This window comes from Photobacterium sp. GJ3 (assembly GCF_018199995.1).
Classification (GTDB): Bacteria; Pseudomonadota; Gammaproteobacteria; order Enterobacterales; family Vibrionaceae; genus Photobacterium.
Window position 1 is genome coordinate 1612782 of sequence record NZ_CP073579.1, and the last position, 57292, is coordinate 1670073.

The 57292-nt window shown below is 50.5% G+C and carries 54 protein-coding genes, 1 tRNA gene and 1 pseudogene (2 of these 56 only partly in view); 39 read left to right on the top strand and 17 right to left on the bottom strand.

The features are described 5' to 3' along the window. The 3 genes in view from KDD30_RS23970 to KDD30_RS23980 are tightly spaced (at most 21 nt apart) and all read left to right on the top strand, a layout consistent with a single transcriptional unit that may run on beyond the window. Positions 1–1077, top strand: partial view of an aldehyde dehydrogenase family protein gene (locus KDD30_RS23970; RefSeq protein WP_211651113.1) — the 3' portion only. The gene continues 315 nt to the left of window position 1, outside the view; 1077 of the gene's 1392 nt are visible here — the last part of the coding sequence; its start codon lies off the left edge, out of view; it ends in the stop codon at positions 1075–1077. Positions 1078–1098: 21 nt separating this feature from the next. Next, positions 1099–2274: an iron-containing alcohol dehydrogenase gene (locus KDD30_RS23975; protein ID WP_211651114.1), complete on the top strand. Its 1176-nt coding sequence runs from the start codon at positions 1099–1101 to the stop codon at positions 2272–2274. A gap of 15 nt (positions 2275–2289) precedes the next feature. Continuing rightward, positions 2290–3003, top strand: coding sequence for a GMP synthase (locus KDD30_RS23980; RefSeq protein ID WP_211651115.1), 714 nt, complete (start codon positions 2290–2292; stop codon positions 3001–3003). 107 nt (positions 3004–3110) lie between these two features. On the opposite strand, the gene KDD30_RS23985 is transcribed toward KDD30_RS23980, so the two are convergent. The 3 genes and pseudogenes from KDD30_RS23985 to KDD30_RS23995 form a co-directional block, all read right to left on the bottom strand. After that, the gene (locus tag KDD30_RS23985) at positions 3111–3905 is read right to left on the bottom strand and encodes a siderophore-interacting protein (RefSeq protein ID WP_211651116.1); all 795 of its coding nucleotides are present in this window, start codon (positions 3903–3905) and stop codon (positions 3111–3113) included. A gap of 25 nt (positions 3906–3930) precedes the next feature. Continuing rightward, positions 3931–4527 (bottom strand): recombinase family protein, encoded by a 597-nt coding sequence (locus KDD30_RS23990; RefSeq protein ID WP_211651117.1) that lies wholly within the window; start codon positions 4525–4527, stop codon positions 3931–3933. 2084 nt (positions 4528–6611) lie between these two features. Beyond that, positions 6612–7531 (bottom strand): annotated as a pseudogene (locus tag KDD30_RS23995) (LysR substrate-binding domain-containing protein). A gap of 406 nt (positions 7532–7937) precedes the next feature. Between KDD30_RS23995 and KDD30_RS24000 the strand changes: the two are divergent. The 7 genes from KDD30_RS24000 to KDD30_RS24030 all read left to right on the top strand — a co-directional run bounded on the left by KDD30_RS24000 (position 7938) and on the right by KDD30_RS24030 (position 17514). Then, on the top strand, positions 7938–8408 hold the full coding sequence (locus KDD30_RS24000) for a GNAT family N-acetyltransferase (RefSeq protein WP_211651118.1): 471 nt from the start codon (positions 7938–7940) through the stop codon (positions 8406–8408). Further along, positions 8405–8863 (top strand): GNAT family N-acetyltransferase, encoded by a 459-nt coding sequence (locus KDD30_RS24005; protein WP_211651119.1) that lies wholly within the window; start codon positions 8405–8407, stop codon positions 8861–8863. Before KDD30_RS24000 ends, KDD30_RS24005 begins: the two co-directional genes overlap by 4 nt. A 224-nt stretch (positions 8864–9087) precedes the next feature. Next, positions 9088–10800, top strand: a complete 1713-nt coding sequence (locus KDD30_RS24010; protein WP_211651120.1) for a transporter substrate-binding domain-containing protein — start codon at positions 9088–9090, stop codon at positions 10798–10800. Beyond that, positions 10797–12212: a sigma-54 dependent transcriptional regulator gene (locus tag KDD30_RS24015; RefSeq protein ID WP_211651121.1), complete on the top strand. Its 1416-nt coding sequence runs from the start codon at positions 10797–10799 to the stop codon at positions 12210–12212. The genes KDD30_RS24010 and KDD30_RS24015 overlap by 4 nt, the downstream gene beginning before the upstream one ends. Positions 12213–12519: 307 nt before the next feature. Further along, the gene (locus tag KDD30_RS24020) at positions 12520–13809 is read left to right on the top strand and encodes a dicarboxylate/amino acid:cation symporter (protein WP_211651122.1); all 1290 of its coding nucleotides are present in this window, start codon (positions 12520–12522) and stop codon (positions 13807–13809) included. Positions 13810–14198: 389 nt separating this feature from the next. Further along, complete coding sequence (aspA, locus tag KDD30_RS24025; RefSeq protein ID WP_211651123.1) at positions 14199–15629, top strand: aspartate ammonia-lyase; 1431 nt, start codon at positions 14199–14201, stop codon at positions 15627–15629. Positions 15630–15957: 328 nt separating this feature from the next. Then, complete coding sequence (locus KDD30_RS24030) at positions 15958–17514, top strand: arylsulfatase (protein ID WP_211651124.1); 1557 nt, start codon at positions 15958–15960, stop codon at positions 17512–17514. Positions 17515–17598: 84 nt separating this feature from the next. Here the strand turns inward: KDD30_RS24030 and KDD30_RS24035 are convergent, their stop codons facing one another. Next, entirely contained in the window at positions 17599–18516 is a 918-nt protein-coding gene (locus KDD30_RS24035; protein ID WP_211651125.1) for a LysR substrate-binding domain-containing protein, read from the bottom strand. 432 nt (positions 18517–18948) lie between these two features. On the opposite strand from KDD30_RS24035, the gene KDD30_RS24040 reads away from it, so the two are divergent. From KDD30_RS24040 to KDD30_RS24075, 8 genes are all read left to right on the top strand, one after another. Next, positions 18949–19323, top strand: a complete 375-nt coding sequence (locus tag KDD30_RS24040) for a GFA family protein (protein ID WP_211651126.1) — start codon at positions 18949–18951, stop codon at positions 19321–19323. A gap of 163 nt (positions 19324–19486) precedes the next feature. Further along, entirely contained in the window at positions 19487–19861 is a 375-nt protein-coding gene (locus tag KDD30_RS24045; RefSeq protein ID WP_211651127.1) for a nuclear transport factor 2 family protein, read from the top strand. A gap of 14 nt (positions 19862–19875) precedes the next feature. Next, a complete protein-coding gene (locus KDD30_RS24050; RefSeq protein ID WP_211651128.1) occupies positions 19876–20463 on the top strand; it encodes a hypothetical protein in 588 nt (195 codons plus the stop codon). 26 nt (positions 20464–20489) lie between these two features. Further along, positions 20490–20771, top strand: a complete 282-nt coding sequence (locus KDD30_RS24055) for an alpha/beta hydrolase (RefSeq protein ID WP_211651129.1) — start codon at positions 20490–20492, stop codon at positions 20769–20771. Between the two features lie 2 nt (positions 20772–20773). Continuing rightward, on the top strand, positions 20774–21235 hold the full coding sequence (locus KDD30_RS24060) for a GNAT family N-acetyltransferase (protein ID WP_211651130.1): 462 nt from the start codon (positions 20774–20776) through the stop codon (positions 21233–21235). Between the two features lie 3 nt (positions 21236–21238). Then, positions 21239–21748 carry a DUF2867 domain-containing protein gene (locus KDD30_RS24065; RefSeq protein ID WP_211651131.1) on the top strand — a complete coding sequence of 170 codons (510 nt, stop codon included), beginning with the start codon at positions 21239–21241 and terminating at the stop codon, positions 21746–21748. Between the two features lie 10 nt (positions 21749–21758). Then, on the top strand, positions 21759–22211 hold the full coding sequence (locus KDD30_RS24070; protein WP_211651132.1) for a GNAT family N-acetyltransferase: 453 nt from the start codon (positions 21759–21761) through the stop codon (positions 22209–22211). After that, a complete protein-coding gene (locus KDD30_RS24075; protein WP_211651133.1) occupies positions 22208–22747 on the top strand; it encodes a GNAT family N-acetyltransferase in 540 nt (179 codons plus the stop codon). Before KDD30_RS24070 ends, KDD30_RS24075 begins: the two co-directional genes overlap by 4 nt. 43 nt (positions 22748–22790) lie before the next feature. Here KDD30_RS24075 and KDD30_RS24080 read toward each other — a convergent pair whose 3' ends face one another. Then, a complete protein-coding gene (locus tag KDD30_RS24080; protein WP_211651134.1) occupies positions 22791–23264 on the bottom strand; it encodes a peroxiredoxin in 474 nt (157 codons plus the stop codon). 131 nt (positions 23265–23395) lie between these two features. On the opposite strand from KDD30_RS24080, the gene KDD30_RS24085 reads away from it, so the two are divergent. The 4 genes from KDD30_RS24085 (at position 23396) to KDD30_RS24100 (ending at position 26582) form a co-directional block, all read left to right on the top strand. Next, complete coding sequence (locus KDD30_RS24085; RefSeq protein ID WP_211651135.1) at positions 23396–24052, top strand: HAD family phosphatase; 657 nt, start codon at positions 23396–23398, stop codon at positions 24050–24052. Between the two features lie 32 nt (positions 24053–24084). Next, positions 24085–24654, top strand: coding sequence for a ribosomal protein S5-alanine N-acetyltransferase (gene rimJ, locus KDD30_RS24090; RefSeq protein WP_211651136.1), 570 nt, complete (start codon positions 24085–24087; stop codon positions 24652–24654). Between the two features lie 284 nt (positions 24655–24938). Next, positions 24939–26231: a DUF1566 domain-containing protein gene (locus KDD30_RS24095; protein WP_211651137.1), complete on the top strand. Its 1293-nt coding sequence runs from the start codon at positions 24939–24941 to the stop codon at positions 26229–26231. Between the two features lie 129 nt (positions 26232–26360). Then, positions 26361–26582: a VF530 family DNA-binding protein gene (locus KDD30_RS24100; protein WP_211651138.1), complete on the top strand. Its 222-nt coding sequence runs from the start codon at positions 26361–26363 to the stop codon at positions 26580–26582. Between the two features lie 194 nt (positions 26583–26776). Here KDD30_RS24100 and KDD30_RS24105 read toward each other — a convergent pair whose 3' ends face one another. Genes KDD30_RS24105 through KDD30_RS24130 form a run of 6 tightly spaced genes read right to left on the bottom strand, consistent with a single transcriptional unit; the run spans position 26777 to position 32701 of the window. Beyond that, positions 26777–28504 carry an ABC transporter substrate-binding protein gene (locus KDD30_RS24105; protein ID WP_211651139.1) on the bottom strand — a complete coding sequence of 576 codons (1728 nt, stop codon included), beginning with the start codon at positions 28502–28504 and terminating at the stop codon, positions 26777–26779. A gap of 22 nt (positions 28505–28526) precedes the next feature. Continuing rightward, positions 28527–28799: a DUF2160 domain-containing protein gene (locus tag KDD30_RS24110; RefSeq protein ID WP_211651140.1), complete on the bottom strand. Its 273-nt coding sequence runs from the start codon at positions 28797–28799 to the stop codon at positions 28527–28529. Between the two features lie 24 nt (positions 28800–28823). After that, entirely contained in the window at positions 28824–29624 is an 801-nt protein-coding gene (locus KDD30_RS24115; protein WP_211651141.1) for a carbohydrate ABC transporter permease, read from the bottom strand. 2 nt (positions 29625–29626) lie between these two features. Further along, positions 29627–30496, bottom strand: a complete 870-nt coding sequence (locus KDD30_RS24120; RefSeq protein ID WP_211651142.1) for a carbohydrate ABC transporter permease — start codon at positions 30494–30496, stop codon at positions 29627–29629. Then, complete coding sequence (locus tag KDD30_RS24125; RefSeq protein ID WP_211651143.1) at positions 30480–31610, bottom strand: ABC transporter ATP-binding protein; 1131 nt, start codon at positions 31608–31610, stop codon at positions 30480–30482. Before KDD30_RS24125 ends, KDD30_RS24120 begins: the two co-directional genes overlap by 17 nt. Continuing rightward, a complete protein-coding gene (locus tag KDD30_RS24130) occupies positions 31610–32701 on the bottom strand; it encodes an ABC transporter ATP-binding protein (protein WP_211651144.1) in 1092 nt (363 codons plus the stop codon). The genes KDD30_RS24125 and KDD30_RS24130 overlap by 1 nt, the downstream gene beginning before the upstream one ends. A 275-nt stretch (positions 32702–32976) precedes the next feature. On the opposite strand from KDD30_RS24130, the gene KDD30_RS24135 reads away from it, so the two are divergent. Genes KDD30_RS24135 through KDD30_RS24145 form a run of 3 tightly spaced genes read left to right on the top strand, consistent with a single transcriptional unit; the run spans position 32977 to position 35903 of the window. Beyond that, entirely contained in the window at positions 32977–34857 is a 1881-nt protein-coding gene (locus tag KDD30_RS24135; RefSeq protein ID WP_211651145.1) for a sigma-54-dependent Fis family transcriptional regulator, read from the top strand. A gap of 58 nt (positions 34858–34915) precedes the next feature. Continuing rightward, positions 34916–35281, top strand: coding sequence for a MerR family transcriptional regulator (locus tag KDD30_RS24140; protein ID WP_211651146.1), 366 nt, complete (start codon positions 34916–34918; stop codon positions 35279–35281). 46 nt (positions 35282–35327) lie between these two features. Then, a complete protein-coding gene (locus KDD30_RS24145; RefSeq protein ID WP_211651147.1) occupies positions 35328–35903 on the top strand; it encodes an NAD(P)H-dependent oxidoreductase in 576 nt (191 codons plus the stop codon). Between the two features lie 26 nt (positions 35904–35929). Here KDD30_RS24145 and KDD30_RS24150 read toward each other — a convergent pair whose 3' ends face one another. Further along, complete coding sequence (locus KDD30_RS24150) at positions 35930–36835, bottom strand: LysR family transcriptional regulator (protein WP_249199393.1); 906 nt, start codon at positions 36833–36835, stop codon at positions 35930–35932. A gap of 108 nt (positions 36836–36943) precedes the next feature. Here KDD30_RS24150 and KDD30_RS24155 point away from each other — a divergent pair, with 108 nt between their 5' ends. From KDD30_RS24155 to KDD30_RS24170, 4 genes are all read left to right on the top strand, one after another. Continuing rightward, positions 36944–37585 (top strand): NAD(P)-dependent oxidoreductase, encoded by a 642-nt coding sequence (locus tag KDD30_RS24155; protein WP_211651148.1) that lies wholly within the window; start codon positions 36944–36946, stop codon positions 37583–37585. A gap of 150 nt (positions 37586–37735) precedes the next feature. After that, positions 37736–38458, top strand: coding sequence for an SIMPL domain-containing protein (locus tag KDD30_RS24160; protein WP_211651149.1), 723 nt, complete (start codon positions 37736–37738; stop codon positions 38456–38458). A 23-nt stretch (positions 38459–38481) separates the two neighbouring features. Next, the gene (locus tag KDD30_RS24165; protein WP_211651150.1) at positions 38482–39219 is read left to right on the top strand and encodes an SDR family NAD(P)-dependent oxidoreductase; all 738 of its coding nucleotides are present in this window, start codon (positions 38482–38484) and stop codon (positions 39217–39219) included. Continuing rightward, positions 39216–39593, top strand: a complete 378-nt coding sequence (locus KDD30_RS24170) for an endonuclease domain-containing protein (protein WP_371826112.1) — start codon at positions 39216–39218, stop codon at positions 39591–39593. The genes KDD30_RS24165 and KDD30_RS24170 overlap by 4 nt, the downstream gene beginning before the upstream one ends. Before the next feature lie 1732 nt (positions 39594–41325). On the opposite strand, the gene KDD30_RS24175 is transcribed toward KDD30_RS24170, so the two are convergent. Beyond that, positions 41326–41895 (bottom strand): TetR/AcrR family transcriptional regulator, encoded by a 570-nt coding sequence (locus KDD30_RS24175; protein ID WP_211651151.1) that lies wholly within the window; start codon positions 41893–41895, stop codon positions 41326–41328. Between the two features lie 112 nt (positions 41896–42007). On the opposite strand from KDD30_RS24175, the gene KDD30_RS24180 reads away from it, so the two are divergent. Both KDD30_RS24180 and KDD30_RS24185 read left to right on the top strand, forming a co-directional pair. After that, complete coding sequence (locus KDD30_RS24180) at positions 42008–42457, top strand: HPP family protein (protein WP_211651152.1); 450 nt, start codon at positions 42008–42010, stop codon at positions 42455–42457. Positions 42458–42601: 144 nt separating this feature from the next. Beyond that, positions 42602–43849, top strand: a complete 1248-nt coding sequence (locus tag KDD30_RS24185) for an MFS transporter (RefSeq protein WP_211651153.1) — start codon at positions 42602–42604, stop codon at positions 43847–43849. 12 nt (positions 43850–43861) lie between these two features. On the opposite strand, the gene KDD30_RS24190 is transcribed toward KDD30_RS24185, so the two are convergent. Continuing rightward, on the bottom strand, positions 43862–44896 hold the full coding sequence (locus KDD30_RS24190; protein ID WP_211651154.1) for a GlxA family transcriptional regulator: 1035 nt from the start codon (positions 44894–44896) through the stop codon (positions 43862–43864). A gap of 226 nt (positions 44897–45122) precedes the next feature. Here KDD30_RS24190 and KDD30_RS24195 point away from each other — a divergent pair, with 226 nt between their 5' ends. Beyond that, on the top strand, positions 45123–46010 hold the full coding sequence (locus KDD30_RS24195) for a DMT family transporter (RefSeq protein ID WP_211651155.1): 888 nt from the start codon (positions 45123–45125) through the stop codon (positions 46008–46010). A gap of 85 nt (positions 46011–46095) precedes the next feature. Here the strand turns inward: KDD30_RS24195 and rtcR are convergent, their stop codons facing one another. Further along, positions 46096–47688 carry an RNA repair transcriptional activator RtcR gene (rtcR, locus tag KDD30_RS24200; RefSeq protein WP_211651156.1) on the bottom strand — a complete coding sequence of 531 codons (1593 nt, stop codon included), beginning with the start codon at positions 47686–47688 and terminating at the stop codon, positions 46096–46098. Between the two features lie 253 nt (positions 47689–47941). On the opposite strand from rtcR, the gene KDD30_RS24205 reads away from it, so the two are divergent. The 5 genes from KDD30_RS24205 (at position 47942) to KDD30_RS24225 (ending at position 53935) form a co-directional block, all read left to right on the top strand. Further along, positions 47942–48013 (top strand) — tRNA-Pro (locus KDD30_RS24205). Between the two features lie 252 nt (positions 48014–48265). After that, positions 48266–49429, top strand: coding sequence for a slipin family protein (locus KDD30_RS24210; RefSeq protein WP_249199395.1), 1164 nt, complete (start codon positions 48266–48268; stop codon positions 49427–49429). A gap of 92 nt (positions 49430–49521) precedes the next feature. After that, the gene (locus KDD30_RS24215; RefSeq protein WP_211651157.1) at positions 49522–50763 is read left to right on the top strand and encodes an RtcB family protein; all 1242 of its coding nucleotides are present in this window, start codon (positions 49522–49524) and stop codon (positions 50761–50763) included. Positions 50764–51646: 883 nt separating this feature from the next. Next, a complete protein-coding gene (locus tag KDD30_RS24220; RefSeq protein WP_211651158.1) occupies positions 51647–52906 on the top strand; it encodes an MFS transporter in 1260 nt (419 codons plus the stop codon). 3 nt (positions 52907–52909) lie between these two features. After that, positions 52910–53935, top strand: a complete 1026-nt coding sequence (locus KDD30_RS24225; RefSeq protein ID WP_211651159.1) for an HEXXH motif-containing putative peptide modification protein — start codon at positions 52910–52912, stop codon at positions 53933–53935. Positions 53936–54389: 454 nt separating this feature from the next. Here the strand turns inward: KDD30_RS24225 and KDD30_RS24230 are convergent, their stop codons facing one another. Both KDD30_RS24230 and KDD30_RS24235 read right to left on the bottom strand, forming a co-directional pair. Beyond that, positions 54390–54869 (bottom strand): carboxymuconolactone decarboxylase family protein, encoded by a 480-nt coding sequence (locus KDD30_RS24230; protein WP_211651160.1) that lies wholly within the window; start codon positions 54867–54869, stop codon positions 54390–54392. Between the two features lie 13 nt (positions 54870–54882). Further along, complete coding sequence (locus tag KDD30_RS24235) at positions 54883–55494, bottom strand: FMN-dependent NADH-azoreductase (RefSeq protein WP_211651161.1); 612 nt, start codon at positions 55492–55494, stop codon at positions 54883–54885. A 561-nt stretch (positions 55495–56055) separates the two neighbouring features. On the opposite strand from KDD30_RS24235, the gene KDD30_RS24240 reads away from it, so the two are divergent. Together KDD30_RS24240 and KDD30_RS24245 are read left to right on the top strand one after the other, a co-directional pair. Beyond that, positions 56056–56406, top strand: coding sequence for a hypothetical protein (locus KDD30_RS24240; RefSeq protein WP_211651162.1), 351 nt, complete (start codon positions 56056–56058; stop codon positions 56404–56406). Between the two features lie 122 nt (positions 56407–56528). Then, on the top strand, positions 56529–57292 hold the 5' portion of the coding sequence (locus KDD30_RS24245) for a PepSY domain-containing protein (RefSeq protein ID WP_211651163.1). Its footprint extends 643 nt past the window's final position; 764 of the gene's 1407 nt are visible here — the first part of the coding sequence; the start codon lies at positions 56529–56531; its stop codon lies beyond the right edge, outside the window.

Consider the following 57292-nt stretch of genomic DNA (forward strand, 5'->3'; position numbering starts at 1 on the left):
CCGATCACACTGCCGGAAAAACCGGGCTTTACCCGTTACATCACCCGTGAACCTGTGGGTGTGGTTGCCGTGATCGCGCCGTGGAATTATCCGTACCTGACCGCGGTGAACAGTATTGTGCCAGCCCTGCTGGCCGGGAACAGTGTGATTCTGAAACACTCCGCGCAAACGCCTTTGTGTGCGGAACGATTTCAAGCAGCCTTTGAGGCTGCCGGATTGCCTGAAGGCGTTTTTCAGGTGCTGCATCTGAGTCACGACAGCACCACGGCCCTGATTCAGTCGGCGCAGGTGGATTACGTCGCCTTTACCGGCTCGGTCCCTGCCGGGGCGCATGTGGAGCAGGCCGCTGCCGGGCGCTTTATCGGGGTGGGACTGGAACTGGGTGGCAAAGACCCGGCCTACATTCGCGCCGATGCCAATCTGGATGTTGCGGCGGAAACGGCCATTGACGGTGCGTTTTTCAACAGCGGTCAGTCCTGCTGTGGCATCGAGCGGATTTATGTTCATGAATCCGTTCATGATGCTTTCGTCGAGAAAGCGGTCGCCATCGTCAACCAGTACCGGCTGGGACGTTCTGATGATCCGGAAACGACGCTGGGGCCACTGGTTCGGACCAGCGCTGCTGAGTTTGTCCGCGAGCAGATTCAGGAAGCGGTCGCACAGGGCGCGGTCGCGCAGATTGATGAAACCCGTTTTCCGCTCAGCAAACCGGGCACGCCTTATCTTGCGCCGCAAATCCTGACCCAGGTGGATCACACGATGCGGGTGATGCATGAAGAATCATTCGGGCCTGTGGTCGGCATCATGAAGGTCAGCAGTGATGAAGAAGCGATTGCGCTGATGAACGACAGCGATTTCGGGCTGACAGCCAGCCTGTTCACGCAGGATATTGAGCGCGGCATTGCACTGGGTGAACAGCTTGAAACCGGCACCTTTTTTATCAATCGCTGCGACTATCTCGATCCGGGACTGGCGTGGACCGGCGTGAAGCAATCCGGCCGTGGTTGTACCTTGTCGGTACTGGGCTTTGATGCCCTGACCCGTCCGAAATCTTTCCATATCAAAACACTGGCTTAAACCGGCACAAAGGAGCGCAAGATGGCTTTACAAGGAAACTGGAATTATCCGACGCCGATGACTGTTGGTGCAGGCTGTTTGGATCAAATCGCGTCAGCCTGCCGCGGCGCCGGGATCAGCCGGGCGTTGCTGGTGACAGATCCCGGTCTGGCTGAATTACCGATGGTGACAAAAACCGTGGCACTGTGCCGGGAAGCCGGTATTGGCTGCGAAGTCTTCAGCAAAATCCAGGGCAACCCGACCGGAGAGAATGTTGAGGACGGACTGGCGGTATACCGTCAGGGCGGGTTCGATGGCGTGATTGCCTTTGGGGGCGGTTCCAGTCTGGACGCGGCCAAAGCCATCGCCCTGATGGCGGGTCAGGCCCTGCCTCTGTGGGCTTTTGAAGATGTCGAAGACAACTGGCAGCAGGCCAATGCCGAGGCCATCGCTCCTGTGATTGCGATTCCGACCACGGCAGGCACCGGGTCTGAGGTGGGCCGCGCATCGGTCATTACCGATAGCGCAAATCATGTGAAGAAAATTATCTTCCATCCCAAGATGCTGCCGGTCCGGGTTTTGCTTGATCCGCTGGTGACAACGGGCCTGCCACCGCATATCACCGCGGCAACCGGCATGGATGCACTGTCGCATAATCTGGAGGCTTACTGTGCGACCAGTTATCACCCCATGGCGGAAGGCATTGCGCTGGAAGGAATTCGTCTGATCAAAACTTATCTGCCGCAGGCGGTTGCCCTGGGGGACGATCTGGAAGCGCGCACCCAAATGCTGGTGGCATCCAGCATGGGGGCGACGGCGTTTCAGCGCGGGTTGGGCGGCATGCACGCCATCGCGCATACGCTGGGCGCCTTGTACAACAAACATCATGGGCTGCTCAATGCCATTCTGATGCCCTATGTTCTGGCGGCAAACCGCAGTGTGATTGAAGACAAGATCACGCATCTGGCCCGGTATCTTGATTTGCCGGAACCGGGTTTTGACAGCTTCCTGAACTGGATCCTGGATTTCCGCGCCGCTTTGAATATCCCGCATACACTGGCCGAGATTGATATCACGGTTGAAGAAGCCGGACAGGTGGGGGAAATGGCCGTGCAGGATCCGTCCGCCGGGGGCAATCCGATTGAATTTTCTGCGGAAGTATACAGCCAGATCTTTGTCGATGCAGTGACTGGCCGACTGACCACAGCGAGAGTCTGAGGAGACACAATGGGGATGAAAATAGGCATTCTGCAGTGTGATGATGTCCGCGACGACCTGCAACCCGCACACGGCAATTATCCGGCCATGTTCGAGCAACTGCTGCACCATGCCGACGACCAGCTTGAGCTGGTGTTTTACCGCGCGCTGGATGGCGAACTGCCCGCAGATGTGGATGAATGCGATGTCTACATGACCACCGGCAGTCGTCATGGTGTGAATGATGACTTACCCTGGATCCCGCCATTGCTGGCGTTTATCCGCGAGCTGGATGCACGACACAAGAAACTGGTGGGGATCTGCTTTGGTCATCAGCTGATTGCCAAAGCGTTGGGGGGCAAGGTCATTCAGGCACCGCAGGGCTGGGGCGTTGGTGTGGCGACCCATGATTTAATGGCCCTGCCGGATGGTGTTCATCTCATGGCGGCCATTCCAGACGCGTTATCACTGGTGGTGAGTCATCAGGATCAGGTGGTGAAATTGCCGGATCGCGCCGTGGTGCTTGCCGGAAGCGACTTCTGTCCTTATGCCATGATTCAGGTCGGGCCGCATTTCCTCGGGATTCAGGGGCATCCTGAATTTAGTAAGCCCTACTCAAAGGATTTGATGCTGGCACGTAAAGCGTCGTTACCGGCTGAGGTGCTGGATAACGGCTTAACCTCCCTGCAAAAGCCGGTTGATGCTGAGCGCGTCACCCGTTGGATGCTGGATTTCCTTCGAAACACATAAAGCAGGGAAAACCCTGCCGGATGAACAGGCTGGCAGGGTTTTTATTCACATGATCTTTCTCACATAGTCCTTTCCATTGCGCTGTGTACAGGGATTCGCAGTGTGATTTATCCGGCATAGCTTTCCTGATCATCCCGCTTAAGCACTTTGTGTCCGTCTTCCGTGACGCCTTCCTTCCAGTAGCTGCTGATATAACAGGTTTTGCGATCAAAATCCGGCTGCTGATTCAGATGCTGACGAATTGCCCGCATCTGACTGAATTCACACGCGCACCAGATGGCCGGCGTGCCGGACAGCCAGGTCAGCGCGCTCACGCGTTCAGACAGAGATGCGGTGCTTTCTGAGGTTCGGACGATCAGCGTTATGCCTGCGGGCAGCTTGAGATCAGGCAAATCTGCATTGCTGTGCAGATCCAGCACCACATAACCCCTGGCGTCTGCCGCGAAGCGGGCGAGTTTCAATTGAATGGAAGGCAAAGCGGTCATATCGCCAATCAGCAACACCCAGTCACACCCGTCAGACAGCCCCTGAATGGTATTTGGACCACCCAGTGAAATGGTGTCCCCCACGCTGGCATGCATCGCCCAGTGGCTGGCGTAGCCACCGGTTTCCGGATTGACTTCCCCTGCGTGGTGATGTTTCACAAAATCAATCGCCAATGTGCCGTTTCCGGCATCAAACTCGCTGATGGTGTAAGTGCGAAGGACGGGGCGCTGATCGTCTGCCAGCCCACTGAGGTCGGTGCTGCCGTCCGGCGTGAAGAGCAGTTTTACATATTGTCCGGCGCTGTCAGCCGGGAGCTGGCGGACCGCTTCGCCGGTCAGCACGATACGGCGCATCGCCGGGGAGAGGTTAAAAGTTTGTTGCACGGTGAATGTTTTGGGTTGTAATCGTTTTTGCATGAGTCGGCTCTTTTGAATAGAAGTATTACAGATCGTTTTGCTGCATCTTTGCTTTGACACGTTTGACGGTCGACAGACTGGCACCGGTTTCCTTGGCCACGCTTTGCAGGGTTTTACCGGACCGGAGTAACTGCGCGATTTCACGATGCAGCGCATGGTTCGCGCGGCGGCCCCGGAATTTCTCCTGCCAGGCGGCCGAGTCTTTGCGCAGTGTGTGACGGCTGGCTTCGGCGGCCCATAATCGCTGCTGTGTCTGCGAGCTGGCATAGCCTTTCAGCATCAGTAGCAAGGCATCCGTGATCGGGCATTCCGCTTTGAATGTCAGTGGCTGGGTCAGTGTGCGGACGATTATGCCTTGATCCAGCAGTTGCCGGAGGGTCTGGTGGCAGGCATCAAAGTGAAAACCCAGATCGGTAATCCATCGCACGACCAACTGATCGCCCGGCTGCAGCGCTTCACACAGAGCGCGGTACTGCGGACGTGCTTCGGCCGGAATATTGCCTCGGATCCCGGTTTCCCGAAACAGCTGAAGATCAGGGCTGACTTCGGTGATTTGCCGGACTAAGGCTTCCGGATCGGTCATTTTCGGTGACAACCGAATATAGCCATACAGATTGGGCATGGTGACTCCTTCGCGTTTTATACGGCGTTGAACGCAGAGTAATGGTTCATTTGGTGTGGCTCATTTGAGTTGGATTGTAGTGGCTCATAAATCAACATTCAACACCAAATGAACTGTTTGGCGGTTTTTCTGCAGCATAACAGCCTTATACGGAGTCGATGTGAACGTCTGTATTTTTCGTGGGGATGACGAGTGAGATGGAGACGACATATAAAGACGCGGTGGTGATTTTTAATAGTCTAAATCAATGGTTTACAGTCATTCCCGCGAAGGCGGGAATCCATAGAGCGCCGGGTTAACAGCACGAAAAAATCATCATTGCACAGATAAAACCACAGCGAGGTTCAGCCATTCTGTACACTCATTCCAGCGCTCAGACGAGGCTCTGGCGCATCAACGTCACTGGTTCCCCGCCTGCGCGGGGACGACGGAGACAAGTGGTTACCGTGAGATGGCTGGAATGACACCTCAAAATTAGCTTTTTAATATTTTAAATCAACTATTTACCGTCATTCCCGCGAAGGCGGGAATCCATAGAGCGCCGGGTTAACAGCATGAGAAAATCATCATTGCACAGATAAAACCACAACGAGGTTCAGCCATTCTGTACACTCATTCCAGCGCTCAGACGAGGCTCTGGCGCATCAACGTCACTGGTTCCCCGCCTGCGCGGGAACGACGGAGGAAGAGCTGGAGCGACACCTCAAGCTCATCTATTTTTTATATTTTAAATCAACCATTTACCGTCATTCCCGCGAAGGCGGGAATCCATAGAGCGCCGGGTTCACAGCATGAGAAAATCATCATTGCACAGATAAAACCACAGCGAGGTTCAGCCATTCTGTACACTCATCTCAGCGCTCAGACGAGGCTCTGGCGCATCAACGTCACTGGTTCCCCGCCTGCGCGGGGACGACGGAGGAAGAGCTGGAGCGACACCTCAAGTTTATCTATATTTTTATTATTTTAAATCAACCGCTTACCGTCATTCCCGCGCAGGCGGGAATCCATAGAACGCCGGGTTAAAAGCACGAAAAAATCATCATTGCACAGATAAAACCACAGCGAGGTTCAGCCATTCTGTACACTCATCCCAGCGCTCAGACGAGGCTCTGGCGCATCAACGTCACTGGTTCCCCGCCTGCGCGGGAACGACGGAGGAAAAGCTGGAGCGATACCTCAAGTTTATCTATATTTTTATATTTAAAATCAACTATTTACCGTCATTCCCGCGAAGGCGGGAATCCATAGGGCGCCGGGTTAACAGCACGAAAAAATCATCATTGCACAGATAAAACCACAACGAGGTTCAGCCACTCTGTACACTCATCCCAACGTTCAGACGAGGCTCTGGCGCATCAACGTCACTGGCTCCCCGCCTGTGCGGGGGACGACGGGGGAAGAGCTGGAGCGATACCTCAAGTTCATCTATATTTTAAATCAAACATTTACCGTCATTCCCGCGAAGGCGGGAATCCATAGAGCACCGGGTTAACAGCATGAGAAAATCATCATTGCACAGATAAAACCACAACGAGGCTCTGGCGCATCAACGTCACTGGTTCCCCGCCTGCGCGGGGACGACGGAGGAAGAGCTGGAACGACACCTCAAGTTCATCTATATTTTAAATCAATTGTTTACAGTCATTTCCGCGAAGGCGGGAATCCATAGAGCGCCGGGTTCACAGCACGAAAAAATCATCATTGCACAGATAAAACCACAACGAGGTTCAGCCATTCTGTACACTCATTCCAGCGCTCAGACGAGGCTCTGGCGCATCAACGTCACTGGTTCCCCGCCTGCGCGGGGACGACGGGGGAAGAGCTGGAGCGACACCTCAAGTTTATCTATATTTTTATTATTTTAAATCAATCGCTTACAGTAATTCCCGCGAAGGCGGGAATCCATAGAGCGCCGGGTTAACAGCATGAGAAAATCATCATTGCACAGATAAAACCACAACGAGGTTCAGCCATTCTGTACACTCATCCCAGCGCTCAGACGAGGCTCTGGCGCATCAACGTCACTGGGTTCCCGCCTGCGCGGGAACGACGGGGGAAGAGCGGGGATGACGCGCGGACGCTCAGACGAGCGTCGGCTTGGTTTGAAGCAGACTCACTTCCTGTTTCAGCCAGTCGATAAAGGCCCGAGCACGGGCCATGCGCGGGGAAGTCGGATCGTAAAACAGGGTGTAGCGGATACCGGGCACCAGGCCGATATCAAAGGGTTGAACCAGCAGCCCATTGTCCAGATAATCCCCGCCAGACTCAAGGTGCCTAAACAGGCGCCATGACCTGCCATCACAGCATTCAGACCCATTTCGAAGGTGCTCACTTCCATCCATTGCAGATTACTCTCCGGCATGTGGACATCCGCAGCCTCAAACCATCGCGCCCAGGTTAAATTGCAGGTTTCCGCCCAGTGCACCAGCCAGCATTTCAGCAATTGTTCCGGGTGCGTGAACTTGATGGCATGCGCCAGTTCTGGTGAGCAGAGCGGATAAACCGGCTCTTCATATAAGATGCAGGATTGAATACTGTCGCCGAAGTCATTTTTAAATCCCTGACGAATTGCCAAATCTGCCCGGCCGTATTTCATGTCCGGGTTTTCTGCGGTGGCATCCACCCGAATCGAGATATCGGGATGAATCATGGTGAATTTCCATAATCTCGGCATCAGCCAGCGTGAGGCGAATGAACGGGAAGTGTTCACGGTCAGAATGCCTTCCAGAGGCTCGGCCTGAATACGGTTCAACCCTGCGAGAATCTGGTCGAATCCGCGGGAAACATCGGTGAACAGACTGGATCCCTGAGGGGTCAGCATCATGTTTCGACCCTGGCGGTAAAACAGTTTGCATCCCAGAGATTCCTCCAGTTGACGAATTTTCTGACTGACAGCCGCCTGACTGATAAACAGTTCTTCCGCGGCTTTACTGTAGCTCTGACGGCGGGCTGCTGCCTCAAAGTAGCGCAAACCGGATAAGTGCTGGAGTCGATTGTCCATAATTTCAGCTTATAGTTGGTGTCACAAATCATCGTTCGTTGATAAACGCCATTATACGCATAATTCCCGCAAGAGATGTGAATTGAGGGATAAAACATGATCAGACTTGTGATGAACCGAATCTTTAATTTTCAGCTGTTCTGGCAGTCAAAATCTGAAAAATGCGGACCTGACAAAGAAAAGTCACTGCGACCTGCAGAACATTTGTCACCCCATTTACAGCGGGATTTAGGGCTGACTTCTGAGCCACCCCGTGCTTCGGACTATCACCGCTTCTTATCCTGAAATGGGCCGGTTCAGGGATGGAACCGCTCTGAGATTCAGGGTGAGGGTCGGACTTTTATTGTGCAACCCATTGAATTTATGGTTAAGATGCGGAGGGAAAGGAATCTTCAGGGAACATCAGATGCATGTAAAAGTACGGGCGCTAACGCCTGCCGATCTTCAGCCTTACCGGGAAGTTCGTCTGGAAAGTCTGCGTTTGCATCCCGAGTGTTTTGGTGCCAGTTATGAGGCGCAGCGGCAGTTACCTCAAATGCATTTTGAACAGAAAATTGCATCGCAGGATCCGCACTATACGATGTTGGGCGCTTTTGATGGTGAATTACTGATTGGACTCTGTGGTGTCTCAGCGTTGGAAATTCACGTGGCGTTGATCACGCAGATGTATGTGAAATCTGCCTATCAGGGGTACGGAGTCGGCCAGATTCTGATTGATGCGGCAAAGCGCATCGCGGTTGCCGCTCATCAGGCGCATGTCCTTCAGCTGAATGTGTTTCCGCATAATCTTCCGGCGAAACGTCGCTATGAACAGGCGGGCTTTCAGGTGGCCGGTCAAACCGATGGAGAACTGAACATGGTGCTGACTTTACGATGATTGAATTCCGACATGTCGATCCAACACTGGTTCCTATGGCGTTGTTGCTTGAAGCTGATCCGTCAGAAACCTGTATTCGGGCTTACTTGAATGATGCGTATTGTCTGGCGGCGGTTGTTGGGGGAGAAATTTTGGGTGTCTGTGTCGCCAAAGAGACGAAACCCGGCATTTATGAGATTTTCAATCTGGCTGTTGATCCGCTCTATCAGCAGCAGGGCATTGGCTCACAGCTGCTGTCAGCATTGTTTCCCCGGCTGAAAAAGCTCGGTGTGGATGTTGTCGAGCTGGGCACGGGCACTTTTGGCTACCAGCTGACGTTTTATCAGAAAATGGGGTTTCGGGTGGTATCCGTCGTGAAAGATTTTTTTACGGACCATTATGAGGAACCCATTTTTGAGCATGGCTTACAGCACCGGGATATGCTCCGATTGCGTTTGAATTTTGCGGAGCAATAGATTGTTCTGCCCAACGGGCACCAATGCTGTGAAACGGGTATTTTCTTCAATTCAGATCGAATTCTTGCTGCATTCCGATTGATCCTCCCTTGGCTATTGATGACAAATCTATAAAATATCTGGTCATTCAATTGGGAGGAGAATCACCTTTCTCCTGCATGTCTCAAGAGACGGTTTCCGGCTGAGAAGGCTGCGATAAAACCGGGCGGATAAAGGAACTCAGCATGCCTCTGAGCGTAGATGACTGTCGTGCTGTATGGCGGAACTGGACTCGTTGTCTGGTTACCGGTCTGGCTTTGCTGAGTAGTGTCAGTGTGCTGGCAGCCCAAGGCCGCGAAGTGATCGTGATTGGTGGCGATCATCATTATCCGCCTTACGAGTTTATCAATGACGATGGCGAGCCGGATGGATACAACACCGAGCTAACCCGTGCGATCGCTGAAGTCATGGGCATTCAGATTGAATTCCGGATGGGTGGCTGGGAAGATATCCGGCGTCAGTTGGATCAGGGCGAGATTGATATCGTACAGGGGATGGTGCAATCCAGTGCCCGGCAACAGCGGTATAGCTTTTCTCCTCCGCACGCCATTGTGCATCAGTCTGTTTTTGCCCGAAAAGGGGCTGAACCGATTTTGGGTTTAGCTGACCTCAGCGGCAAATCGGTCATCGTGCAGCACAGCGGTGCCATGCATGACTTTCTGAACCATCAGCAACCCGGTGCCGGACTGGTTCTGGTGGACTCTCATGCCGATGCCCTCCGGTTGCTGGCCTCCGGTCAACATGATTACGCGCTGGTCGCCAATCTGCCCGGATTGTATACCGGCAAGGCCCTGGAGCTGTCGAATATCATTCCGGTGGGACGGCCGCTGGGCGCGCAGCATTACGGTTATGCGGTGCTGAAAGGGAATGAAGATCTGCTGGCCCAATTCAGCGAAGGGCTGGCGATTCTGAAAAACACGGGCCGCCAGCAGGCGATTTACGACAAATGGCTGGGACCGCTGGAAAACCAGAGCGTGAGTTGGAAGCAATTGGGCATGGCTGCCGCTGTGGTGTCGGGGATTCTGTTGCTGGTGCTGGGCGGCATTATGATCTGGAACCGTGCCCTCAGCCGGGAGGTGGCCCGCAGAACAGAAGCGCAGCAATTGCAGCAACAGCAACTGATTCAGGCCGATAAAATGACGTCTCTGGGCATCTTAGTGTCCGGGATGGCGCATGAGATCAATAATCCCAGCAGTCTGTTATTGCTGAATCTGCCGTTGCTGAAAGATGCCTATCAGGATGCGGAAGACATTCTGGAAGCGCATTACCAGCAGCATGGCGATTTTTCGCTGGGCGGTTTGTCTTACAGCCGGATGCGGGATGAAATTCCATCGATGCTGGATGAGATGCTGGAAGGCACCCAGCGGATTCGTCGCATTGTGGACGATTTAAGAGATTTCGCCCGTCAGGAACCCACCAATTGCCGTGATCATGTGGATCTGAATACAGTCACAGCGGCAGCGATTCGTTTAGTGGATCGCACGATTTCCCAGTCTACGCATCACTTTTCGGTAACTTACGGCGATAACCTCCCTGATTTTGAAGGGAACGCACAACGCATTGAACAGGTGGTGATTAATCTGATCATCAATGCCTGTCAGGCCCTGAGTTCACCGGAACAGGCGATTCAGGTCCGGACTGCATACCTCCCTGTGGAGAGAAAACTTACTCTGGTAGTACGGGATCAGGGACAGGGCATTGATCCTGAGCATGTGTCGCGTCTGAGCGATCCTTTCTTTACCACCAAACGGGAGCAGGGCGGAACCGGGCTGGGACTGTCGATTTCGTTCAGTATTGTCAGTGAACATGGCGGGACACTCACTTACGACTCCATTCCTCAGCAAGGTACCTGCGTGACACTGGCACTGCCTGCCCATCAAAGGAATTCTGATTCATGAATAGCAATCCATACCCGGCATTTGGCGTTTTACTGGTTGATGATGAACCGGCTTTTTTACGAAGTCTGAGCATTGTGCTGGAACGCCGTGGCGGGATTAACCATATATTTCAGTGTCAGGACAGCCGTGAAGCGATCGCAATGATAGAGCGGGAAAATATCGGGCTGGTGCTGTTGGATCTGACGATGCCGCATTTGTCCGGTGAAGCCTTGCTGACGCAGATCAAAGCCGAATTTCCGGAAGTCGCAGTGATCATTATCAGCGGTCTGAATCAGGCTGAAACGGCAATGAATTGTATCCGGCTTGGGGCCCATGATTATTTCGTGAAAACCACGGAAGAGAACCGGCTGGTGGAAGGGGTGAAGCGCGTCATTTTACTGCAGGAGATGCAGGCAGAAAATTACGCTCTGCGTCGCCGTTTTCTCACCGATACACTGGAAAGGCCGGAGGTGTTCGCCAGGATCATCACTCGGGATAAGGCGATGCGCTCGGTGTTTCAGTATCTGGAGTCGGTCGCTCCCAGCAGCCAGCCCGTGATGATATGCGGTGAAAGCGGGGTCGGCAAAGAGCTGATTGCCCGGGCGCTGCATCGTTTAAGCAACCGGAATGGTCCGTTGATCAGCGTGAATGTGGCCGGGCTGGACGACAATGTCTTTGCGGATACCTTGTTCGGCCATCATCGCGGGGCTTTTACCGGAGCAGATGCGGCTCGCGGCGGGCTGATTGAGCAGGCCGCGGGCGGGATGCTCTTTCTGGATGAGATTGGCGATCTGAGTCAGGCCTCGCAAGTGAAATTACTGCGGCTGATTCAGGAGGGGGAATATTACCCGCTTGGCAGCGACCGGCCCAAACGCCTGAAAGCCAGAATTGTGGTGGCCACGCATCAGGATCTGGTCCGGAAACAGGAGGCTGGTGAGTTCCGCAAAGATCTGTATTACCGGCTTAAAACGCATCAGGTCGATATTCCGCCACTGCGAAAACGCCGTCAGGATATTCCGCTACTGCTCGAGCATTTTTTGCAGGAAGCCGCCGATGAGCTGGGCAAAGAAAAGCCAACGATTCCTAAGGAGCTGCCAGTGTTGCTGGCTAATTACACCTTTCCCGGCAACATTCGGGAATTACGGGCGCTGGCCTATGATGCGATGAGTCAGCATCGCGCCAGAATGCTGTCGATGGATGTGTTCCGACGGGTACTGGCGCAGCAAAAGTCCGATCCTGAATCTGTCGCGCAGGCAGAAGTCATGCTGTTCGATCCGGATCTGCCTTTGCCTTCGTTACAGGACATCGGGGATTTACTGACACAGGAAGCGATGCGCCGCTCAGACGGCAATCAGTCACTGGCGGCCAGACTGCTCGGGATTTCGCAGCCTGCGTTGAGTAAGCGGTTGAAGAAAACCCAAATGGGTGAATGAAACCCCTATAACCTGTCTTAAGACTATAACCAAAGGAATGTATATAACCCTTTGTTTTTATAGTGCTTATCGCGTGTCTTTCAATAGGTATTCCTTTGGTTATACCCCATTGCATCACGGGCCACTGTCTTTTTAAAACATAAAAATGATAAAAATCAAATAGATATGCCATTGGAACAATTTGGCATCATGCTTGCAACAATTCTGCTTCTTTAAATGTGGGACAACCCACGCATCATGATGAGCAAAGCAGTGAGCGTTCCTGAAACAGAACGTCCTGACTTTTGCCAATGGAAGAGGGATCAACATGGATCAAGCAAGCGTGAAGCCGTCGCCGAAAGGGGTTTGGGGCCGACTGGCATTGTGGAAAAAAATTCTGGTCGGGATGATTTTGGGGGTGATCGCCGGCAGTCTGATGGGCCCGGATGCCGAGCTGCTGAAACCGATTGGTACATTGTTTGTGAATGCAATCAAAATGCTGATTGTGCCCCTGGTATTTTGTTCGCTGGTTGTGGGTGTGACTTCAATGCAAGACACCCGGAAAATGGGCCGGATTGGCGCAAAGTCAATTGTGATCTATCTGGGCACGACCGCTGTGGCCATCAGTGTGGGTCTGGGCCTGTCGCATATTCTGGCACCGGGCGCCGGACTGGGAATGACAGCTTCTGCTGCTGCCGCAGATGCGAAAGAAGCGCCAACTCTGGTTCAGACCATTCTCAGTCTGATTCCGAATAACCCGATCAGCGCGCTGGCTGCGGGGAATATTCTCCAAATTATTGTGTTTGCGCTGGGTCTGGGTGTTGCATTGAACCTGTGTGGTGAAAAAGGCAAACCAGCAGTACAAGTGTTTGAAAGTCTGGCGGAAGCCATGTACAAACTGACCGAACTGGTGATGAAGCTCGCGCCTTACGGGATTTTCGGCCTGATGGCTTGGGTCGCCGGTAAATACGGCCTGGAAATTCTGCTGCCGCTGTTCAAGGTGATTGGGGTGGCCTATCTGGGGAGTGTGATCCTGGTATTGCTGTTCTATCCTGCTGTAATTCAGGTGGTGGGCCGTTTGAATCCTGTGCCTTATATCAAAGGGATCATGACACCGGCTGCCGTTGCGTTCACAACAACCAGTAGTTCAGGGACGCTGCCTGCGAGTATCAAATGTGCCCGTGAAGATCTGGGTGTCTCGAAAGGTGTTTCCAGTTTTGTCTTGCCGCTGGGTGCAACCATCAATATGGACGGCACGGCCCTGTATCAGGGGGTTGCAGCACTGTTTGTTGCTCAGGCTTTTGGTATCCAGTTGGAATTTGCGGACTACGTGACCATTGTCATGACGGCGACACTGGCGTCGATTGGTACGGCAGGCGTGCCGGGGGCTGGTCTGATTATGTTGTCGCTGGTGCTGACGACGGTTGGCCTGCCAATGGAAGGTCTGGCAATTATCGCCGGTATCGATCGGATTCTGGACATGGCCCGGACCACTGTGAACGTTTGTGGCGACCTGATGGTGTCTGTTCTGGTTGGTCGCAGTGAGGGCGAGCTGGATGAAAGCATCTATTACAGTGCTGAGGGCGAAAACCTGAAAGTGAAAGAAGAAACCGCCTGACGGCTCATCGTGAAAAAGAATGCAAAGGCCAGCTTTTCAGCTGGCCTTTTTCATTCCTCTGATGCATGGGAAAATCGAATTTGTGACGAAGGATAAATTTCATGATGCACATTGTTTTGATGAAAGGTGGGAAGGCCAGAAAAGTGATCGCAGAGCCGTTTGGGTAATCATGCCTTGGAATGGGATAAAGCTGATTAATTATCCGTTGGTTTGAAATAGGATTTCACTGCAGAGGGCTGAAAAAACGGAATAACTATAATTTTCTGTTGAATGCAATCATTTCCGCTATGCATTAATTGCATCATCGCTTACTTTTCAGCATTTCCTTTTGCCGGGTAAAAAGAACATTGTATTTCCGTCTTTTCTACCCAGAGTCAAAGGTGACCGCTATGTTAGACATTGCCCAAAAGGTACGTATTGAAGAAGACCTGCTCGGCACACGTGAAATCCCTGCGAATGCATATTACGGTATTCACTCCCTGCGCGCTTACGAGAATTTTAATATTTCATCCATGCGTATTTCGGATATTCCGGAATTTGTGCGTGGCATGGTTTTTACCAAAAAAGCAGCCGCACGAGCGAATATGGCGCTGGGTTCGATTCCATCCGATGTTGGTCAGATGATTATTCAGGCCTGCGATCTGATTCTGGAAACCGGCAAGTGCATGGATCAGTTTATTTCAGATGTTTATCAGGGCGGCGCTGGCACCTCGGTCAACATGAACACCAATGAAGTGATCGCAAACGTTGCCTTGGAACTGATGGGTCGTGAAAAGGGTGAGTACCACATCATTAACCCGAATGATCACGTGAACAAAAGTCAGTCGACCAACTGTGCGTATCCGACAGGCTTCCGCATTGCGGTCTATCACAGCATCATGAAACTGCTGGGCTCAATTGAGCATCTGCAGGCAGCATTCGATGCGAAAAGCGTAGAATTTTCCGACGTGCTGAAGATGGGCCGTACCCAGCTTCAGGATGCCGTGCCAATGACGGTCGGCCAGGAATTCCGTGCCTTCAGCGTGCTACTGAAAGAAGAGATTAAAAACCTGCATTACGCTGCCGCGCTGCTGCTGGAAGTGAATTTGGGTGCAACCGCCATCGGTACTGGTCTGAATGCCCCCGCGGGTTATCAGGCGCTGGCTGTGCAATATCTGGCGGAAGCAACAGGTCTGGACTGCGTACCGGCAGAAGATCTGATTGAGGCGACCTCAGATTGCGGCGCTTATGTGACTGTACATGCGGCCCTGAAACGTCTGGCGGTGAAAATGTCCAAGGTGTCGAATGACCTGCGCTTGCTGTCATCCGGCCCGCGTGCTGGTCTGAATGAAATCAACCTGCCTGAAATGCAGGCGGGCTCATCCATCATGCCAGCAAAAGTAAACCCAGTGATTCCGGAAGTGGTGAATCAGGTGTGCTTTAAGGTGATCGGCAATGACACCACAGTGACCATGGCTGCGGAAGCAGGCCAGTTGCAACTGAACGTGATGGAGCCTGTGATTGGCCAGGCACTGTTTGAATCGATTGAACTGCTGGGCAATGCCTGCATCAATCTGGCGGACAAATGTGTGTCGGGTATTACCGTGAACCGTCAGATCTGTGAAGATTACGTGTTTAACTCAATCGGTATCGTGACTTATCTGAATCCGTACATCGGCCATCATGAAGGCGATATCGTCGGTAAGATTTGTGCAGAAACCGGCCGCAGCGTGAAGGAAGTTGCGCTGGAGCGCGGGTTACTGAGTGAAGATGATCTGAACGATATCTTCTCGGCACAGAATCTGATGCGCCCGGTGTATAAAGCCAAGCTGTATAGCTGAAACACATCCAAAGAATAACAACAAAAGGTCTAGTACCGCCCTACACCCTCCCTGTTCGCAGGGAGGTTTTTTCTTTTCTCCCTCCTCTCTCCTCTCTGTCCTGAGTCTTGTCGTGCTGTGACGCCAATAATGACATTTGCTGAAAACATGCCAGAACACGTTGTGTTTTTTATGCATGCCGACTGATCAACGGGTGCTTATCTGTGTGGAGACATCGAGAAAGCAAGTACTTTGAACTGGTCTAAACTGGAGCTACAGGCATGACCTGATACGCAATATGAAAGTATGTTTGTTGAACAGGTTTTCATGAATGAAGGAAGGAATCAGAATGAATACGAATCATTTTAGGTGGCTGTATTTTATTTTGTTGCTGGTTATTGCATCGGTTTCAGTGGGTGCCTCTGCTGCAACAGACAAACCCAACATTCTTGTCATATTCGGAGATGATATCGGGCAGACGAATGTCTCCGCATATTCGATGGGAGTAGTGGGGTATCGCACCCCGAACATTGACCGAATTGCTTCGGAAGGCATGATCTTTACAGATTATTATGCTGAACAGAGTTGTACTGCAGGTCGCTCAACATTTATAACCGGGCAATCGACTTATCGGACCGGTTTGTCCAAAGTCGGTTTGCCGGGCGCTGATTTAGGGTTGCAGAAAGAAGACCCGACCATTGCGGAACTGCTGAAGCCTCTCGGTTACGCCACGGGTCAGTTTGGTAAAAACCACTTGGGTGATCGGGATGAGTTTTTGCCAACAAGTCATGGATTTGATGAATTCTTTGGTAACCTCTATCACTTGAATGCAGAAGAAGAACCTGAAAATTTTAACTACCCTCAAGATGAAGCATTCAGGAAAAAATATAGCCCTCGTGGTGTCATTCATTCCACGGCTGACGGCAAAATTGAAGATACCGGTCCTTTATCAAGAAAACGTATGGAAACCGTGGATGAAGAAACCTTAGATGCTGCAATCCAATTTATGGAAAAGTCAGTGAAAGATGAAAAGCCGTTTTTCGTTTGGTGGAATGCAACACGAATGCATTTATATACTCATGTGAAAGAGGCGAATCGTGATAAACCGGGACTTAACGCCAGAACTGAATATGCAGATGGTATGATCGAACATGACAGCCATGTGGGTATTTTGCTCGACAAACTGGATGAAATGAACATTGCTGATAACACCATCGTCATTTATACAACGGATAACGGCCCGCATAAAAATACCTGGCCAGATGGTGGTTTGAGTCCATTCCGGAGTGAGAAAAACACCAATTGGGAAGGTGCATTCCGTGTCCCTGCGATGATTCGCTGGCCTGGGAAAATCAAAGCGAATCAGGTTTCAAATGAGATCATCAGTGGACTGGACTGGTTACCGACTTTGCTTGCAGCTGCAGGTGACGCCGATGTGAAAGACAAACTGCTCAAAGGGATGAAAGCCAATGGTGAGACGTTCAAAGTACACTTAGATGGTTATAATCAGCTTCCTTATCTGACCGGTAAAGAAGAAAAGTCGCCACGAAAAGATTTTTTCTATTTTAATGATGATGGTCAACTGGTGGCAATGCGGTTTGAAAGCTGGAAAATTGTCTTTATGGAGCAACGCGTTCCGGGCACTTTAAGGGTCTGGGCTGAACCTTTCATCCCGCTACGTTTGCCGAAGATCTTTAATTTGCGTGCTGATCCCTATGAATCGGCAGATATTACTTCAAATACATATTATGAGTGGGTACTCCGTCATGCGTTTTTGCTAGTGCCTGCGCAGCAGTATGTGGCTCAGTTCCTGGAAACATTTAAAGAGTTTCCACCCAGACAAAAACCTGCGTCATTTAATCTGGATGAAGTCATGCGAAAGCTATCTGAATCACAGAATCATTAAGCTAATTGAACTGAAACGAAACAGTTTCATGTTAGAAGGCGCAATTTTTGATTGCGCCTCCTTTTTTGGCCGATGGTGCAGAAGTTAATGAGGTTGTGATTCCCGGCTCAATAACCCATCAATCGGGCTCATCTTACTCATCGCACTCCAGATGGCCTCGCAGGTTGCATGCAGCCGGGAATGGTAGCGATACACGTATAAATCCAGCGGGATAGGCTCTCGGGCAGATAAGATCTGCAAACGACCTGCGGCCAGTTCCTCTTTGATCGCATAATCCGGCAGCCAGCTGATCCCTTTGCCCTGCATCACCAACGCTTTGATGAAGTCCGTCATGGATGAGGTACACACGGTGTTGTGCGTCAGCGTCCGGTTAGACCGCTGCAATGCCCGTCCCATGTAACTCTCCGGTGTGTAATCCAGGCAGGGCACGGCTTCATTTTCGGCCGGGTCAAACAGCGGTTTGCCATGTTCGTCCACCGCAGAGACGCAATACAGATAACTGCGTCCTAAATGGATGGATCGGTAAGGGGCCACCTGCAGCCGGTCTTCATAAAATGAAAACAGAAAATCGCATTTGCCATCAATCAGGAGTTTCACCGCTTCGTCAACTTCATTGGCTACCACTGAAAGCTGGGTATTCAATGCCGGGTTAAACAGGCAGGCATGCAGTTTCGGTAAGACACTGATCGCCATGGAATGCGAGGAACTGATCCGAACGGTATGCCGGCCCAGAAATGAACTACCAGACAGGCGGTTTACTTCATCATCCAGTTGCTGCAGGATGGATTGGGCCGTGGTTTTAAACTGTTTTCCATGCAGCGTCAGTTCAATCGGCGTTTTTCCCCGATCGATTAGATTCAGGCCCAGTTCGGTTTCAAGGGATTTAATCCGGCGACTGAAGGCGGGCTGAGTGACATTGCGAACAGCAGCCGCATGCGAAAAATTACGCAGTTCGGCCAGGGTCAGGAAATCCTGCAACCATTTCGTTTCGATATTTTTCATGTGAACGACAGTGAGATCGAAGGAAGCTCTGGTTCATGCAGAGCCATGAACGGATAAGATTACCAAAACCCTGACAAGGGCTGCCATCTTTATCTCGGATGTTTTTGCCGTTTTCATGAGCACTCAGCGAACTGAAAAAATCTGAATCTCTACGGGATTGTTTGTGTTAGGTTTTCAGACGAAATCTGTGAACAACAATGGAAGGAAAGCGGCATGATACTGGAAGTTGCAATATTGGATGTTCTGCCTGAACAGACCGAGGCTTTTGAACGGGATGACGCAAGAGGATAATTACAAAATATTGCGCAACTTATTGCGTAATTGCACAGAATCGGACATCAAGGTATGACAGCAGATGAATCTGGATGCATAAAACATTAAGATGACTGAAATTTCAGGGAGTTGCTGAATCGCTGTCAACAGGAGAAGGGAATGGACATCAAACCAATTCACAAGGCGAGTTGCCATTGTGGTGCCGTGGAACTTGAATTGAAAATGCCCCATGGTCTGGAAGACCCGCGTCGTTGCACTTGCTCGATGTGTCGCAAGCGCGGGGCAATTGCAGCATCGGTCCTGCTGGAAAACCTGAAGGTCGTCAAAGGAGAAGAAAACCTGACGCTTTATCAGTTCAATACCATGACCGCCAAACATTATTTCTGCAAAACCTGCGGTATCTACACCCATCATCAGCGTCGCTCAAATCCCCATCAGTTCGCCATCAATGTTGCTTGTCTGGAAGGTGTCAATCCTTACGAACTGGAACCGGTCAAAATCAATGATGGCGTGAATCATCCGTCCGATCGGTGACTGACTTGTATCGTCTTTTTTTGGCATTCCTGCGCAGGCGGGAAATCATAGGGAGGGCGTCTTGAATCGGCAAATACACTGAATTTCATTCAGATGTAGCCTGAACATGTGAAAGCAATGACATGTCGTGACATGAAATCAGAATAAAACGAAAGGAAGCACTATGGACAGTCACTTCATTAATGAAGTCAGACATGCAGAAGCACAACTCAAACAAGCGATGCTGAGTTCAGACACAGATCAACTCTCAGTTTTACTCGCTGAGGATCTGATTTTCACCAATCATCTGGGGCAAAGGTTAACCCGTGATCATGACTTATCCGCGCATATTTCCGGCCTGGTCAATATTGATTCGATTGAAACCTCAGAAGAGTTGATTCGGCAGATCGGGACATTTGCAATCGTGAGTCTCAAAGCCGACATCAACGGACAGTATGATGGCCAGCCTGCGAATGGCTGTTTTCGTTTTACCCGGATCTGGCTGAAGAAAAACGGCAAGCTGCAAGTGAAAGCAGCACACGCCAGCATGATTGCCTGAACTTTGGAGGGGCGATGAAAAAGTTACTGATGTTTTGCTGGCTATCCAGTGTTTCACTGGGGATTCATGCCTCGGAACCGATCACCCGGGAGGACGGTTCTGAAATCACGTATTACCTGAAAAAAGGTACAGATGACGCATTGCTGATCCTGATGCAGGGCTCGGATTGCAACAGTGTGGCTCACAATGACAACATCAATCGTCTGTTTAGTCAGGTGATGGCGCAGGCAGACATTCTGACGGTTGAAAAGTATGGCATCAATGCGCAATTGCCTTGGAACCAGAACCCGGAACGTCAGGATTGCCCGGCGGCTTACCTCAGGTATGACTCCCCGGAGCAGCGGGTCCGGGATTACCTGAAAGTCCTTCAGACGATCCACGCAGCGCAAGGTTATCAGCGTATCGTGGTGCTTGGTGGCAGTGAAGGGGCTTTGGTTGCCCAGATGCTGGCTCAGGAAACGGACCTGATTTCTCATGTGATTGCGCTGAACGGCGGTGGCCGCTTTTTCCTTGATGACGTGTTGTTTAATATGAAATCTCAGATGCCCCCGAGGCTTATCCGGAAGCTGAAGCCGGGTTCCGGCAATTTGCCAGTCAGGTGATACAGAGTGATGCCATGGACCTGACGATGAGTGGACACGGCTTCCTGTGGTGGAAAACCATGTTCACGCTGGATCAGCAGCAACTGTTATCCGCGATTGATGTGCCTGTACTTCTGATGCAGGGCGCGAAGGATACGCAGGTGGATCCGGCGGCATTCTCGGCGATGACAGACACGCTCAAATTATCGAAACCCAATCTGATGGCAACAATTTACCCCGACCTGGATCATGGCTTCCGGGACCCGCAAGGGGAAAGTCAGGCCGGGCAAGTCGTTCGCGATATCCGTCACTGGCTGGAAGGGAAATAAAGATGACAGAGACAATTAAAATCAGGCCCTATACCGCACAGGATAAATCAGATTGTCTGGCCGTGTTTCAGAGCAATGCCGCGGTTTATTTTGACGCCTCGGAATACGAAGAATTCGCTGCGTTTCTGGATAGCTTTGCCTTACAGGTGCCTTATTATGTGGTGATCAAAGCCGGGCAGCTGATTGGCTGTGGCGGGGTGAGTGATGTTCAGGGTGTCAGTTATTTATGCTGGGGCATGGTACACAGGGCGCATCATGGAACAGGCGTTGGATCGTTACTCGCGCAATACCGGCTCGATTTGATTCGCGACCAGCAGTGCTCCCCGCGCGTGCAGATTGAGACTTCTCAGCATACGCAGGGTTTCTACGCCCGGTTCGGATTTGAAATCACTGAAGTGGTGCGCAATGGCTTTGGTGAAGGGATTGACCGGGTCACCATGGTGCTGGCAGAGCTCAGGAGATAAAGCATGAAGATTCCGAGCCAGTCCGGCATTCTCCCGTTGATTCAGGATGCATCTTTTTATGATTGTCACACGCAGCGTGTGCCCTATCAGGGACAGTCTGCTTTAGAAATCTTTTTCACGGTGGCACGAACGACGCCTGCCTGGGTGAATTTGCTGATGAAGATCAGAAATCAGGTGGTGGGTTTCGTGGGCCTGAAAAATTTGGGGGAACTTGGCGATATTGACCGCGATAAACCCTTGTCGGCCTATCAGATTGGAGACCGGGTCGGGATCTTTTCGATTCACGCCATGTCCCATCAGGAAGTGATTGTGGAAGATCTTGATAAACATCTGAACGTGCGTGTGTCATTTTATGTTGAGCCAGATGGCGCGCAGGCGATCCTTCATGTGACCACTGTCGTCCACGTGAAAAATAGGTTAGGTAAACTCTATATGCTTTTTGTCACCCCTATGCATCGCCTGATCGTGCCCAGTTCATTAAAGCAGTTGCCAGGTGCGATGCCGAAACCTTAAAGAGAACGTCATGGAAGTATCGATTTTAGAGAAAACAATGCAACTCGAAACCCACCCGGATATTCAGGGTGTTCTGAATGTGTTGCTGCAATTACGCCCGCAATATAATTCCGCGTCTTTGCTGGCGCAAATCACACAGCAAATGGCGCAGGGCTATCAGGTGATCTATGTGAAGTCAGCCGAACAAGTCATGGGTGTTGCCGGATTTGTTGTGACGGAAAAACTGGCTTGGGGCAAGGCAATTTATGTCGATGATCTGGTGACCGACCAGCAGCATCGCAGCAAAGGCGTCGGTGAGTGCTTGCTACAATGGCTGAAAGATTATGGCCGGGCACAGGGATGCCAGCAATTGCATCTGGACTCCGGTGTTCAGCGTTTCCCGGCGCACCGGTTTTATCTGCGTGAGGGCTTTCATATTGCCAGTCATCACTTTTCAATCACGGATTTGGAAGGAAAGGCGTGATCATTGAGAACGCGCGTCTGTCAGAGAATTCTGCTGTGACTCTGTCAACACTGCAGCGAAAGCATATTGAGGCGCTCTTTGATTTTGAGCAGGAAAACCGGGTTTGGTTTGAGCAATCTGTGCCTCCCCGCCCGGAGAGCTATCGGCAGCTTTCCACGTTTCGCACTGAGATTGAAGCGCAGCTGTTAGAGCAAGCATTGGGGCGATATTATTTTTTTGTGCTGGAAAATCAGGGCCGGATCGTTGGTCGGGTAAATTTATATGATCTGTCTGCAACCCGAGCAGAAGTCGGATATCGGGTCGGGCAGGCTGTGGCAGGTCAGGGGCTGATGTCAAAAGCCATTGCCTGTCTTGTGACGTTGGCCAGACAAGAACTGAAACTGAATCAACTCATCGCGAAAACGACCCTGAATAATTTGCCATCTATTGCGGTCCTGGAGAAATCGGGATTTGTCCAGACGAAGATCTGTCGGGATACCGTGACACTGAATGGAAAAACACAAAGGATGATTTTCTTTGAGTTACCGTTGCGTTGAGAAAAAACGGAAGCGCTTGCTTCCGTTTTGGTCAGAGGCTGAATTACAGCAGTTCCAGAATGGTTTCTGCTTTACTGACTTCAAATTCTTTTGGCACTTCAACATTCAGTTGAGTCACCACACCGTTGTCGATGATCATGGCGTAGCGCTGTGAGCGCAGGCCACCGAATGTGGCTGTATCCATTTCCAGACCCAATGCTTTGGTGAAGCTGCCGTCACCGTCGGCCAGCATCAGGATTTCAGAAGCATTTTGCGCTTCGCCCCAGGCTTGCATCACAAATGCATCGTTCACCGAGACGCAGGCAATCAGATCCACACCTTTGGCTTTCATCTGGTCGGCAAGTACCACATAACCGGGCAGGTGAGCTTCAGAACAGGTTGGCGTAAATGCACCCGGAACCGCAAACAGCACCGCTTTTTTTCCAGCGAACAGTGCTGAAACGTCATGGTGAACCATGCCATCTTGGGTTAGTTCGCTCAGGGTCGCTTCCGGCAGTTTCTGGCCTTGTTGAATCATTGTTGTTTCCTTCATGGTTGAGATTCAATTCAGTCTAGTCGGTATTGGACAGAATAAACACTGAGAAAACATAAGGGTTTCAGGTTATTATCAATCGCGATATTAATTGGTTTCAATGTTGGATACATCAAATGAAAGATGCGATGAAGGAATATCAGGCTTATCTGTTTGACCTGGATGGTACCTTGGTGAATTCCGAGCCTTTGAAAGCTCAGGCCCTCTCGATGGCTTGCAAAGATTACGGTGTGACCGTCGATCAGAACATTTACAAAGCTGTGATGGGAGAAAATTGGGAGACTGTGACCGGCTACTTCTTCCAGCATGCGGGGATTTCTCCTTCTCTTTCCGAATTTAACCTGCATTTCAGAACTTATTATGAAGCTTTGCTCTCAGACCAAGTTTCTCTGAACTCAGGTGCTTTGCGATATATCGAGTCATTAAGGGCGGCAGGTAAGCCCTGTGCCATTGTCAGTTCAGCCGCTTCCTGGATGGTCGAGCAAATTCTTGAGGATCTCGCAATCAATCATTTGTTTGATGTGGTGATTACGCAGGAAGATGTTTCTAAACATAAGCCAGATCCACAAGCCTATACGTTAGCTTTGCATCAATTAGCGCTTCCCGCTACTGCTGCGGTTGTTTTCGAGGATTCCAGCGCGGGCGTCCTTGCAGGGATTCAGAGCGGATGTGATGTGATTGCTTTCGCTCATGACTTTAATGGTCAGAATGATTTCTCGCAGGCGCTGCAAGTCATTCAGAACTATGACGATTTGATGCCGGTTCAGCTGTAAACGGATACACCATAAACCAGAAAGGAAACAATATGCTGAAAACGCACAGAACCGTTCTGGAAATTTTACCGGTAGAAGATGCCGCGTTACTGCTGGCTTATTACATCGACAATCAGGCGCACCTGGCACCTTGGGAACCTGTCCGGAATGACGATTATCTGACACTGGCGAACTGGCAAACCCAGCTCGCGGAAGCGCAATCTGCTTTTGAGGCTGGCGAAGCGTACCGTTTTGTTGCGCTGAATCATGCACGGACAGAAGTGATTGGTGTGTGTAATTTTACAGGGGTTTCCCGCGGTGCATTTCAGGCGTGTTTTTTAGGATATTCCATTGCCCGAAAATATCAGGGGCAAGGGTTGATGCAGGAAATTCTGACGGCAGGTATTCGCTATATGTTTGATGTTGTCGGGTTAAATCGGGTGATGGCAAATTATATGCCCGGGAATACCCGCAGCGGATATGTTTTGGAGAAACTCGGCTTTGAAAGAGAAGGTCATGCCAAAAGATACCTAAAGATTGCAGGTCAGTGGGAAGATCATATTCTGACGTCCAAGATCAGAGAGGATCTGAGCGGTTCGCCCGTTGGTATGAATATCGTGTGAGATTGCTGGTGCAGTCATGCAGGGATATGAAGTGAGTGTTGAGCCAGCCCGGCTGGATTTTCAGGTGATTCACGCTTTGATTCCTGATCAAGTATTCCTTAAGGGAATGTGAGGTCGCTTCGTAAAACGCAACGTTTGACTTTGATTGACGCACTTCAATGCGTTCGCATGCACATAATGAATCTGTGTGAAGCGGGATTCCGGCATGCTGTGAACGCAATGAGGGTGCTGTATTTTGATGGGTTCACGTCACTGCCGATGTCAACATAGATAGAGATCAGAAGATGTGTGCTTTCAATCTTTGGAAAACTGAGGTCTTCCGGCATGGTGTGTTCTTGGCGATGCTGCTGAGCGGCTGTAATGCGGATTATCAGCCTGTTGTGCCTGAATCGACGAATACCAACACAGTGGTCTGGCAAACCACTTACGCCTATCCGATTGTCGATACGGACCAGAGTCGTTGTTATCACTCGGAAACCGGGGCGGAAATCCGATGCGCTGGTGCCGGGTATGATGCGGATTATCAGGGAAACCAGCCAAGCTATACCACCAGCAGCGATGGCCGGACCGTACTGGACAATGTGACCGGGCTGCGCTGGACCCAAAGTACGGACGTGAATCGCAGTGGCTCGGTCGATGAGGACGACCTGTTGTCGCAGTCAGCCGCGGTTCATTATTGCCAGACGCTCAGGCTGGGGGGGTACCGCTGGCGGCTGCCAAACGTCAAAGAAGCCTATTCACTGATGTTATTCAGCGGGAAAGACGCCAGCACAGCTTTGGGCACTGAACCCACAGGATTGACGCCTTTTCTCGCGCCTGAGTTCGACAGGGCCTTTGGTGTCCGTGCCGGAGAACGATGGATGGATGCGTCCTATGCGACCGGGACGCTTTACGTGTCGACCACGATGCATGGTGACGCCACCCTGTTTGGCGTCAATTATCTTACCGGACGGATCAACGGTTATCCGGCCGCGCGGACAAAATTCTACGTGCGCTGTGTTACCGGGAATACGCTGTACGGACAGAACAGCTTTTTCGACAATGGCAATGGAACGATCACGGACCAGGCCACCGGGCTGATGTGGGAGCAAAACGATCACAGCAGCCGCGACTGGGACCACGCGATTGAAATCTGTGAATCTGCAACCACAGCAGGGCAAACGGATTGGCGCATGCCGAATGTGAAAGAGTTACAGAGTCTGGTCGACTATACCCGCTCGCCGGATACAGATGGCGACGCTGCGATTGATGTGTTGTTTCATTCAACCGCCATCCTGAATGAGGCCGGACTGCCTGACTGGGGATATTACTGGGCTTCCACCACGCATGTGGATCAGCACAATCGTGGCACGCGCGGAACCTATCTCGCGTTTGGCAGAGCCTTGAGCTTTTTGTCGCTGAATCTGCTGGATGCACACGGAGCGGGCGCGCAGCGGAGTCATCAGAAACTGGATGTGCGCCATGCCGCCGGGATTGGCGTGTTCAATCTGGGGGCGGGGCCCTTTAACTTTCTGGGGGCAAGCGGGGAGATTCTCCGGGGTAAGAATCAGGTGCGTTGTGTCCGGAACGTTGGCTGAATGGTGCCCGGTCACTCGATTTTCGGCAGGGGATGTCTGGCCTTGTTTGGTGTTGTCTGTTTTGGTGCGCAGGCGAGCTCCTGTATACTCGGTGCCTAATACTCTCTGACAATCTGAAGTACACAGCTCATGAATCATGAACAACCCAATAATCCGCTGCATGGCATGACCCTCGAAAAAATTCTGACCCGGCTGGTCGAACATTATGGCTGGACGATTCTGGCGTGCGAAATTGATATTAACTGCTTCAAAAACGACCCGTCGATCAAGTCGTCACTGAAGTTCTTAAGAAGGACGCCCTGGGCCAGAGCCAAAGTCGAAAAGCTTTACCTGTCCGCCTTCAGCGAATAAGTTTATTCGAGGCCTTCGCTTCCCGTGCGCAGACTCAAATTTTGGTTTGGGGATGAATTGAGAGCAGCTCAATCAATCGCTGATTGTCCCCCTTTACTGGCGGGCAATGATCGTGACATACACTTCGTTGATTTCAATCGTTTTTTTTGGAAGGGAGGCAATCGCCTCCCCTGTGTTTAGGCTTGTTTTGACGGCTATTGCTGCCAGGATTTCAGCAGCTCTGCGTACTGAATGGTGACACCTTTCGGCTTCTCGTTGTCGAGTTTGGCCTTGGGTGCGCCGGGCTGAGACAGCCAGTAAGCTGCATCTCTCGGTTCGTTGAGTTTCGGACCACATTCACCCTGAACATTGGCACGTTCCAGGCGTTGTAAGACCCGATCCTGTGCTGTGGCCAGACCATCCAGTGCCTGTTGCGGGGTTTTCTCGCCGTTGGCCGCTTCTGCAATGTACTGCCACCACAATTGCGCCAGTTTCGGGTAATCCGGAACATTGGTGCCGGTTGGTGTCCACTGAACACGGGCAGGGCTGCGGTAAAATTCTACCAGTCCGCCGAGTTTGGGCGCGGCTTCCGTCATGATGTCGGTATTCAGATCAGACTCCCGGATCGGGGTCAGACCCACCAGCGTTTTCTTCAGCGACACTGTTTTCGAGACCGTGAACTGCGCATACAGCCAGGCCGCCATCCGACGTTTCGGATCAGTCGACTTCATCAGTGTCCATGCCCCGGTATCCTGATAGCCCAGCTTCATGCCTTCTTCCCAGTACGGTCCTTTCGGGGACGGTGCCATCCGCCATTTTGGCGTGCCATCCGGATTCACGACGGCCAGCCCGGGTTTTGTCATATCGGCAGTAAAGGCGGTGTACCAGAAAATCTGCTGCGCGATATTGCCCTGTGCCGGCACCGGACCTGCTTCCGAGAAGGTCATGCCCTGGGCTTCTGGCGGGGCGTATTTGCGGAGCCAGTCCACGTATTTGGTGGTCGCATAAACGGCCGCTGGTCCGTTGGTTGCACCTCCCCGTTCAACGCTGGAACCGACCGGACGACAGCCATCGACCCGAATGCCCCATTCGTCGACCGGTTTCCCGTTTGGCAGCCCTTTGTCCCCGGCACCCGCCATGGAGAACCAGGCATCCGTGAATCGCCAGCCCAGAGACGGATCTTTTTTCCCGTAGTCCATATGGCCGTAAACCCGCTGGCCGTCGATTTCTTTCACATGTTCGGTGAAGAACTCGGCAATATCTTCATAAGCCGACCAGTTGACCGGCACCCCGAGATCATAGCCATACAGATCTTTGAATTGTTTTTTCAGATCGTTGCGTTCAAACCAGTCGGCACGGAACCAGTACAGGTTGGCGAATTGCTGATCCGGTAACTGATACACTTTGCCATCCGGCCCGGTGGTGAAACTCAGACCAATGAAATCGTCCAGATCCAGCGTCGGCAGGGTGACGTCTTTCCCTTCGCCCTGGATGTAATCACTGATCGGGATGACCTTCCCGTAGCGGAAATGGGTGCCGATCAAATCGGAGTCATTGATATAAGCATCATAGATACTCCGGTTCGACTGCATTTCGGTTTGCAGCTTTTCAACGACGTCCCCTTCCTGAATCAGATCGTGCGTGACTTTGATGCCTGTGATTTCCTCAAAGGCTTTTGCCAGTACTTTAGATTCATATTCATGGGTGGTGATGGTTTCTGAGACGACTTTGATCGTCATGCCGCGAAAAGGTTTCGCAGCCTCAGTAAACCAGGCCAGCTCTTTGAGCTGATCGGACTGACTGAGTGACGATTGGGCAAACTCATCTTTGACCCATTTATCTGCGGCATCACTGTATTGATCCGCCCACGCGGCCGGAGCCAGCAGCAGGGTAATGATCAGCCCCAGGGTCGTTGGTGCAGGTACAGGGTGTTTCCGGTTCATGATTGAACTCCTTCGACTTGTGTTATCCCCAACGAAGCACAATCGCCAGCCACAAGACGGATAACGTAAACGGTATCCAGATGGACAAGTCGGTCATGCCGATGAAAATCAGATGAATATAAGCACTGCTGAGCAGGCCGATAAACAGGCGATCGCCCCGTGTTGTGTGGATCGGCAGAAAGCCTTTGCGTTCTACACAGGGTTTCAGAATTTCAAATACCGTCATGGTCAGTAACAGACCCGCGATAGATATAAAAAACAGCGCACTGGGGAGTGTCCAAGCCATCCACTTCATGCGGTTCTCCTTCTCGTGTGAGGTCTAAACACGGCCCAGGGCGAAGCCTTTGGCAACATGGTTCCGGACAAACCAGATCACCAGCAATCCGGGAATAATGGTCAGAATACCGGCTGCGGCCAGCACCCCCCAGTCAATGCCGGAAGCACTGACCGTCCGGGTCATGGTGGCGACAATCGGCTTTGCGTTTACCGAGGTCAGCGTTCGGGCCAGTAAGAGTTCGACCCAACTGAACATGAAACAGAAGAACGCCGTTACCCCGATGCCGGAACGGATCATCGGCAGGAAGATCCGAACGAAGAAACGCGGAAAACTGTAACCATCAATATAGGCGGTTTCATCAATCTCTTTGGGGACACCAGACATGAAGCCCTCCAGAATCCACACGGCCAATGGTACGTTGAACAGGCAGTGCGCCAGTGCCACGGCGATATGGGTATCGAATAACCCGACCGAAGAATAAAGCTGGAAAAAGGGCAGCAGAAAAACCGCGGGTGGCGCCATCCGATTGGTCAGCAGCCAGAAAAACATGTGTTTGTCGCCGATAAAGCGATAACGGGAAAACGCATAGGCTGCAGGTAAAGCCACGAATAATGAAATCAGCGTATTCATCGACACATAGGTCAGCGAGTTCAGATAACCGCTGTACCAGGACGGATCGGTGAAGATCACCGCATAATTATCGAATGTAAAATGCTGTGGCCAGAAAGAGAGTCCGCCCAGAATCTCCTCATTGGTTTTAAACGACATCATCAACAGCCAGTAAATCGGCAGCAGGAGAAACAGAATATAGAGCAGCAGCCCGATGGTTTTGCGTGTCTGCATGGTTATTTCTCCTTATCCATGGTGGTCATGACGGTGTAGAACAGCCAGCTCACCAGTAAAATGATCAGGAAGTAAATAATGGAAAATGCCGCGGCTGGTCCCAGGTCAAACTGACCGACAGCCATTTTGGTGAGTGCCTGCGACAGAAAAGTAGTCGCGTTACCCGGCCCGCCGCCCGTGAGCACAAAAGGCTCGGTATAAATCATGAAGCTGTCCATAAAACGCAGCAGTACGCCAATCAGCAGGACATTTTTCAGCTTGGGTAACTGAATGTAGCGGAAGACCGCCCAGCTGGAAGCCCGGTCGATTTTGGCTGCCTGATAATAGACATCCGGGATGGCTCTGAGGCCGGAATAACAGAGCAGGGCAACCAGCGATGTCCAGTGCCACACATCCATGACCAGCACAGTAATCCAGGCATCCACCGGGTCGGAGGCATAGTTGTAATCCACCCCGATGTGATTGAGAAACCAGCCCAGCAGGCCGATATCGGCCCGGCCAAAAATCTGCCAGATTGTCCCGACCACATTCCAGGGGATCAGCAGCGGAATCGCCAGCACAATCAGCACCAGTGACGCTTTTATCCCTCGGGCTGGCATGGTCAGTGCAACCAGAATACCCAGCGGAATTTCAATCAGCAGCACACAGGCCGAATAGATGAACTGGCGCAGTAAGGAATCATGCAGGCGGGAATCATTGAGAATTTCCCGATACCACTCGGTGCCGACAAAATAAGCGGTATTCTGGTCGAAAATATCCTGAATGGAGTAATTGACGACGGTCATCAGCGGGACAATGGCTGAAAAGGCGACCAGCAGGAATACCGGGACAACCAGCCACCAGGCGCGGTTATTTTCAGTTTTTTGCTGCATGGGTGCCTCCCGGAGCCTGGTCATCAATCAGATATTCGTCGATATAGAGTTTCAGCCACTGGGCCGGGAAGGTCACCCAGCCTTGTGATTCGGGCACGGAAGCCCCTTCAGCCAGACGGATTTTGATCGGCGTATCGGCCAGCATGGCCGTAACAATTTTGTAAGTGCCCAGATCTTCGGTGTGGGTGATGGTCACGGGATAGCTCAGATTCCGTTCCGATTCCCAGAGCTGAATAAACTCTGGACGGATGCCCAGTTTGAGATTGGCTGATTGCGATTGGTGAAGCGCTTCCCGCTGGTGGGCAGACAGCGGGATACTCAACCCTTTGAATTTCAGACTGAGTGAGTCACTGTCCCGTTCAACCGGTAACAGGTTCATGCCGGGACTGCCGATGAAATAGCCGACGAAGGTATGGTTGGGCCGCTCAAACAGCTCACGGGGTGTGCCGAACTGAACGATCCGACCTTCGTACATCACCGCGATCTGATCTGCAAAGGTGGCAGCTTCAAGCTGATCATGGGTCACGTAAACCATGGTGATATTGAACTGTTCGTGGATCTGCTTGAGCTTGCGGCGCAATTTCCATTTCAGATGCGGGTCGATCACCGTCAGGGGTTCATCAAACAGAATGGCAGACACATCATCCCGTACCAGACCACGTCCCATTGAGACTTTCTGCTTCTCGTCGGCATTGAGGTTACGGGCCTTGCGGTCCAGAACCGGGGTCAGCTCCAGAATGTCTGCAATTTCGTGAACTTTGATGCGGATTAGCGCCTCCGGCGTTTTCATATTGCGCAGCGGGAAGGCCAGATTGTCGAAGACCGTCATGGTGTCGTAGATCACGGGGAACTGAAAAACCTGCGCGATGTTACGATCCTGCGGCGGTAGCTGATTGACCGTTTTCCCATTGAATTTGACCTGGCCTTCTGAAGGCGACAGCAGTCCGGAGATGATATTCAGCATGGTACTTTTACCGCAGCCGGATGGCCCGAGTAACGCAAAAGCGCCGCCATCCGTCCAGACATGGTTCATCCGGCGGATCGCATAGTCATCATCGCCGGTGGGCGTGGCGGTATAGCTGTGCGCCAGAGATTCGAGACGTATTTCAGCCATCAGCGTTTCTCCCAGTCGGAACGCGCAGTCTGGATTAACTGGCGCGCCTGCGAAAAGACATAGAGCTTGTGGGTGGGGACATAGATGCTGATACGGGCATCGACGGCGTATTCATGGACGCCAGATAAATGCAGCACCATGCTCATGTCGCGGTTGGAAACATGCAGAAAGGTTTCGCTGCCGCTGATTTCAGCCAGCTCGACCGTCACGGCCAGCTCCAGATCGTCGTCATGTCCGGGCACCAGCGTCAGGTGGTTGGGGCGAATCCCAAAGATGTAATCACCGGGCGCGAGGTCGCCCAGATCGTCGTTCAGGGCAAAATGAATCTGGTCGGAAAACGACACCGTGCTCTGGCTGACCCGTCCCTGAATCAGATTGATCGGCGGTTCACCAAAGAGTTCAGCACAGGTGACGCTGGCCGGATTGTGATAGACAACCGGCGTATGGCCCGACTGAATGATCTCTCCCTCATGCATCAGCACCACATTGCCACCCAGTGCCAGCGCCTCGTTGGGTTCAGTCGTCGCATACACTGCGATGGTGTTCCTTGCGGCGAACAGTTCGCGCATTTCCTGCCGTAATTCTTCGCGCAGTTTATAGTCCAGATTCACCAGAGGCTCATCGAACAAAATGATGTCTGCATCTTTGACCAATGCTCTGGCCATGGCTGTGCGTTGCTGCTGACCGCCCGACAGTTCCAGCGGATACCGTTTCAGAAAAGGTTCGATATGCAGCATTTCAGCGGTCTGGCGGACACGCGCATCGATCTCAGCCTGAGGCAGTTTGCCCAGTTTCAGCGGGGAGGCAATGTTGTCGTAAACCGTCAGATTGGGATAGTTGATAAATTGCTGATAGACCATCGACACATTGCGTTCTCGAACCGGAACGCCGGTGACTTCTTGGCCATTGAAATAGATGTGGCCCTGCGTTGGACGATCCAGCCCTGCCATTAACCGCATCAGGCTGGTTTTACCGGCCAGAGTTCTGCCCAACAGGACATTGAATGAGCCGGGCTCCAGCGTCAGGCTGGCGTTTTTGATCCAATGACTGCCGTCGACGATGCGGGTGACCTGATCCAATTTGAGCGACATGTGTTATCGGGCTCCTGAAATTAACCTGTTAACGAAGTTGCTAAACTTGTGCCACAATTATTTAACATTTGTGCCGGGTCGGTATCCTGATGATTTTCCGAATATTTATCAGCGTGCTGCCCGAATTCAGAGACCGGCATTGGGTTCTGCTGTTGTGAAATGTTCAGTGAGTCTGAACATTCAGCAACGTTCATCAGGTCCTCTACCGGTGTGTAAGCCGCTGTGCGGTGGCGATTTTTCAGGAGTCAGTTCTGGGATCAGTTCTGGGATCAGTCATGCAGGAAGATAAAGCGAGTCTCAATGGAAAAGCCGGACAGATAAGCCGGGTTGCGGATTCATGGCAACGTTGCCGGGGTTATGGGCTGGACTGCGAACAGGCACCTGTGGTGACCCGGCTCAGCTCGGAACAATGGCAGCAGCGGATGGCGCAGTCTCAGCAGATGGTCTCGGTCACACGGGATAAAGTGCTGCCCATGTACCAGCGAATGCTCCATAACAGTAACAGTCTGGTTTTACTGACGGATTCGCAGGGGTATCTGCTGGAACGATGGGGTGCTCCGCCGTTCTGTCAGCAGCTTCCGGCTGAATTACTGACCCCGGGGGCCTGCTGGCAGGAGAAAGCCGTCGGGACCAATGCCATTGGAACGGTGCTGCAAACGCAGGCGATCTCAGATGTACAGTGTGATGAACACTTCCTGGCGGTGAACCGGATGATGAGTGCCTCTGCTTCGCCGATTTTTGATGCCAACCGACGCTTGGTCGGGGTGCTGAATGTGTCCAGTGACGCGTATCTGCCGACCACCCTGGTGCACGGTATGGCCAAAGTCATGGCACAGGCCATTGAAAATCAGATGATTTCAGCCGCTTATCAGCAGCATTTCTGGCAACTGATGCTGAATACGAGTCCTGATAATCTGGACAGCCAGTGGGCAGGGTTACTGGTTTTTAATGCGCAGGGACAGATTCTGGTGTCGAACCAGCGAGCCAATGCATTACTGGGACAGTCACTTCAGGGCCTGCCGATTGAGACGGTCACCGGCCAGCCACTGGCAACGCTGCTGGCCTGGCAAGCCGCAGAAGTGATGACCGTGAAAGGGCCGGAAGCCATCCCGTTGTTTGCCCGGATCATTGCACCGCACGTCTCCGGTGAGACGGCTACTTTACCCATGGTCACAGCGCCAGGGCCCACGACGCTTCCTTCTGGCGATGCGCGTGTACTCACCGATTTAGACACCGGCGATAAACACATGGCTCGCGCTGTGGATCAGGCCTTACGTGTGGTCCACAGTGATATTCCGCTGCTGATTCAGGGGGAAACCGGCGTGGGCAAAGAAATTTTTGTCCGTGCATTTCATGCGTCATCTGCACGTCATGATGCTGAGCTGGTTGCCGTGAATTGTGCGGCAATCCCCTCCGAGCTGGTGGAAGCGGAACTCTTCGGCTATGTCAAAGGTGCGTTCACCGGTGCCAGTCCGAAAGGCAGTATCGGCCTGATTCGTCGCGCGGATCAGGGCACTTTGTTTCTGGACGAAATCGGTGACATGCCCCTTTCAACTCAGGCCAGACTGCTGCGGGTCCTGCAGGATAAATGTGTGACCCCACTGGGAAGCAGCGAGCGCTACCCGGTGGATTTTCGTCTGGTGTGTGCCACGCATCAGCCGTTACGGGAAGCCATTCAGCGCAGACAGTTCCGTGAAGATCTGTATTACCGGATGAATGGTCTCACTGTGAGCTTACCACCGCTTAAAGACCGGCAAGATTTGCCGAAAGTGGTTGAGGCGGTGCTGGCAGAACTGGCTGACAACGGACTGAAAGGGGATGTCAGCGAAGAAGTGATGCAGCTGTTTCTGTCCCACCTCTGGCCGGGGAATATCCGGCAACTGTTCAATGTGTTGCGCGTGGCCGTGGTGCTTGCCGGCGATCAACGAATCCAGCCGGAACATTTACCGGATGACTTTTTCTGGGATCTCAAAGGCATCACCAGAGAGGCAGACCTGCTCGAATCTGATCTGCTGGAAGATGACTGGCAGGTCGCTTTGCCCAAAGTGTACAAAGCGCTGGGACGTAATGTCAGCAAAACCGCCGAAGCCATGGGCGTCAGCCGGAACACCGTGTATAAACGATTGAAACAGCTTGGCTTGTGGCATGACGGGTGATGTTGTCATTGCGCGCAGATGTGTGACAATACGTTGTTACTCAACACGGAAGAAGTCGATGTACATCGGAGAAGTTTCTCAACGCACTGGATTATCCGCTAAAGCGATCCGGCTTTATGAGGAGATGGGCCTGATTCGTACCTTACCTCGGGTGAACCGATACCGGACCTATGCTGAAACGGATATTGAGGTCTTGCAGTTGATCGCAGAAGCCAAACAACTGGGGGTGACTCTGAATCGCCTGAAAGGTGTGATCCGGTATCAGCATGGTGTGGTGGACTGGGCGCGCATTCATCAGTTTTTAAAGGACGTCCGGGGTGAGCTGATGGCAGAACGCCAGCGACTGAATGCGCAAATTCAGCAGGTCGAGCAATGCCTTGCAACGATCCATACTTGTCCTCAGGGGCTTGACTCTGTCCTATAGGGCAGACTTTACACTCATGATTGATCTTGGATAACAAGGAAATATCATGAGCAAAAAAATTCTGTTACTGAATGCCAATCCGAAAGCGGAAAGCTTTGCAAAGTCTCTTGCTGATGCATATGAGATTGAAGCAAGAGAGCACGCGAGTGTGCGTCGTCTGAACCTGTCTGAGATGCATTTCACCCCCAGCCTTGATGCGGGTTACGATGCAGTTCAGCCGTTAGAACCCTGCCTTTCGCATTTCCAGGAATCCCTGCGGTGGGCTGAACATATCGTGATTGTGTCACCGATCTGGTGGGGTGGATTACCCGCTAAATTGAAAGGCTTCATTGATCGAACCTTCTTGCCGGGATTTGCTTTTCAGTTTGAAGGCGATAACCCGGAGCCGGTGCCGTTACTGAAAGGGAAAACGGCCCGGATCATTCTGACGATGGATGCCCCTGCCGAAATGCTGGCCGAACAGGCTGAACCTGTGCTGGCCCAGCTTGACCGTTTTACGCTTCAGTTTTGCGGGGTCAGCCCTGCCGAAACCACTTTGCTGGGGTCGGTGATCCTGTCGACAGAAACCCAGCGGCAATTATGGCTGAAAGACATTCAAGCACTTGGGCGGCTGGGGCTGTAGCGATGCTGTGAGACACCGGATGGAATTTACACATGGGCTGACATCTTTTCGGTCAGCCATCTCCGGTAAAATTCAACAAAGGTTCTGACTTTCGCCGGAATAAATGCACCCGGCGGGAAGACGGCGTAAATCCCGCCTCTGGGTAATTGCCAGTCGGTGAACAAGGGCACTAATTCCGGATCGTTTTCGCCGAAATGGGTCGCAATCACCGACAATCCCGCGTTACTTTTGATCAGGCTGCGCATGGCACTGGTGTTGTCGACCCGAACATGACTTTGCATCTGAACCTGAACCTGTTCGTCTGCCCGGGTGAACGTCCAGGTCAGCGCGCTTGGCAGGGGCGAAAACTCAATCCAGCGATGATGTTTCAGTTCGCTCGGATGCTGTGGTCTGCCCATTTCCTGTATATATCCGGCAGAAGCCATCACACGCTGCTCAAACTCGCCCAGTTTCTGCGCCCGAAGGCTGGAATCTTTCAGCCATCCCATCCGAATGGCTAAATCAATCCCATCGCGCACCATGTCCGACACCTTATCGCCGCCCCGCAGCTCAACCGTGAGCTTTGGATGTCGTTTTGAAAAAGCGGCCACAGCGGGAGCCAGCATCAGTGCCATATGATCTACTGGCGCCGTGATCCGCAGGGTGCCAGACAGAGTTTGCGCACTGGTACTGGCTTCGCTGAGTGTTTCGTCCAGCTTTGTCAGCAATGGCTGGCAGGCCAGATAGAGCTGCTGACCCGCTTCCGTCAGCGTGACCTGACGCGTGGTCCGGTTAAACAGCGCAGAACCCAGATGGGCTTCCAGCGCTTTGATATTCAGGCTGATCTTGGTTTTCGTACAGCCCAGTTTCTCGGCCGCAGCCGTAAATGATCCTGCCTCAACGGTGGCAATGAATAAGGGCAGGGTATTGAGATCAAGTGTGTGGCTCATCATGCTGACTGTTATGGAATCAATAACAGTGAATTATCCAACGGCGTATTTTTCAAATCAATCTTTCATCGCACAATGTGTCCATCAACGAAAACAATCGAGGACAACATCATGAACATTGCAATCATTGGCGCAAGTGGTTTTATTGGTTCAGCACTGCGAGAAGAAGCACTGAGCCGTGGTCATCAGGTGACGGCACTGGTCAGTCGTCCAGAGCGCCTGGCAACACAACCCGGCCTGACGATTCAGAAAGCCGATGTGCAGGATACCCAGGCACTGACAGCGCAACTGGCAGGTTACGATGCCGTACTGAGCGCATTTTCCGGGCACGCACAAACGGATGTCGCCGGTTACTTTGCTCAGGGTTTCGACAGCATTCTGGCGGCAGCACAAGCTGCAGAGGCCAATCGCCTGATGGTTGTTGGTGGCGCGGGCTCTCTGGAAGTCGCACCCGGTGTACAACTGATTGATACGCCAGAGTTTCCGGTGGAATACAAAGCCACAGCCGAAGGGGCCAGATATGCGCTGAATGCACTGCGTGCCCAGCAGGGCGTGAACTGGACCATGTTGTCTCCGGCGGCGATGATTGCACCGGGCGAGCGGACCGGCCAGTATCAGCTGGGTACCGATCAGTTGCTCACGGACGCGGCAGGCAACAGCCAGATTTCAGTTGAAGACTACGCAAAAGCCATGATTGATGAGCTGGAAGCCCCTGTGAATATGAATCAACGCTTCACGCTGGCTTACGCCTGATCCCGTCGTCCCTGCCTTTGGATGGAAAAAACGCAGCTTCGGCTGCGTTTTTGGGTTTTCATCGTTCATGGTCATGATTTTTCACCTATATTTCATCTGCATGGAAAAATAAGCCATTGTTTGAGGACACGATTCATATAGGGAATTGGCATGCAAAAACAACAGGACAAAATCGGGCTCGCGCTGCTCGGGGTTTTTATTTTTCTCGGGTTGGCATGTTTAGGATATTTGCTGGGGCATGCAGCACTGGCTTATAAACAATTCGATCGTAGTGTGACGGTAAAAGGATTGTCTGAACGGGAGTTTCTGGCGGATATTGTGATCTGGCCGATTCAGTTTAACGTTGCCAGCAATGATCTGGGGGAGCTGTATCAGATGCTGGACGGACAGACGTCGCAAATTCGTGCTTATCTTCGCAGCAATGGCATCGGCGCGAATGAAATCTCTGTCTCTACCCCGGCGATCACCGATAAATCGGCTCAGCAATATGGCAACGAGGCTCAGGTGGCTTACCGATATACGGCGTTTCAAACCGTGACCGTTTATTCCAGCGAGATTGAAAATGTCCGGGCTGTGATGGGATCCCTGTCAGAACTAGGGAAACAGGGGATTGTCTTTACCGGTGATGCGTATCAGACGCAGACTGAATATCTCTTTACCCGTCTGAACGAGATTAAGCCCGGCATGATTGAAGAAGCCACGACCAACGCCCGTGAAGTGGCACAAAAATTTGCATCGGACTCCGACAGCACACTCGGCAAAATCCGCAAAGCGTCGCAGGGACAGTTTTCAATCAGTGCGCGCGATAAAAATAATCCGCATATTAAGAAAATCAGAGTCGTTTCAACCGTCGAATATTATTTGTCGGATTGAGTCATTGAATCCAAGGAGGAAAGATGAAAACAGCATTGGTCACCGGTGGCAGCCAGGGAATCGGACTCGAAACAGTGTTGCGTTTGGTGGCAGAAGATTATCAGGTCATTACCTGTTCAAGACGGGAATCCGTCTGGCAGCAACAGGTTGCGCGGTATCCGCAACTCAGTTCTGTGGATTATCATGCGGTGGATATTGGCGATGACTCGCAGTTGAATCGCTTGTTTGCACATATTCAAGAGACATACGGCAAGCTGGATCTGGCGGTGAATAATGCGTCGCCTGAACTGGCTTCCCGCGGACAATTTTCTGAAGTTGCCCCTTCAGCGCTGCGCGAAACACTTGAGCAGGATTTCTGGGCACAGGCCGTGTGTTTACAACTGGAGCTTCAACTCATGCAGTCCGGGGCTGCGATTGTGAATCTCAGTTCTGTGAATGGATTGCGTCCAACCCCCAACGCTGCGATGTACAGCGCTGCAAAACATGCCATTGAAGGCTTAACCCGATCGGTTGCACTGGAGGCGATTCAGCAGGGAATTCGCATCAATGCTGTCGCGCCAGGGGTGACCTGGACAGCCCGCTGGGAAGCCCGGGAAGCAGCCGTGCCCGGCACCCGGACAGAGGTGTCTGCGGTTGTACCAATCAAACGCTATGCTGAATCTGCTGAGGTGGTTGAAGCCATCCTGTTTCTTTTGTCCGACAAAGCCAGCTATATCGTGGGGCATACACTGGTCGTGGATGGCGGATTGAGTTTAAGTTGAATGGAATCTGTGAGTTGCCGGTATTTAATGCCACTGAAAATAAAAGCTTTCGTTCCCAATTACGTACTCATTTGACTGAACCTGAGCGGCGTCTCTGGAGAAAACTGCGTTGTCATCAGCTTGGCGTGAAGTTTCGTCGTCAGCATGGTATTGGCCGATATATTGTGGATTTCTATTGCCCGGATACAAAGCTGGTGATTGAAATTGATGGCGATAGCCATAGCCATTATTCGGAACTGGGTCTGCAGTACGATGCAAAGCGTGATGCCTTGATGGCTGAATTAGGGATTCGGGTATTACGTTTTACGAATCAGGAAGTGATGTGTAATTTAGACGAAGTTGTTGAGATGATATATCGGCTGATTCACCGATGAAGCGCGCTCAGATTTGGAACTGGCGCTGGTGTTTGATAACCCCACCTAGCCTCCCCCTTGAAAAGGGGGAGGGATTGATCGAGCTTGTTGTGAGCATTGAGTTTTCTTTCGCCATTGGCAAGGGGAGGGTTAGGGTGGGGTTCGTGAAGCGCGCTCAGATTTGGAACTGGCGCTGGTGTTTGATAACCCCCACCTAGCCTCCCCCTTGAAAAGGGGGAGGGATTGATCGAGCTTGTTGTGAGCATTGAGTTTTCTTTCGCCATTGGTAATGGGAGGGGTTAGGGTGGGGTTCGTGAAGCGTGCTCAGATTTGGAACTGGCGCTGATGTTTGATAACCCCCTCCTAGCCTCCCCCTTGAAAAGGGGGAGGGACAGATCGAGCATGCTGCGATCACCAATGATTCCCTCCCCTTGGCAAGGGGAGGGGTTAGGGTGGGGTTCGTGAAGCGCGCTCAGATTTGGAACTGGCGCTGGTGTTTGATAACCCCCTCCTAGCCTCCCCCTTGAAAAGGGGGAGGGATTGATCGAACTTGTTGCGAGCGCTGATGATTCCCTCCCCTTGGCAAGGGGAGGGTTAGGGTGGGGTTCGTGAAGCGCTCAGATTTGGAACTGGCGCTGGTGTTTGATAACCCCTTCTAGCCTCCCCTTGAAAAGGGGGAGGGATTGATCGAACTTGCTGCGAGCACTGATTATTCCCTCCCCTTGGCAAGGGGAGGGTTAGGGTGGGGTTCGTGAATCGCGCTCAGATTTGGAACTGGCGCTGGTGTTTGATAACCCCCTCCTAGCCCCCCTTGAAAAGGGGGAGGGACAGATCGCGTTTGCTGCGAGCGCTGTGTTTTCCTTCGCCTTATGGGAAGAACAGATCGCGTTTGTTGTGAGCACTGATTATTCCCTCCCCTTGGCGAGGGTTAGGGTGGGGTTCGTGAATCGCGCTCAGATTTGGAACTGGCGCTGGTGTTTGATAACCCCCACCTAGCCTCCCCCTTGAAAAGGGGGAGGGATTGATCGAGCTTGCTGCGAGCGCTGATTATTCCCTCCCCTTGGTAAGGGGAGGGTTAGGGTGGGGTTCGTGAAGCGCGCTCAGATTTGGAACTGGCGCTGGTGTTTGATAACCCCCACCTAGCCTCCCCCTTGAAAAGGGGGAGGGACAGATCGCGTTTGCTGCGAGCGCTGTGTTTTCCTTCGCCTTATGGGAGGAACAGATCGCGTTTGCTGTGAGCACTGATTATTCCCTCCCCTTGGCGAGGGTTAGGGTGGGGTTCGAACAGCGCGCACGGATTCGGAACTGGCGTTGGTGTTTGATAACCCCCACCTAGCCTCCCCTTGAAAAGGGGGAGGGACAGATCGAGCATGCTGCGATCACCAATGATTCCCTCCCCTTGGCGAGGGTTAGGGTGGGGTTCGTGAATCGCGCTCAGATTTGGATTTGGCGCTGGTGTTTGATAACCCCCTCCTAGCCTCCCCCTTGAAAAGGGGGAGGGATTGATCGAGCATGCTGCGATCACTAATGATTCCCTCCCTTTGGCGAGGGTTAGGGTGGGGTTCGAACAGCGCGCACGGATTCGGAACTGGCGCTGGTGTTTGATAACCCCACCTAGCCTCCCCCTTGAAAAAGGGGGAGGGATTGCTCGAGCATACTGCGAGCGCTAAATTTTCCTTCACTTTGGCTAGGGGAGGGATTGATCGAGCATGTTGCGATCACTGACTTTCTCTCCTTTGAGGGGGAAGAAATGCTACAGGTGCTGATTTCCAGAAGAGATCGAATTCAGCAACACCCCAGTACACTTCTCTGCCGCATCCAGATCTTTCCCGACAAATGCCGACACAATGGCACCTTCTTTCAACAGGCAAATGGCATCCACTAAGGCCTCGTCTGGTGTGTGAAGGTGTTGCTGAATCAGCAACCGGACTTTGCGTTTGTGTTCGCTGCAATAGTCGGCAATGACGGTGTTTTCTTCACTGAATTCAGCCGATGCATTGATAAAAAAACAGCCTCGAAAGGGGCTCAGTTCAGGCACCCGGCCATGGAACCAGTCACTCAGGGCGCTGAAGAGGCAGGTGATCACGTCAGCATGGGTGTGTGCCGGTGCCAGACGTCGCGCCAACCAGGCCATGAAGATCTCATCGCGTGCGGCCAGCGTGGCGAGGATCAGCTCATCTTTGCTGGCAAAGTGGCTGTAGAGTGTTTTTTTGGCCACGCCAGAGACTTTCAGCACTTCGTTAATCCCCACGGCATGAATACCGTGACGGTAGAACAGCGTCAGCGCGGTGCTGATCAGTTGCTGTCGTTTGTCGGTTTTCATCTGAAACCTCTCTGATTCACTGAGTTCATAAGGATGTTGACACAAGGAGACCGATCTGTCTACTCTAATGAAGGAGACAAATCGGTCTACCTAAAACACAAAGGAGTATCAAATGAATCAATACGGTATGGCGCTGATTTCTGGCATTGGCGCGGCTTTGGCGATTGGGCTGTTATCACTGGCAGACAGCATGACAACCGCCGGACTCTGGCTGATGGCACCGTTCGGAGCGACAGCCGTGCTGGTGTTTGGGGTGCCGGACAGCCCGCTGGCACAGCCAAAGAATGTGATCGCCGGTCACCTGCTGACAGCCTTTATCGGTGTCTTTTTTGTCGCTTTTATTGGCGTCACCCCACTGACGATGGCGATTGCATCTGGCTTGGCCGTTTCTGCGATGTTGCTGACGAAAACCACCCATCCGCCTGCAGGCGCCAATCCGCTGTTGATTATGCTGACCGGACAAAGCTGGTCTTTTCTGCTCACTCCGGTGCTGATTGGTGCGGTGGTCATGGTGCTGATGGGTCAGATGGTGAAGCACCGGGGCTGGGTGTTGAGTCGCTGACCGCGCTGAAAGCATCCATCTGATCTCGGTAAGATGTCATTATTTGCGTGAAAAAATGTCTCTTTTTGGCCTAGGCAATGACTCAGGCAGTTCATAGCATGGAAAGCATCAAATGGATTCTTTTCAGATGCGGAACGAGGACGAATGGATATTTCCCGTAACACGCAAATCATCGCTATTTCGGTGGGGGTGCTGGTGACCTTCTGGGCATCATCGATCAAGGGCAGCTATCAGGTTTACTTTCTGGATCTGGCTAGCATGTGTGGACTTGGTCGGGGTGTGTTTTCGCTCACCAGCGCCCTGTTTGGCTTATCGATTGGCATTTTGTCTCCGGTGGTCGGCTGGATTTGCGACCGGATTGGCCCGGCGCAGACCATTTTATCGGGTGTCATTGTGGCAATGTTTGTGTATTTGCTCATGACACTCACCTTTCATTTCTGGCTGTTTCTGGTGCTTTTCGGGGTACTGGCAGCTTACGCATTAACCGCCATGACCTTCGTCCCGCTGGCATTACTGGTGGACCGCATTTTTGACCATCGCAACAAAGGCATGGCTTATGCGGCGATCACCAACGGCACCGCGATTGGCTTTATGGTGTTGTCACCGCTCTGGGTCTGGCTCAATACGTTTCTGGTCTGGCAGGACATCAGCCTGATCATCTTTGGTGTCTTTACGTTGCTGATTCTGCCAGCCAGTCTCTGGCTGTGCCGTCTGTTTCCCCGTCGTGCGTTTGTGCTCGCGCCAGAGGCTGAAAATCAGCCGGATGCGCTGACATGGCATCAGCATCTAAGAAAACCGCTGTTCCTGCTGCTGGCATTGTCTTTCGGGGGGTGCGGGGCATCCATGGCGTACATTGATGTGCATCTGGTCCCGCTGCTTCAGGAGCGTTTCAGTGGCGGGGAAGGCGAAGCCACCCTTGTGGCCACGTCGCTCAGTGTGCTCGGTGCTGCGGAACTGGTGGGTGCATTCTGGGTGGGATATCTGCTGCGTTTTTCAGCGCCGGCACTGATTCTGGCAGGTCTTTATCTGGTTCGCGGAGCATCGCTGCTGATTGTGCTGGCGGCAGACAACCTGCTGATGTGCATGATCTTCGCGGTTCTTTTTGGTCTGACTTATATGGGCACGGTGATCGTGACGTCCATGATGTGTCTGCAGGCTTATGGCGAACAGGTGAAAGGGAAAATCTTCGGCTGCCTGTTTACCGTGCATCAGATCTTTGTGTTCGGCACGGTCTGGCTGGGAGGGTTATCTTTCGATGCCACACAAAGTTATGCCGGGGTCACACTGGCGGTTTCCGGGCTGTGTTTTGTGTCTGCTGTCACCGGGCTGCTGTTCTTCTTTTCAGAGCCGTTCAAAACTCGCTCCGGCCTGGCACAGCAAGGGCAGGAGTGAGCCTGTTTTGGTTCAGCCCGCACTGTCTGGTTCAGCATTGCAAGACCGATGTGAATCAATCATCTGGGCCGCAGTGTTGTGCTTCGTCGCAAATTTTCCGGGCAGCGACTGATACTTTTTCTTCCAGGCGGCGCGCAATGCGCTGGCCTGAGGAAAGCCGGATTTCAGCGCAGCAGATTCAATTGTCTCCCCGTTATCGAGATAGCTTTTCGCTTCTTCCAGCCGCAGTTCGACCAGATAGGCCCGGATGGTGATGCCCGTCGCTTGTTTGAACTCGCGCTGCATGTGGCGGGAAGACACACGAAAGCGGGCAGCAACGTCGTTTAATGTGATTTTTTCGCTGATCCGGCGCTGCAAATCATCCTGAATCGCATGGACCAGCGGTGAAATATGGCTGCGATAGGAAAGCTGTTTCGAGATTTGCGGATCATTGGCCATTCTGCGGCGGTAGACCACCAGTTCTCTGGCGATGTTCATGGCAAAGGCACAGCCGTTGCGCTCCTCTATCAGTTGAAGCGCCAGATCAATTCCGGCGGTCACGCCTGCCGTGGTATAGACTTGCCCGTCCTGCACCACAATCCGTTCCGGCAGCACTGTGGTCGCCGGAAACTGTTCAGATAATTGCTGCGTCAGCTGATGATGTGTGGTGCAGTGTCTGTCATCCAGCCAGCCTGCCAGTCCGAGCAGAAAAGCACCGGTACAGATACCGACGATTTTCGTTTGTGTCTGCGGCACGGTTCTGAGCCAGTCGATACAGTGTTCACTGGCCTGATTACGATAAATGCCATGGTGATATTTGGAAGCGCAGACCATCACGATCGACGGTTCAGGCAAGCTTTCCGGCAAAGGTTCAATGCCACAGAAAGTCAGTCCCTGATGGCTGTGACAGGTCGTCTGATCGCCGATATAGTGCAGTTCCAGAGGCATGCCCTGGCTGAGCGCTTCATGAAAAGCCTGACAGGGCCCCGCCAGATCCAGCAGATGCACATCCGGCGTCAGCAGAAAATAAATAGAAAGTGGCACGGGGTTGATCCGGTCAGATGCCATAGCCTGTCAGTCCTTTGAAACAGAGAGTATGCAATGTATCACTCCGCCTTGTACGAAAGCCACCGCTGGATCCAACAGGCGCGAGATCCTCTGTGAGCGAAATTTATTGATATGTCCGACTGTAAGGGTCGTGTGTCCGATCGGAGATATGTATTTCCGACCTGACCTGACACAATAGCATCATACGTTCCGCGTATTTTTCTACGATCTCAATCTAAGGCAGCGCATGATCTACTTATTACCCTTATTGACGGTATCAATTTGGGCAGGGAATGCCATTGTTAACAAACTTTCATTCAGCGTGATTGATCCGGGAGCGATCGCATTTTACCGCTGGTTTTTTGCCATGCTGGCACTCACCCCTTTTGTACTGAAATCTGTGATTCAAAACTGGGCCAGCATTAAACCCTATTTGTCAAAACTGGCATTTCTGGCAGTGCTCGGCATGGTGCTGAACCAATCGCTGGGGTACTTTGCAGCACCCACGACCACAGCCACGAATATGGCACTGATTATGTCGCTGGTTCCGCTGATGAGCATGTTCCTGAGCGTCCCGATTCTGAAACAAAGACTCTCGCCACTGGCTTTTATCGGCGCTGTACTGTCTTTGGGCGGACTGGTGCTGATGCTCAGCCATGGCGATCCGTCGCAGTTGCTGTCTCAGGGCATGAATCAAGGGGATGCTTTGCTTCTGCTGGCTGCTTTTGTGTATGCGCTGTATTGTGTGCTGATCAAACGGTGGGACATGCCGCTGAGTAACTGGCACTCGGTGTATGTTCAGGGCGTGTTTGCCGTGCTGTTTCTGCTACCGATGCTCTTTACCAGCCAGCGGATTGGCATCACCGGTGAATCGCTGCCGCTGATTCTGTTTGCTGCGATTCCGGCCTCGGTGATTGCCCCCTGGTGCTGGTTGAAAGCCATCAAGATGCTGGGTGCCGATAAAACGGCAATGTTCATGAACCTGATGCCCGTGATTACAGCCATCATTGCCAGCTTCTTATTGAACGAACAACTTGAGCCTGTTCATCTGATTGGCGGGGGCATGGTCCTGTGCGGTGTCGCGATTGCCCAAATCAAACGCAGAGCTCGTCGCCGCAAGCTGGTGGCCGCGTAAAATTCAACCGGATTATATGTATCGAGGCAGCGGAAACGCTGCCTTTTTCGTATCTGTACTTTGGGAGTAGGTCCGATTTCGTCGGCTATGCATGAATATCCGACCATTTCAGTCCGAACTTTGCCAGATACTTTTGCAGGCGGCTGGAGTCGTTACTGGACGATTTCTGTAATCGGCTGACATTGAAGAGCACGCGTCCGGCAGCGGCCAGCGATTGATGCTGACGGCAAACCTGCAGTACATAGCTCAGCTGCTGCTGATCAAAGTCGTCTAAGGATTGTGCCGTTTCCGGCGGCAAAAATTGCGTCACGATATGTTGATCTGCCGGGACATCTTGCTGCCAGTGGGATGCAAGACGGGTGATTTCTTCACGCACATCTTCCACAGCAATTCGAGAAGCGTCGGCCAGCGTACATAAACGGGTAATGGCTGCAGTTAAATCCCGGAAATTTCCCCGCCAGAGGGCATGTGGCGATTGTGCAAATCGCAGAAATTCAGTTCTTGCTTCCTTGCTGAACTGTACGCGCTTTCCGTTTTTTCGGGTAAAGCGTTCCAGTTCAAAGTCGAGGTTCGCCGGAATATCTTCGCGGCGATCTTTCAGTGCCGGGAGTGAATAGGTCCATAAGTTTATCCGGGCCAACAAGTCCTCACGGAATTCCCCGGTACGAATCTGTTGTTGCAGATCCCGATTGGTTCCGGCAATGAGCTGAAAGTGGCTGGTCACCGTTTGATCACTGCCCACAGGATGAAAGGTTTTGTTTTCGATAGCGTGGAGCAGCATGGCCTGTTCTTCCAGCCCCAGTTCTCCGATTTCATCCAGAAACAGTACACCATTGTTGGCTGTTTTCAGGAAGCCATCCCGGGCAGCCAAAGCTCCCGTAAACGCACCTTTGGTATGGCCAAACAATGCGGCCATCGCATTTTCGCCTTTTAAGGTGGCACAATTGACGGAGACTAGCGCACCTTCTACCGTGCCACGCATTTTTTTGAGCTGGTAGATTCTGGAAGCGAGCTGTGATTTACCTGCCCCCGTTGGTCCAGTCAGCAGGATGGGCTCTGGTGACCGTATGGCGACTTTTTCGATTTGGTTGATTAGTCGGTTGAAAGGTTCATTTTTGGTTGCGATACCCGCTTTCAGGAACTGACTGCCTTCTTGATGTTCGATATCGAATCGATTCGCGAGCTGATCATATCTGGATAAATCCAAATCAATGAGTTGCACTTGCCCGACAGATTTTATCGGATTGCGGCTATCGGGAGATGACTGGATGAGTTTGCCCGGAAAGTGACGGCTCTCGGTCAGCAGGTAACTGCAAATCTGAACGACATGCGTCCCCGTGGTGATGTGAAAGACATAATCACATTGATCCGTGTTGAAGTCTTGTTGTTTGCACCAGTCGAATAACTTGGCGTACACCTCCTCGAAATCCCATGGATCATGAAAGTTGAGGGTGTGTAACTCGACGTTGGTTTCCGGAGATATGGTCCCGATATCATCACGAATCTGATTTGCTAACCAGACACTTCGGTTGTCATGCATCAGGTGAAGCTGATCAATTTTCAGATCCTGCTGACTGCAAAGACTGACATTCGGGCGCCATTTTTGCCATCGGTCGACGCGTTTCCCGTAAAAGTCCAGCTTAGTACCCAGCAGACTGACTGCGACCCGCTTCTTCATGATGAACCTATCCAAATAGATAAATTGATATCTGATTATATTGCTTTTTCTGTGTTCGTCCGTCCAGCAGGAAATATGATCTTCTGCATTCAAATATTTTTTATTGAATTAAAACAAGTGGTTAAAATTTTTCCTTCGTGTGGTTCGAAGGTTGGCACACCAATTGAATTATCTGGTCTGTGATTTGATGGTTGTGATTCTGAGTCACGCCGGTGCGCCAAGCGATGCAAACGCGTATACCCGTCACACAAGCTTTTAAGTAGCTCAGCAGGTAGAGCAGCGAAGGATTTTTCGTGGGTCATGGGTTCGATTCCCATCTTAAAAACAGGATAGCTCATCGGTAGAGCAGCAATTTCATAGATTGCGTGTTGCGGGTTCGATTCCCGCTCCTACAAATACAGATAAAAAACACAACCGCGAACAATCGTGACTGACCGCTGTCGGCAAGCCGGCGGAAACCAAACGGATGTCAGCAAGCAGGATGCTCCCTGATTTCCCGGGTTTTTCGTCCACGGGTCACCAAGTGAGTCACCTTGTTCGCACTTCAAGCCTTCAATTATCAGCAAGGATGAGAACCATGATGTACAGAAAAAAATTAATCATTGCAGAGAACCAACGCGTTTTCGTTTTTAAAGATCAACGATTTGAAGCCATCTTAACGGCAGGAAATTACTTGTTTTGGGATTTCAAGCAAGCGTTGAGTTTTCTGACTTTCGATATCAACAAAAACTTTGTAGCAGATGAAAACGTAATCCGATTGTTCCATAAACATGACGCGATCGCCGAGCACATCATGCATTGGAAACTGGCTGGGTCTGAAGTGGGTCTGCTGTACTTGAACGACATGCTGCAAGGCATCGTTGCTCCCGGTGAGCACTTGTATGTGTGGAAAGATGCCGGTGAGTTTCGTCTGGATACCATTGATATTTCGCAGTCAGCTGCGCTTGAAGACAGCTTGTTGCAAGTGATGAAACGTGCGGGGGTGAATGCTTCCACCCGACTGATCCGCAGTAAAAATACCACTGCGGTCAAACCGGTCGCGGATATCTATATCGATAAGCAGCATATCGGATTGTTGTATCTCGACGGCAAGCTGGAAAAAACGCTCGGGCCGGGTCAATACGGTTTCTGGCAACTGAACCGTCAGGTTGACGTGAAAATTTATGACCAGCGAAGCTTGTTGTTAGACATTAGTGGTCAGGAAATTCTGAGCAAAGATCGGGTCAGTCTGCGTATCAACCTGAGTGCCAGCATTCGAATTGTGGATCCTGTATTGGCCGCAAGCCTTGTCGACAAGGTGGAAGACTATGTCTATAAAACCTTGCAACTGGCTTTACGTGAGGCTGTGGGAACGCAAACTCTGGATGATCTCCTCAACGATAAGCTATATGTCAACGAGACAGTCAGAGCGTTAGTGGCCGACTCACTGCAAGCGGTTGGCGTGACACTGGATAGTGTCGGGATGAAAGACATCATTTTACCCGGCGAGATGAAAGCCATCCTGAACCAGGTCGTGGAAGCGCAAAAGGCAGCAGAAGCGAATGTGATCAAGCGCCGTGAAGAAACAGCAGCAACCCGAAGCCTCCATAACACCGCAAAAGTGATGGAAAACAACCCGACTTTACTGCGACTCAAAGAGCTTGAAGCCCTTGAGAAAGTTGCAGAAAAAATCGACAGCCTGACGGTGCATAACGGCCTGGAAGGCTTAATGAAAGGTGTGGTGAAAATACCGTGTGTTTAACGCAGGTTTCGCCGAAAGTCAGCATGAATTGAAACCGGGGCGTTGAATGCAGCCCCGGTTTGTTGCTCGCTCAGAGCAGAAGGAATAAAACAATGAGCCACGAAAAGAGACATGAAAAACAGTACGAAACCCTGGCAAGTACAGGCCATGTGCCAATCCACGCCTGGACCCGGGGCGTGCCTTTTGACGCCAAAGCACAAGCGCAGCTCAAGAACATCGCTGCGATGGATATCGTGCATCACCATATTGCGGTGATGCCAGATGTCCACTTGGGTAAAGGGGCCACGATTGGCAGTGTGATTCCATCTGTGAACGCGGTGATCCCAGCGGCAGTGGGGGTGGATATCGGCTGCGGTATGGTGGCGGCCAAAACCAGCCTGAAGGCCAGTGACTTGCCCGATAACCTGAAAGGAGTGCGCAGTGCTTTTGAAGCTGCGGTTCCTCATGGCCGCACGTCAGGACGCGGACGAAAAGATGTTGGTGCGTGGGACAAAATTCCCGATCTGGTCGCCGGTGAATGGCTGACTCTGCAACGCCGGTTTGAACGCATCTGTGATAAACATCCGGCGATCCGCAAAACCAACAACATTCATCATCTCGGCACCATGGGGACAGGAAACCACTTTCTGGAGCTGTGTTTGGATGAGTACGATAGCGTTTGGATCATGCTTCACTCCGGCAGCCGGGGCGTTGGCAACCGAATCGGAACTTACTTCATCGAACTGGCGAAGAAAGAAATGACCCGGCACCAGATCCACCTGCCGGATCAGGATTTAGCCTACCTGAAAGAAGGCAGCCAGTACTTTGATGACTATGTCGAAGCGGTCGAATGGGCGCAGGATTACGCTCGCAAAAACCGGGAAATTATGATGATGAACGCCATTTCTGCATTGAAGCAGGCGCTGGGTGTCCATTTTTCGGCGGCTGAAATGGCCGTGAACTGTCATCATAACTACGTCTCGCGGGAACATCATTTCGGCAAAGATTGCTTTGTTACCCGAAAAGGTGCCGTGAGCGCTCAGAAAGGGGAGCTAGGGATCATTCCCGGCAGTATGGGCGCGAAATCCTTCATTGTTCGCGGGCTGGGCAATCCCGACAGCTTCAACAGTTGCAGCCACGGCGCAGGCCGCGTGATGTCCCGGACACAAGCCAAGAAGGTGTACAACATCGCCGATCAGGTCGCGGCCACTCAAGGTGTGGAATGCCGCAAAGATGCCAGCGTGATCGATGAAATTCCCATGGCTTACAAAGATATCGAGAGCGTGATGGCCGCCCAGAAAGATCTGGTCGAAGTGGTGCATACCCTCAAGCAGATCGTCTGCGTGAAAGGCTAGGAAAAACAAAGCTGTGGTATGGATTTGCTGTCACAAATCACATTGTGACAGCAAAAACTATCGGCGCGCTAAAAAGACTCTTGAGATAGGTTTAAAATATGCAGCGTTAAATGAAGATGCAATTTATTCAACAAACTCTCTCTTTCCCTAACATAATCTACAAAATCCCGCGACCAACTATATTTGCAGCAATTGCGTCAAGGTAGTGCTGAAGAAGCGAGCGTGGGCAAGTTACATATATATCTAATGTTAATATTATCAACACTAAGATGATTTCGTTTCAATCATCAAGCGCAGAATGTTGCTTGCATTCTTGCTTGAATTTATATCATTGAAAACAAATGATTTATTTGCAAGGCACAGGATTAATTATCTTCAAATACACAAATAAACAGTAATAAGCTCTGAATTATTCGTATTTTATTCTGTAATGATGAAAGTGAGAGGACGACATCAAAATAGGTTATATCTTGAATTTTTTTGCGGGTCCAGGTCACAAAAATCAAATGATATGCATTGATTTGTATATTGAGTGGTGTGAATAATTTGTTACTCGAATTGGTTCGGGGATTAACAAAGGAAGAAACATGAAAAAATTAGATGAAAAGAAAGTTTTCTCACTGAGAAAGAAAAGTACACCATGTTTGAAAAATGTGAGTAATTAACATGTAGCTGCCGCACCTCGTGCGGCTTTTTATAATGTAATATTTTGAATTTTTTATGTATCTGTTGATATGTTTTTTAATGTTACTTTCCGAGAATAACAAATTAATTTAATTTTTATACTACATCTGTTTAATGCGAATTTTTAAATTTTATTGCTAATTTTGTTTATTTTCTATTAGGACAATGTTGGATGAGATATTGATATGAGTATCTTAATATGAATATATTTAATTTTTTGATTTCTAGTGCAATGAGCCTTCTTGCCTTCAGAAGCTTTAGTATAATATTTGTCTGGTCTATTGCAACAATGGAAGGTGGAAGTAATAGTATCATATTAGGTAGCATCATTGCGCTGATGTGGCTAATTAACTTAGTAAGCCTACCACTATCGGGTGATTTACTCGATAGGAATAAAAAGAAAAAAATATTAGTTTTTAGTTCGGTTTTATCTGTCATCACAATCAATTTGTATTATGTTTTTTTCTATCACTTAGAAGTTTCTTTTGTTTATCTCGCAATAGTTGCATCAATTCTTGCTACAACAAACTCTATTGTAACCAGCAGCATTAATAGTACAATCCCGTTTTTAACAGAGAAAGAAAACTATACTAAGTATATTGGGATTGCAGCCTCATTGAATTCTGTACAAGCGATTGCAGGGGCTATACTCGGTGGTGGTGGTGTTGCTCTCATAGGATCGCAGTGGTCTATCATTATTGTATCTGCATTTTATATAATCTCACTTTTTCTTCTTTTTCTTGTGAAAATTAGAGGGGAAAATATAGATAGAACAGAATGTCAAAACTTTTTGAAAAGTGCTAGTGTTGGATTTAGGATATTATTTAAAATTAATAATGAAAAAATAACTTGCTATATCGCGATGGTGACAAATTTCATATTGACACCAATGATGGTTGTTATTTTACCTCTGTATGTGGCAAATAATTATCATGATATCAAACCGCTTGCTTATTTTGAAGTTTCGTTTGCTATTGGTATGGGAATGGGCGGGGTTATTCTATCAAAAATTGACTTTAATACGCATAAAAGGCTGAAGCCTGCGGTAATTGGTAATATGCTTATTGGAATTGGGATTATATTATTTTCAATACTAGAGCTATTCTATTTTAAAGTGTTCTCAATGATTATATCTGGTTTTGGCCTTTCATTTATTAATATTGCAACAAATAGTGTAAGGTCGTTTGCTGTACCAAATGAATTTCGGGCCAGGCTTGAAAGCGCAATTTTCTTCCTTTGTGTCGTGACGATACCTATCGGAAGTCAATCCTTTGGATATCTCATACAATATTTTGGTCATGAAATCATGAACACATTGTTATTTGTTATGGGCGCTATTGTAGCTCTTAGTTCATTTACATTTTTCATATCAAAACATACTAGAGAAATTCTATTAAAATCAAATGATCAATTAGATCAGATTTATATAAAAAAATACCCAAGTGCATTTAAAGGATAAAGTATGGATATTTCATCTTTAGACTGGGCTATTCCTAGTTTTCAACAAGCAAGAGAACTTAAATTAATAAACACTCGTGAATTATTTGAAAGCATTGAACATGTTATCGAAGCGAGTGATTATGATAAAAGTATTAAGGTCCATTCGGATGCATATTTAAATAATTTGTCATGCTACTCGAGTGTTGAGATTTTCATCATACATGAAGAATTAATTAATCATGCATATAATCAAAATAAACAAAAATGCCATGATGTATTAGACGCACTGTTTTTACATCTTGATACTAAAAAAATAAAGAATAATCTTGATATAAAATATTTTGGCAATGCTTTTGATCAAAATATTGACCATTATTTCAATAATATTATGAGCAGTTCTCATAAAGAGTCTTATGAAGATAAATATAGGAATCAAAGACTTTTTATAACGCCCCCATCATTATCGGATTATGAAAATACCGTCACCATATGTGAATTAACTCTTAATAATATCGAAGAAAATATTCCAGAGTTATATAAAGAGATTAATGGATTAATTGATAATATAGTAATTATTGAATCCAATGGTGTAAATGCAGGTTCGTATCTTAATGCATTGGGTACATTTATAATGAGAACATTTAAACCTGAAAGTGAACATTGGACAAGAATATTAGAACATATTGTACATGAGTCAGCGCATAACTTATTATATCATATTTGGTATCAAGAACCTTTGATAACAGACGATGATGGTTTGTATTATACTCCTTTTAGATTAGATCATCGGCCATTAAGTGGTGTTTATCATGCAATGTATGTGTTGGCTAGGACAATTTTTGCTTTTGATATGCTTTTACAAAACAGTGTGATTCGGGAAGTTGAAATTAAAAGCCATTATAATGAGGCGAATAATAATACGCCGTTTAAAGATAAATTTTTTCAAACAGTAAAAGTTATTGAATCTTCGCGGAAGATGACATCGTTTGGAAATAAGTTATTAGACGACTGTATTCAACTTGTAGATGGTTGTGAGTCAAACTTTTAAATGGTGCGATCGAATAGTCACTATTTTTTAATTGTGAGGTTTTAGATTGTCGGCGCCGGGAGCGCCTACAACCGACCCAGGGCGGGATCGTACTTTGTTAAAAAGCATGATCTTGTTCATGTTATCTTCCTTGTTATCAGTGCTATCACGCTCGATTACAACGAAGAGCGCACCCACGAGAGCTTAGGTAATATTCCTCCGGCTGAATACCGGAGGCAACTGGAAACCTCTAGCTTTGAATTGTCTCGCTAAGGGGGAGTGGACAGGATCTTGGGTGAAAACCAAGCATAACCCCAAAAAAGTCTAAGACGAATAGCTTAGGCTCTGTCAGCGGCCTGAAAAGCCGTTCACCTTATGTGCACGGCATTACTCCAATAGATTGCTTTGTTTCTTACCTAATTTGGGCACTAAACTGTTAATAGGATCGGAAAATACTTCTTGACCCTCCAATCCATTAGTTTAAACAAACTTTTTCGAGACCATAAGTTTCATCCAGCAAGCCTGGTTCCATTTGGGACAGAATCTGCAAGCGATTCCACATATTAACCAAGCCAATTGCTACAGTAATCTCCGAAATCTCTTCTTGGGTAAAATACTCTGAGATATGTCCATATAGTTTATCGTCAACGCCATTTTGATCAATATTAGTAAGCGCTTCGGTAAGAGCTAGTGCAGCTTTTTCCTTTGCACTGAAGAGTGGTGACTCTCGCCAAATGGGTATATGGTAGAGGCGAAGCTCTCTTTCTCCCTTAATTTTTGCCTGTTTTGAATGCATATCTACACAAAATGCACACTTGTTTAGTTGGGATGCTCTGAGATCGATCAGGTACTTGAGTCGCGGGTCTATGGATATTTTCTCCACAGCAATACTTACTGCTTGAAGAGATTTTACGAGGGCAGGAACGGTTTTGAAATGATTCACTCGATTTGACATTGTAACCTCACAACTAAATATTAATTTCATCAATAATGGAGAGCGCTTTGGGAATAGCAAAATCGCGGGTAATCGGATCGTGAGTTCCATCTATCCGGATAAAATTCAAATTGGTAATGCCGATATATTGAAAAGCGTATTTTATATAAGGGGTGAATTGGTCATGGCTGACAAGCGGTCCGTGCGAGAATATGCTTCCACTTGACACCACAATATAAACACTTTTGTTTGGAACCAACCCTATCTTGTTACCCGCCGTGTCTGTAAACTTGAATGTTCGTCCTGCCCTAGTGATATGATCAAACCAAGCCTTCAATACAGATGGTAATCCCAGATTCCAGATTGGCGATGATATGACTAACAAATCGCTGTCGAACAGGATATCTATCATTCGATCAGAAAGTTGTACGGCTTTTTTTTGTTGCTCTTTCCGTTCATCCGGTTTTGTTAAGAATGCATCGACAGTACAGCCATCCAGATGTGGCAAAGGCTCTTGCGATAGGTCAATAATTTTTTCATTGATACTTGGGTATTTCTTCTTCAGCCTGTCGACGAGATAGTCTGAGACTACCCTCGACGAAGAACCGTTAATGTTTGGACTCACTTTAATGTGTAAGAGATTCATACACTTCTCCTTTATAATCATTGGCTTGACTGTTTTTCGCTCGTAACTTTATTTCCTGCTACCTCTTCAAGCAGTTGATAAGATAGCCTGTTGATGAAGATAATTATTGAATATTTTCGACATCTACCCTGTAGATATTCAGGGAAGGGAACACACCAATTGACTTAGTTGGTTAAATTAGCGTGAATTTCTTTGCAGTCAGTGATCTGATATTTGACATTTATAGGCAGCCTAATGGAAAAAAACACTTACTGAACAGACATCTGGAAAGGGCACAACAATCTGAATGCATTTAAGGAGACGTAAAACGAGCACAGATTCGGTATTAGCGCTCAGTCACCCCCGCCTAACCTCCCCCTTGAAAAGGGGGAGGAACAGTCCGAGCGTGTTGCGCGTACGAATACTCCCACCCTCGAATCAGGTCCTAAACGATCAGAATTTGATGAAACACGTTGATCACCACCAAAGTTCTCCGGCTCATCCGTCACGAATGCGTTTTTTCATCTTGTAGATTCTTTTATCAACATCTACTATTCAGGCGCGATCAAGGATGAGTGATACATGCGCCCAGGACATTCCCGATACAGAATCATGATGATAGCCAGCTTCTTGAGCTGGCTGTTGATCGTTGCGATGCCTGTGGTGAATGCCCACCATCAACCGGCGGGCACCTGGGCAAGCCTGTGTACACTCGGTGGCTTCAAACTGGTCAAACTGGATGATGGCACGGAGCAGCTTAAACCTGATCCGCAGGGGCACTGTCCCATCGGTGTTTTCAGCCTGGCTCATACTGATGACCGATGGCTAGGGCTGGGTGCGCAATATCGCGAACAACCGCTCAGGCCTTATGCCTTCTCGCCTTCCCAGTGGGACTATTTTCTTCTTCCTTCCCGAGCGCCGCCACTGGCGTAATCACCCGTTCTGATTTCGGTCAGCCGGATTCGCATTTCTCAAATACAGAATAAAGTTGCCTTGGTCTGTCATGGACCGTGGCGTTTATTTGTGCGCGCATTGAACGCACTGGAAGGAAAATCATGAACCATCAAACCAATCAAATCGGGCAATCCGATGCGCTACCCGTTCAGCGTACCTGGTATATGACCGCCTGGCGCTGGCATTTTTACGCAGGACTTTATGTTGTCCCTTTTCTGATCATGCTGGCCGTGACAGGCCTGATGATGCTGTATGCAGGCACGCTCGACAACCTTCGTTTCAAAGACATTCTTTTTGTCGAACCTGCCGGGCAGACTGTGCCGGTGACACAGCAATTGAATGCGGTGCAGCAGGCCTTTCCGGATGCGCAGGTTCATCAGTATCTGACCCCGAAACAGCCTGAAGATGCCGCCAGATTCGCCATTGTGACGGCAGCAGGGCAAGGACGCTTTGTAACGGTGAATCCGTACACTGCAGCGGTGCTGGGATCTTTGGATCGGGATGACAATCTCTACACGCTGGCCAATGAGATTCACGGCACATTGCTGATGGGTGATCTGGGCGATCGTCTGATTGAGCTGGCCGCCAGTTTTGCTGTCATCCTGATTGTCAGTGGTGCTTACCTGTGGTGGCCGCGCGATCATGCCAGCAAAGCAGGCATGTTCCGGATTCGCATGAACAGCGGACGGCGGACATTCTGGCGCGATTTACATGCCAATCTGGGCGCTGTGACAGCGGTTTTCCTGTTGCTCTTTATGCTGTCGGGCTTGTCCTGGTCGGGTATCTGGGGCAGTAAAATGGTTCAGGCATGGAATTCATTCCCGGCCGGCGTTTTCGGTGATGTGCCGCTCTCAGATGCCAAACA

Excerpts from the sequence above, each read along its gene's own strand:
- KDD30_RS24130 (WP_211651144.1), bottom strand. The coding sequence starts at position 32,701 with ATGTCGCTCAAATTGGATCAGGTCACCCGCATCGTCGACGGCAGTCAT.
- KDD30_RS24040 (WP_211651126.1), top strand. The coding sequence starts at position 18,949 with ATGGACATCAAACCAATTCACAAGGCGAGTTGCCATTGTGGTGCCGTG.
- rtcR (WP_211651156.1), bottom strand. The coding sequence starts at position 47,688 with ATGAAGAAGCGGGTCGCAGTCAGTCTGCTGGGTACTAAGCTGGACTTT.
- KDD30_RS24240 (WP_211651162.1), top strand. The coding sequence starts at position 56,056 with ATGCGCCCAGGACATTCCCGATACAGAATCATGATGATAGCCAGCTTC.
- KDD30_RS24190 (WP_211651154.1), bottom strand. The coding sequence starts at position 44,896 with ATGGCATCTGACCGGATCAACCCCGTGCCACTTTCTATTTATTTTCTG.
- rimJ (WP_211651136.1), top strand. The coding sequence starts at position 24,085 with ATGCTGAAAACGCACAGAACCGTTCTGGAAATTTTACCGGTAGAAGAT.
- KDD30_RS24210 (WP_249199395.1), top strand. The coding sequence starts at position 48,266 with ATGATGTACAGAAAAAAATTAATCATTGCAGAGAACCAACGCGTTTTC.
- KDD30_RS24080 (WP_211651134.1), bottom strand. The coding sequence starts at position 23,264 with ATGATTCAACAAGGCCAGAAACTGCCGGAAGCGACCCTGAGCGAACTA.
- KDD30_RS24045 (WP_211651127.1), top strand. The coding sequence starts at position 19,487 with ATGGACAGTCACTTCATTAATGAAGTCAGACATGCAGAAGCACAACTC.
- KDD30_RS24060 (WP_211651130.1), top strand. The coding sequence starts at position 20,774 with ATGACAGAGACAATTAAAATCAGGCCCTATACCGCACAGGATAAATCA.
- KDD30_RS24150 (WP_249199393.1), bottom strand. The coding sequence starts at position 36,835 with ATGATGAGCCACACACTTGATCTCAATACCCTGCCCTTATTCATTGCC.
- KDD30_RS24115 (WP_211651141.1), bottom strand. The coding sequence starts at position 29,624 with ATGCAGACACGCAAAACCATCGGGCTGCTGCTCTATATTCTGTTTCTC.
- KDD30_RS24005 (WP_211651119.1), top strand. The coding sequence starts at position 8,405 with ATGATTGAATTCCGACATGTCGATCCAACACTGGTTCCTATGGCGTTG.
- KDD30_RS24105 (WP_211651139.1), bottom strand. The coding sequence starts at position 28,504 with ATGAACCGGAAACACCCTGTACCTGCACCAACGACCCTGGGGCTGATC.
- KDD30_RS23990 (WP_211651117.1), bottom strand. The coding sequence starts at position 4,527 with ATGCCCAATCTGTATGGCTATATTCGGTTGTCACCGAAAATGACCGAT.
- KDD30_RS23980 (WP_211651115.1), top strand. The coding sequence starts at position 2,290 with ATGAAAATAGGCATTCTGCAGTGTGATGATGTCCGCGACGACCTGCAA.
- KDD30_RS24185 (WP_211651153.1), top strand. The coding sequence starts at position 42,602 with ATGGATATTTCCCGTAACACGCAAATCATCGCTATTTCGGTGGGGGTG.
- KDD30_RS24095 (WP_211651137.1), top strand. The coding sequence starts at position 24,939 with ATGTGTGCTTTCAATCTTTGGAAAACTGAGGTCTTCCGGCATGGTGTG.
- KDD30_RS24215 (WP_211651157.1), top strand. The coding sequence starts at position 49,522 with ATGAGCCACGAAAAGAGACATGAAAAACAGTACGAAACCCTGGCAAGT.
- KDD30_RS24140 (WP_211651146.1), top strand. The coding sequence starts at position 34,916 with ATGTACATCGGAGAAGTTTCTCAACGCACTGGATTATCCGCTAAAGCG.
- KDD30_RS24085 (WP_211651135.1), top strand. The coding sequence starts at position 23,396 with ATGAAAGATGCGATGAAGGAATATCAGGCTTATCTGTTTGACCTGGAT.
- KDD30_RS23975 (WP_211651114.1), top strand. The coding sequence starts at position 1,099 with ATGGCTTTACAAGGAAACTGGAATTATCCGACGCCGATGACTGTTGGT.
- KDD30_RS24155 (WP_211651148.1), top strand. The coding sequence starts at position 36,944 with ATGAACATTGCAATCATTGGCGCAAGTGGTTTTATTGGTTCAGCACTG.
- KDD30_RS24120 (WP_211651142.1), bottom strand. The coding sequence starts at position 30,496 with ATGCAGCAAAAAACTGAAAATAACCGCGCCTGGTGGCTGGTTGTCCCG.
- KDD30_RS24230 (WP_211651160.1), bottom strand. The coding sequence starts at position 54,869 with ATGTCAAATCGAGTGAATCATTTCAAAACCGTTCCTGCCCTCGTAAAA.
- KDD30_RS24015 (WP_211651121.1), top strand. The coding sequence starts at position 10,797 with ATGAATAGCAATCCATACCCGGCATTTGGCGTTTTACTGGTTGATGAT.
- KDD30_RS24195 (WP_211651155.1), top strand. The coding sequence starts at position 45,123 with ATGATCTACTTATTACCCTTATTGACGGTATCAATTTGGGCAGGGAAT.
- KDD30_RS24030 (WP_211651124.1), top strand. The coding sequence starts at position 15,958 with ATGAATACGAATCATTTTAGGTGGCTGTATTTTATTTTGTTGCTGGTT.
- KDD30_RS24010 (WP_211651120.1), top strand. The coding sequence starts at position 9,088 with ATGCCTCTGAGCGTAGATGACTGTCGTGCTGTATGGCGGAACTGGACT.
- KDD30_RS24160 (WP_211651149.1), top strand. The coding sequence starts at position 37,736 with ATGCAAAAACAACAGGACAAAATCGGGCTCGCGCTGCTCGGGGTTTTT.
- KDD30_RS24050 (WP_211651128.1), top strand. The coding sequence starts at position 19,876 with ATGAAAAAGTTACTGATGTTTTGCTGGCTATCCAGTGTTTCACTGGGG.
- KDD30_RS24000 (WP_211651118.1), top strand. The coding sequence starts at position 7,938 with ATGCATGTAAAAGTACGGGCGCTAACGCCTGCCGATCTTCAGCCTTAC.
- KDD30_RS24220 (WP_211651158.1), top strand. The coding sequence starts at position 51,647 with ATGAATATATTTAATTTTTTGATTTCTAGTGCAATGAGCCTTCTTGCC.
- KDD30_RS24175 (WP_211651151.1), bottom strand. The coding sequence starts at position 41,895 with ATGAAAACCGACAAACGACAGCAACTGATCAGCACCGCGCTGACGCTG.
- KDD30_RS23985 (WP_211651116.1), bottom strand. The coding sequence starts at position 3,905 with ATGCAAAAACGATTACAACCCAAAACATTCACCGTGCAACAAACTTTT.
- KDD30_RS24165 (WP_211651150.1), top strand. The coding sequence starts at position 38,482 with ATGAAAACAGCATTGGTCACCGGTGGCAGCCAGGGAATCGGACTCGAA.
- KDD30_RS24180 (WP_211651152.1), top strand. The coding sequence starts at position 42,008 with ATGAATCAATACGGTATGGCGCTGATTTCTGGCATTGGCGCGGCTTTG.
- KDD30_RS24100 (WP_211651138.1), top strand. The coding sequence starts at position 26,361 with ATGAATCATGAACAACCCAATAATCCGCTGCATGGCATGACCCTCGAA.
- aspA (WP_211651123.1), top strand. The coding sequence starts at position 14,199 with ATGTTAGACATTGCCCAAAAGGTACGTATTGAAGAAGACCTGCTCGGC.
- KDD30_RS24125 (WP_211651143.1), bottom strand. The coding sequence starts at position 31,610 with ATGGCTGAAATACGTCTCGAATCTCTGGCGCACAGCTATACCGCCACG.
- KDD30_RS24065 (WP_211651131.1), top strand. The coding sequence starts at position 21,239 with ATGAAGATTCCGAGCCAGTCCGGCATTCTCCCGTTGATTCAGGATGCA.
- KDD30_RS24135 (WP_211651145.1), top strand. The coding sequence starts at position 32,977 with ATGCAGGAAGATAAAGCGAGTCTCAATGGAAAAGCCGGACAGATAAGC.
- KDD30_RS24235 (WP_211651161.1), bottom strand. The coding sequence starts at position 55,494 with ATGAATCTCTTACACATTAAAGTGAGTCCAAACATTAACGGTTCTTCG.
- KDD30_RS24110 (WP_211651140.1), bottom strand. The coding sequence starts at position 28,799 with ATGAAGTGGATGGCTTGGACACTCCCCAGTGCGCTGTTTTTTATATCT.
- KDD30_RS24145 (WP_211651147.1), top strand. The coding sequence starts at position 35,328 with ATGAGCAAAAAAATTCTGTTACTGAATGCCAATCCGAAAGCGGAAAGC.
- KDD30_RS24070 (WP_211651132.1), top strand. The coding sequence starts at position 21,759 with ATGGAAGTATCGATTTTAGAGAAAACAATGCAACTCGAAACCCACCCG.
- KDD30_RS24035 (WP_211651125.1), bottom strand. The coding sequence starts at position 18,516 with ATGAAAAATATCGAAACGAAATGGTTGCAGGATTTCCTGACCCTGGCC.
- KDD30_RS24225 (WP_211651159.1), top strand. The coding sequence starts at position 52,910 with ATGGATATTTCATCTTTAGACTGGGCTATTCCTAGTTTTCAACAAGCA.
- KDD30_RS24055 (WP_211651129.1), top strand. The coding sequence starts at position 20,490 with ATGAGTGGACACGGCTTCCTGTGGTGGAAAACCATGTTCACGCTGGAT.
- KDD30_RS24020 (WP_211651122.1), top strand. The coding sequence starts at position 12,520 with ATGGATCAAGCAAGCGTGAAGCCGTCGCCGAAAGGGGTTTGGGGCCGA.